Raw genomic sequence first — 57072 nt, 5'->3', positions numbered from 1 at the left:
CTGGTTGACGAAGGGGGTGGCGGTTGGCAGGGATTCGATGATCGCGCAGGTCATCGCAGGGATGGGCTGTTCCGCGAAGGAGGTCCCGCAGTGGGCGGTTGCGGGTGGAATCCACTGTTTCAGGCGGGGGAGGAGGGCAAGGTCGCGGAAAGTGATGTGGTAGCGCCGCAGAGCCGTACCCTTGAATGAAAGACCAGAACGAGGAGCGACCAGGGATGAGTTCAGCCGGAGAGGGCCTGTCTCGTCCCCTGCCCGAGCAGGTTCGGGCGCATGTCGTCGAGTTGGCGGCCCAAGTGCTCGGCGCTATGCCGGGCGGGACGATTCCGCCGCCATTGCGGGGGATCGCGAAGTTCGATCCCCGGAAGCGGGCGCGGCTGGGCAGCGCGCCCATCGCCGCGCAGCTGGAGAACGACAAGGAGTTCCGCGAGCTCGTCGCGGAGGCGCTGACGGCCGCCTGGCCCGAGCTGGTGGCCGCGCTGGCCGAGGAGACCGTGCCGCCCGCGGCCGAGCCGGTGCTGGTGGCGGCGGCCGCCTACCTGACCAGGCCGCCCGGGTGGGCCGAGCTGGTCGAGCAGGCGCGCGAGGACATCGACCGGGCGGCGGCGCTGGGCAACCAGCGGGAGCAGGCCGAGACCCGGCTGCGCGAGCAGCTCGCGGCCCAGCGTACGGCGGCCAAGGAGGAGATCGACCGGGTCAGGGAGCAGCTGCGGACCGCGCGGTCGGAGAACGCCGATCTGCGGCGCAAGCTGCACGACGCCAGGGAGCGGGCCAAGGCCGCCGAGCTGCGGGCGCAGGAGCTGGACGCCGCCACCGCCGACGCGCGCAACCGCGTCGCGGGCGCGGGGGCCGCCGCCGAGGCGGAGATCCGCAAGCTGAAGGAGCGGCTGGCCGAGGCGGAACGCCATCTGGAGGCCAGCCGCCGGGCCGCCCGCGAGGGCCGCAGCGTCGAGGACGCGCGGATCCGGGTGCTCATGGACGCGCTGGAGGACGCCGCCAAGGGGCTGCGCAAGGAGCTGTCGCTGCCGACGTCGATCAGCAGGCCGGCCGACTACGTGACGGCCGTGACGCCGGGGCCGCCCAGCGTGCGGGCGGTTCCCGCGCGGGCGCTGGCCGACGACGACCCGCAGCTGCTCGATCAGCTGCTGGCGATACCCAACCTGCATCTGGTCGTGGACGGCTACAACGTGACCAAGACCGGCTACGGGGCGCTGACCCTAGTCGATCAGCGCAGCCGGCTGCTGACCGGGCTCGGCGGCCTGGCCGTGCAGGTCAAAGTGGAGATCACGTGTGTCTTCGACGGGGCCGAGCTGGACGGTCCCGTGCAGGTCTCCGCGCCGCGCGGGGTGCGGGTGGCGTTCAGCGCGCCCGGCCAGATCGCCGACGACCTGATCCGGCAGCTGGTCCGGATCGAGCCCCCCGGCCGGGCCATCGCGGTGGTGTCCTCCGATCGGGAGGTGGCCGAGTCGGTGCGCCGGATGGGCGCCAGGCCGGTCCCGGCCACCCTGCTGCTGCGGAGACTTGGCCGTGCGTGATCAGTTGATCGCGATGGGTGATGAACTGGGCAAATAGCCCGAATCGGTTGAGCGGGCAAGATCGCTTCACTAGAGTTCCCGACCAGGTCTGTCCGTCTGGAAGGGGTTCTTGTGCGTGGGCGAGCATCGGTCGCGGCGGGTCTGGCCGCAGCCGTCATCCTCCTGCCGGTAGTCGGTGCGCAGGCGGATCCCAAGCCCACGCTCGCCGAGGCGCAGGCCAAGCTGAAGAAGCTCAACAAGCAGATGGACGAGATCGTCGACGACTACAACGGCGCCAACGAGAAGTGGAAGAAGGCGAAGAAGCAGTACGACAAGGTCAACACCGCCTTCAAGAAGCAGGACCTTCAGGTCCAGGCGTTACGGGCGGGTGTCGTCGGGGTCGCGGTGACCAACTACCAGACCGGCGACTTCCGGACGCTGAGCGGGCTGTTCACCGCCGACGATCCGGACACGATGCTCAACACGATGACGCTGATGGATCAGCTCGCCGCCGGGCGCACCCAGTCGCTGACCGAGTTCGAGGTCGCGATCAAGGGGTTGCGGACCCAGCGTGAGGCGAAGAAGAAGACCTACGAGGACGCCGCGAAGGTCAAGGACGAGCTGGTCAAGAAGAAGAAAAAGGCCGACCGTATGGTGGCCGAGCAGGTGAAGCTGCTCCGGGAGCTCGGTGCGTACAACCCGGGCAATACCAACAGCACGGGGCAGATCTACACCGGGCCCGCGTCCGGGAACGCGCTGGCGGCCCTTGAGTTCGCGTATGCGCAGATTGGGAAGCCCTACCGGTATGGGGGGACTGGTCCGGGCTCGTGGGACTGCTCAGGGCTCGTTCAGGCGGCCTGGCGGAAGGGTGGGGTCAGCCTGCCGCGGACGAGCTACGAGATGTGGGCCTGGGGGGCGAACCGCAGGGTGTCGGTGAACGCGCTGGAGCCGGGCGATCTGGTGTGGCACAGCGGGTTCGGGCACGTGGGAATTTATGCGGGTGACGGGAAGGTCGTCCACTCGCCGCAGACGGGTGACGTGGTCAAGGTCACGCCCGTCGGTGAGTACAACCCGGACAAGGCCGTCCGCCCGTAGGTACGGCTGTCCGTCTGTCGGCACGTTCGAAGGTCATCTGTCTTGTGGCACGTCCGAGGCCGTCCACCCGTAGGCAAGTTGCCTGATTCGTCCGGGCGTTGGCCGGTTGGAACGATCTTATGAACCTGTGGGGCTGATGGGGCTTCTGGTGCCGTGTTCAGCTTCTGTTTCGTGAAGTGTGACCAGAGTCACAATGGGCATTGAAATGCCGGTGTATGCAGGGCCTTCACGAATAAAATCTAGTTATCTGATCTTTATCTTTGGAGAATGCTTTGCCTAAACGTGGTGAAGCTCGGTAGTTTCTGGGCCGCGACGTACAAGCCATGGCGTCGCCACCATGTCAGCCGAATGCGCTGATGTCTCCATAAAGATCCGTGTGTCGCATGTCACAAATGCGACCGGCCGAGTCCATGCAGTCAGGAGGCATGGAGCCGGGGACCCAAAAGGCTCTGTACGCAGGAGTCAAGGGGTGAATCGGTGTGAATTCCACCGTAGGGCGACTTCCCCGCCCGAATCCGTCAGCTAACCCGGTAGGCGTACGTGGAAGATCATAGGAGCGATCCTGTCAACCACCCCCGCATGTCTGTCCCGTCTTGCCCGTCTCTCCCTGGGCGGCGTCGCTCTCACGGCCTCGGTCGGAGTGTTCGCGGCGCAGCCCGTGGCGGCTGACACGACGACAGTCACCCACACGTTGACCGAAACGGCCGACCAGGCCACCACTGGGAACGTTCCCATCTCCGATCTTCCGGCCGCCGGCCGGGCGAAGAGTTCGGTGAAGCAACGCGCCACGATGAGCAAGGCCGCACGCCAGCGGTCCAAGGCTCAGCGGGCCGTCGCGGTGGCCAAGGAGCAGATCGGCGATCCGTACCGGTGGGGAGCCACTGGTCCCGGCGCGTTCGACTGTTCCGGTCTGGCCGTGTTCGCCTGGCGCAAGGCAGGCGTGAAGCTCCCGCGAACCACCTACTCCCAGCGTCGCGCGGTGAAGAAGAAGATCTCCTGGAAGAATCTCAAGCCCGGAGACCTGATCTTCACCAGCGGCGGCGGTCATGTGGGCATCTATGTCGGCAAGGGCAGGATGGTCCACTCCCCGCACAGCGGAGCCCGCGTTCGCATCGACAAGCTGAACTCCTACCGCAAGCGCACCTTCGTCGGTGCGGTAAGGCCCGGTCTCTGACCGTTGTAGGTTCTCACCCCACCTTTCGCTTTCTCACCGGTACTTCGCCTACTTTTCGCCGGGCGAAGTACCGGTGAGAAAGCTACCTGCAACTTAGGGTGATGATTCGGAGCCTATCTGTAGTCTCCACTTCCGGACGGGTCTCGTTCTACGCGTCGGTCTCCATTAGAAGGGAGAGATGCGAGACATGAGGGCGCGTTGGTCGCGCCGGACACCGGCTACCGCCTGGTCAGCCAGGCGGGTCGGCGTCAGCGAGCGGTCGTCAGGAGGCGGCCTGGCGGATGAGGTCGGCGACCGCGGCGGGCTGCGACAGGTAGACCGAGTGGCTGCCCGGCGTCTCCGCGATGGTCGCCCCGGCGCGCTGTGCCATGGCGTGCTGGGCGGGCGGCGGGATCATCCGGTCGTCGGTCGCCACCAGGTACCAGGACGGCTTGGCGCGCCACGCGGGTTCGGTGACCGTGCCGCCGAGGGCGTCCACGCCCCACGGGACCTGCGAATCGGCCATGAACGCCGCCTGGTCGACGGGCAGGTCCCCGGCGAACGACGCGGCGAACTTGTCCCGGTCGAGGAAGAGGAATCCGTTCACCGGGGGCAGGATCGGCGGGACGGGCGCGCCGGGCGGCGGGTCGGCGATGAGCGTGTTGACCGACTCGCCCTTGTCCGGGGCGAACGCGGCGATGTACACGAGCGCCGCGACGTTCGGGTGCGTACCGGCCTCGCTGATGACGACGCCGCCATAAGAGTGGCCGACCAGGACGCACGAGCCGTCCAGGGCGTCGATGGCCTGGTGCGTGGTGGCGACGTCCCCGGCCAGGGACAGGGTCGGGTTCTGCACGACCGACACGCGGAAACCGTCGGCGACGAGCAGGTCGTAGACGGCCTGCCAGCCGGAGCCGTCGACGAAGCCGCCGTGGACGAGCACGATGTTGCGGATCATGGCGTTCCTCCGCGAGGAGAGAAGGGGTGGATCGCGTCCCACGGTAGGAATCGGCCGGCTCCCCTCGCGTACGTCAAATGATGTAATCGCCCTCCCGCGCGGCCATGAGACGGCTCAGCTCGCCGCGCGTGGTGATGCCGAGCTTGGGAAAGATGCGCGCCAGGTGCGTGCTGACCGTGCGAGGCGAGACGAAAAGTCGCTGGCCGATGTCGCGGTTGGTCAGGCCGTCCGCGACGAGCTGCGCGATCTGCAGCTCCTGAGCGGTGAGCCGGTCGCGGGCGTCGTGCTTGCGGCGGATCCGCTCGCCGCTCGCGCGCAGCTCGCGCAGCGCGCGCTCCGACCAGGGCACCGCGCCGAGCGCGTCGAACGCCTCGGCCGCCGCGCGCAGCGGCGCCCGGGCCTCGGCGGCACGGCGCTGGCGGCGCAGCCACGCGCCCCACGCGTACCGCAGCCGCGCCCGTTCGAATGGCCAGCCGACCAGGTCCTCGCGCAGCGCCTGGGTGAACAGTTCCTCGGCGGTCTCGTCAGCCGCGGTGACGGCCCTGATGTAGGCGAGCGCGACGTGCCCGACCGGCGACCCGCCCTCCTCGATCAGCGGGGCCAGCTCGCCGGCGACCGCGCGCAGCTCCTCCAGCCGCCCGCTGAGCAGCGCCGCCTCCGCCAGGTGCGGCAGCGCCCACAGCCGCATGTACTGGCTGTAGCTGACCTCGCCGGGATCGAAGATCGGGCGCAGCGCGTCCCAGGCCGCGCCGAAGGTCCCGTCGGCCAGTTCGGCGGCTCCGCGCGCGAGCTGCACCAGGGCCAGCATCGGGTACGCCCCCGCCGACAGGAACGCCTGCCCGGCCTGCGCGGCGAGGTCACGCGCGACGTCCGTCGCGCCGCGCAGCGCGTGGATCTCGGCGGCTACGGCGTCCGCAGTGAGCACCCACTGCGGCTGCCTGGTCTCCACGGCCAGCGCCCTGGCCTCGGCGGCGGCGACGACCCCGAGCCGGGTGTCGGCGAGCCGCGCCGCCGACGTCGCCTGCCCGACGAGCGACTGCGCGAGGGACCCGAACGGCCCCCGCGCCCGCATCGCCGCGATCGCCTCCCCGTACAGCCGCGCGCCCAGCGGGAACGCCCCGACCGCGTTCGCCGCCATGCCCAGCAGGAGCAGGTTGCGCGGGCTGACCCAGCTCGCCGTGCTCAGCGCGTCGAGCCGGGCCAGCACCTGCCTGCCGCGCTCCACCGGGGCGATCACCGCGAGCGACACGACGATCTGCGGGTCGTCCGCAGGCACGTCCAGCCGTTCGATCGCGGCGAGCACCGGCGCGCGGCTCTCCCACGCGGGGTTGGTGAAGAACCAGCGCATGCTGACCCAGGCCAGCCAGCGCAGCGCGACCGCCGAGCCGTCACGGGCGCGCATCTCGTCGAGGAACCCGCCGAGGTCGGACAGCCGGTCCACGCCGGTCCACACGAAATGCAGGGCGATGTTGCGGAAGTAGGCGAGCCTGGACCGGTCGATCGGGGCGAGGCCGGCGTCCTCCGCGCGGCCGACGAGGCGTTCCAGGGCGGCGCGGTCGCTGAGTTCGAGGGCCATGACGGCGGCGTCGACCAGCCGCGCGCCCCGGCGGGCCGGGTCCGCGCTGAGGTAGGCGGCCCGTTCCAGCGCCTCCAGCGCACGCCCCGACGCGCCCCTGCCCTCGGCGCGCAGCGCGGCGGCGGCGAGCCCGGCCGCGACGTCGTCGTCATAGGACGTCGCGGTGGCCGCCCGGTGCCAGATCCTGCGGTCGTCGTCCTCGGGCAGAGCGGCGGCGAGCGCGGCGTGCGCGTCGCGTACCAGGTCCGCCCCGGCCGCCTGGACGATCGCCGACCTGATCAGCGGGTGCCGGAACCTGACCCGTACGGCGTCGGCCACGACCAGCCCCGCCCGGGCCGCGGGGGCCAGCGAGGCAGCCTCGATCGGCGCGCCCGCTAGCAGGGACGCGGCCCGCATGTTCTCCTCGATCGCGTCGTCCTCGTTGACGGCGGCGACGAGCGCCAGGAGCCTGGTGTCGGCGGGCAGCGCGGCGAGCGCCTGCGCGAACGCGCGTTCCAGCCGCTCCGTCAAAGGCAGCCTGCTCGACGCCAGCACCTCCTGGTCCTGCCGGGACGCCAGCGCGGCGAACTCCATCAGCGCGAGCGGGTTGCCCGCCGCCTCCACCAGCACGCGGGCGCGCAGCGCGATGCCCAGTTCGGGCGCGACCCTCGCCACCAGCTCCGCCGCCGCCTGGTCGGTCAGCGGCGGCACCGTCAGCGCGGGCAGCCCCGACACGGCGAGCCTGGCCTGCGCGTCGGCGTCGTCGCGCAGGGTCGCCAGCAGCACCACGGCGTCCGAACGCAGCCGGCGTCCGACGAACGCGAGCGCCTCCCAGCTCGGCTCGTCCAGCCAGTGCGCGTCCTCGACGGCGAGCACCAGGGGCGTGTCGCCCGCCAGCGCGGACAGCCGGTGTAGCACGGACATCGCGGTGCGCAGCGGCCCGCCGTCGAGGTCGCCGGGCGCGAGCCCGGTCCCCGCGAGCAGTCTGCGCAGACCCTCGTACGGGACCTGGCCTTCGGCGGGCACACCCGTCACGGTCAGCACCCGCGCGCCCCTGACCGCGGCGTCGGCCATGGCAGCCCCGAGCAGCGCCGACTTGCCGACGCCCGCCGCGCCGCTCAACACGAGCGCGCCGCCGCCCTCCTTCACGCCGTCCAGCAGTGCCAACAGGTCGCGCAGTTCGGCGTCTCGTCCCACGAGATCGTGCGGTGTCACGAGGACGATGCTCACACCGCACGCCCCGCGCCGTCCAATTTCAGCCCGCACCCTGCCTGCCGTGACGCGCGGTCGATCACTACCCGTGAGCCCGCAAGGAAAGCGAAGAGTTGTTGAGACGGACTGTGCGAGAAGTCCGCGAGACAATGAGCGGTTTCACTGGTCACGGCAGCGCCGGACGAAAACTCTGGCGAGAACCTACAACCGTTGTAGGTTCTCGCTTTCTCATCGGTACTTCGCCTGCTCTTCGCGGCGCGAAGTACCGATGAGACGGCTGGATCCTGGATGACCCGTCCATCAGCAAGGAGGCTGCAGACGCGTCGGGGTGCGCTCCTGTCCGGCGGGGGCGCCGCCGAGGAGGGCCCGGGTGAGGGCCTGGGCGTCGCCCGACATGGCCTGCAGGGCGGTGTCGAAGTGGTCGTCGGTCAAGGCCCGTTCCTCCGCGCGCAGCGCGATCAGGACCACCCGGCGCAGCAGCTCCTTGACGAACGACGCCGTCACGCCGTCGGTGGCCGCGACGACCTTCGCGACGTCGGCCTCGATCGCGCGGCCGCGGGCGTACAGGCGGATCAGCCGCTCCCGGGCGTCGGCGTCTGGTTTGGGCACCTCGACCGCGAGGTCCACCCGGCCGGGCCGCTGCACGAGGGCCTTCTCGAGCGACTCCACCCGGTTGGTGGTGAGCACGAACGTGACATCGACGTCGCCGGCGATCCCGTCCATGGCGTCGAGCAGCGAGAACAGCAGCGGCGACGTCTCGTGGTGGCTGCGGTCCTCGGCGATCAGGTCCACATCCTCGATCACCATGACCGACGGCGCGAGCTTGCGGGCGAGGGCCACGGCGTAGTCGACGTACCGCATGGCCGGGCCGGTCATCAGGATCGCGGTGTGGTCCTTCAGCGCGCCGATCAGGTAGCGCGTGGTGTGGGTCTTGCCGGTGCCGGGCGGGCCGTACAGGAGCAGGCCGCGCCGTAAATGCTGGCCTGCCTCCAGCAGCTGCCCGGCCTGCCGGGCGATGCCGACGACGTGCTCCTCGATCGCCTCCAGGCGGCCGGTGGGCAGGACCACCTCGTCCTGGGTGAGCTCGGGGCGCGGCAGGAAGGTCAGCAGCTCGTTCTCGCGGTGCTCGCTGAAGCCGAAGCTGAGCACCTTTCCCCGGAACGGGTCGTGCTCGCGCTTGAGCCGGTCCACCTCGTCCCGTACGGCTCCCGCTGCCGCCCGGTCGGCCGCGATCACCGTCATCAGGCAGAACTTGCTGTAGTCCTCGCGGTCGCTGATGCCGAGGATCACCGGCGTGCCGTCGGGGGCGTTCGTGGCGACCAGGCCGAGCTGGAGGACCTCGATGGTCGCGTCATGGTCCACCGGCGCGGTGCCGTAATCGGGCAGGCCGAGCAGGCGGCTGCCGTCCCGCATGGCGCCGAGCAGCATGTTGATCATGCTCTCCCAGCGCCGCTCGCCGCCGACGACCCCGAACCAGCGCGCGTCCGGCGTGTGCGCGCGCAGGTAGCGGTCGGCGCCGGTCTGCAGGGCGACGTGCTCGTAGAGGCGGTACTTCTCCTCGACCAAGACCACGTCGCTCAGTGGGCAGCCCAGGTGCTCGGTCACCTTGGCCACCAGCGGAGAGCGGGCGTTGTCCTCGGTGATGCGCTGGGCGACCGCGTCGTACACCTGGCGCAGGCTCTCGGCGAGGGCCCGCGCGTCGTGCGGCTCGATTTCCGTCACCCGTCCATGGTGCTCCGCGCAGGGGGAATTCGCGCAGGAAAGAACGGTCCGATCCATTGAGCGGCCGACGACATCACCGACCTGCCGTTCTCGCCACCAGCAGCCGGACGAAACCAGGCATATGCTGTGCGCATGATCGAGAGAATCGAGTCTTCTGTCCGCCTGTGAGCGAGACCCCCGAGCCTGGACTGCTCGGAAACCAGAAGAGCCTGTACGAACACGCTCTACAGCTCCATCGCCTGCATCCCGGTAGCGTGCTCTCCAACGACGGCAAGCCCTATCCGGACTGCGATTCCCATCATCGACGGAGCCCAGGATCGGACGACTACCGTCGTCAAGGCGCCGATGCGGCCGCCGTCCTGGACGCGTTCTTCGCCCGCACCGGCGCGACGCCGGACGAACTGGCCTGGGCCTTCCACGACGTGGACGTCCCCATCCACCGCAACGAGCACATCACCGCCGCCGCGTTGCGCGCCGATCGCGAACGGGTCCAGCAGACCGGCCGATGGCTGGTCCGGCACAGCCCCGACCGCTGCTCGACCATCATCGGACTCGCCTTGCTCGCCGCTGATTGCGACAAGGATGACATTGACCTGATCCGGCACATAGGACTGCTGTCGGAGACCTTCGGCCCTCTCGCCGCCGATGCGTTGAAACGCCGCAGGGGCGCCGAGCACGCGCTTCTCTGGCTCGCAGACCGAACCGGCGGTTGGGGCCGGGTCTACGTCGTCGAAGCCCTCTGCGAGGTCGCAGGCTCCGCATCCCGCCCTTGGCTGCTGCGCAAGGTCCTGGACGGGAACTCCCTCGATGGCTACTACGTCGGCGCGGTCGCCTACGCCGCCGACGTCCACGAGGCGATAACCGCCCCTGACCCCGACGACGAACTCATCGACCACACCGGCCGACTCCTCCAGGTCATGGCCGCGCGACCGCACGCCCGGACGACTTCGACTGGTGCCGGCAGTGCGGCGCCGACGAAGTCGTCGACTACCACGACCCGGATATGTACGTGAAGATCACCAAACTCGCTCCCGACGGGGTGGACGTGTTCTGGGACACCGCCGGCCAACACCACCTGGAGCAGACCGTCCCCCTGCTCGCCCGCGGCGGCCGGATGATCATCCTGGCTGGTCTCAGCGCCACCCCTGTGCTGCCGGTCGGACAGCTCTACACGCGCAACGCCAGCCTCCGCGGCTTCGTGATCAGCAATGCCACCGTAGCTGAACTCGCCGCAGCGGCTACGGCGATCAATCACCTCCTGGCTCGCGGGACCCTGGTCTCCCGAATCGGGACACGGCTGCCGCTCACCGAGGCCGCCCGATCCCACCGCCTCCAAGAAGGCGCCGAGCCGCACCGCCCCCGCGGGCGCATCGTCGTCCTCCCGTAACGCGATCCGTTTCCGGTGAGACCCGAGACGGTCCGGCAGCGGGGCGCGGTCGCTGTGAAGCGGCATCCATCGCCCACCGTCCTGAGCGGTCGCCCGAGTCCGGGCGTCACCGGGCCGACCCAGCAAGGAAGCGAAGAGTCGGTGAGAGGGCCACCCATGATCCTTGATCTTTTGACGGCGAGCAGGTCTTGACCCTCTGAGCAGGACAAATGGTGAGCAAGGTCGGGCGACGGTCGCCTTACCATCCAGCTAGTGTTACTGAGAGTAGTCGGATGGTTATTGTGAGTAGTGAACTGGATCGGTCCGATGTTGTCTGGCCGGTCGTCCCCCACATCAGGAGGCTCGTCATGCCGAACAAGACCACCGTCCTCATGCTGACCGCCGCCACCGCTCTGGGCATCGGCGCGGGCGTCGCCGCCAACGCCGCGATCGGGGGAACCAGCACCCCCCAAGCCACCGCCCGCGCCGCGATCGGGGGAGCCATCACTCCCCACGCCACCGCCGCGGCCGTCGTCAAGGCCAACGGCGCCGTGGTGCGCTCCACCGGCGTCACCGCCGTACGAAGGATCGCCATCGGTCAGTACTGCGTCTACCTCGAGCCCAACATCGACGCCACCAAGACGATCCCGGTCGCCACCAAGATGTGGGGCGCCCCCTGGAGCGCCACCGTCCTGGTCTACTCCGGCAACACCGCGTGCGGCACCGGACGCCATGTCTTCGTCGGCACCGGCTACACCACCGGAGGCGCCCACGACGTCCCCTTCCACGTGGTCGTGCCCTAACCGACCCTCCCGGCCCATAACCGAAGGAGGCAGTCAGTGACGAAGGAACCTCCGCTCAGCATGATCAGGAACCGTTTCGGATTCGTCGGGACCGCCGCCGCACTGGCCGACCGCGGATAGGCGCCGCCTTTGCCGGACCACCGCGTCCCCGGATGACCTGCGGAATCGTCGCGTGGCGGACAGCCGCCCAGCTCCCCTGAGCTGGGCGGGGCCGTCCCATGTCCTGGCCACGCATAGCATGCCTCCCATGCGCGTACGGCTGACGTCTGCCGATTCGGCTGGATCAATGCCTTCCATGCGCGTACGGCTGATCGCCGCCCTGCTGGCGGTCCTGCTGACGGCGTCCGCCGCCGCGCCCCCCGACGGCCTGCTCGTCCAGGCCCGCGCGATCGCCCGCGAACACCCCCGGTTCTGGACGGACGCCACGATTATTCGCACGGGCGGATCGCTGCTGCTGATCGCGCGGGGTGCCCCCGGTGCGGCGGAGCTCGCGGGGGAGGTCGAGCGAGCCCGCCAGGCGGTCAACCGGGTGTGGAAGGTGGCGGAGGCGGTGGTCCTGGTGCCGCGATCCACGCAGGACGCGGCGGTGCTGGCCGAACCCGCCGGGGTACGGGGGATGGCCGCGCTGGCGGACGTGGATCACGTGATCATCGAGCCGGAGGGGTTCTGGCGGCTCTCCGAAGTGGGGCGGCGGGTGGTGCTGGCCCACGAGCTCACCCATGTCGCGACAGGGGCGGCGACGAGCGGGGATATGCCGATGTGGCTGGTGGAGGGATTCGCTGACTATGTCGGATATCTGGACAGTGGGCTCTCGCCGCGCGTGGCCGCGGCCGAACTGGCCGAGGAAGTGCGCGCGGGTGTCCTGCCCCGGGAGTTGCCGGGCCGCGACGCCTTCGAGGCCGGTTCCGCGCGGATCGCGCAGGTGTACGAGGAAGCCTGGCTGGCATGCCGTTACATCGCCGAGCGTTTCGGGGCGGAACGGCTGGTGGCGCTCTACCGGGCGGCGCGGGACGGCGATCCGGACACCGCGATGGCACGCACCCTTGGGGTGAGCACGGGGGATTTCACCGAGGGCTGGCGGCAGTACGTGCGGCGGCAGCTTGTCGGGCCGGTGTGATACGAAGGTCTGCGAGTCGGGGGAGGTGGCCGGTGGAACGGTCGGGGACGCGGGGGGCGGCCTTCGCGCTGGCGGGGCTGGGCGTCCTGCTGATCGCGGTGGTCGCGGTGACGACGCCGTGGCAGGTGCTCTCCGGCGCGCCCGCGGCGGATCCGGATCCGGCGCGGGACTTCAGCGCCCAGGAGATCGCCCGCGCTCAGGCTTTCGACGCGGCGACCAGCGTGCCGTCCTACCTGTCGCTGGGCGTGACGCTGCTGGTGGCGGGCGTGCTGGTGCTCACGCCGTTCGGCACCCGGGCACTGGCCCGACTCAGGGGCCTGTGGTGGGTGCGGGTCCTGATCGGGGTGGTCGCCGTCTACGGCGTCTCGCTGGCGCTGAAATGGCCGCTCGGCATGTGGGCCGAGACCGTTCTCCGGGATTATGGCCTGTCCACCCAGACGTGGGCGGCCTGGACGGGGGACCGGCTCAAGAACTTCGGCCTGCAAGTGGCTCTCTCGGCGATCATGATCCTCGTTGTGGTCGCGCTGGCCAGGAAATGGCCGAGGCGCTGGTGGATTCCGGCTTCGGCGGGTGCCTTCGTGCTCACCGTCGGGCTGTCGTTCGCGTATCCAGTGCTGGTCGAGCCCGTGTTCAACGACTTCGCGCCGCTTCCCGCCGGGCAGCTGCGCACCGATCTGCTCGCCATGGCGGAGCGGGACGGCGTTCCGGTGAACGATGTGCTAGTCGCGGACGCGTCCCGGCGGACCACCGCGCTCAACGCGTACGTGTCCGGGTTCGGGGCGACGCGCAGGATCGTGGTGTACGACAACCTGCTCAAGGAACCCGCGAAGGAGACCGAGCTGATCGTCGCCCACGAGCTCGGCCACGCCAAAAACGGTGACGTCCTCTACGGCACGCTCGTCGGAGGCCTCGGGGCCGCCCTCGGCACCTGCCTGCTGTTCCTGGTGGCCCAGGGCCTGCGCCGCCGGACGGAGGTTCCCGCCCTCGGGGATCCCCGGGCGGTCGGCCTGCTGGTCGGGCTCATCTCCCTCGGCACGTTCCTGTCCGGACCCGCGCAGAACCTGGTGAGCAGGCACATCGAGGCCCGCGCCGACGCCCACGCCCTGGAACTCACCCGGGACCCCGTCACCTTCACCGCCATGCAGAAACGCCTGGCCACCAGAAACATCTCCGACTTGTCCCCGGACATCGTGGAATATGTGCTCTACGTCTCGCACCCAACGGCTCCCCAGCGCATCGCCATGGCGCGTTCCTGGGCCCTCCTGAACAGCGTCAAGGAACCGTGACCCCGGCCAGAGGCACAGGACGGGGGCCCGCGTGGGCCGGACCGCGCCGCTGCCATTCACCCGCCGTCGCTGGACGGGGGCCCACGTGGGCCGGACGCTGATTGTCACCAATGACTTTCCGCCGCGGCCCGGGGGTATTCAGTCGTTTGTGCACGCGCTCGCGTCTCGGCGGCCGCCCGGCTCGGTGGTGGTGTACGCGCCGCGGTGGGCGGGGGATGGGGAGTTCGACGCGCGGCAGCCATACGAGGTGGTGCGGCATCCGGGGAAGTTGATGTTGCCGACCCGGGATGTGGCGCGGCGGGCGGCGCGGCTGGTGGAGCCGGGGACCACGGTGGTGTTCGGGGCGGCCGCCCCGCTGGGCCTGCTCAGTCCCGCGCTCCGGGCCGCTGGAGCCGAGCGGGTGATCATGCTGACGCATGGGCATGAGGCGTCCTGGGCGCGGCTGCCGATCGCCCGTGATCTCCTGCGCCGGATCGGCGAGCACGCCGACATCGTCACCTACCTGGGGGCGTACACCCGGGCGCGGCTCAGCACGCAGATCCCCGGGGCGAAGCTGGTGCGGCTGGCGCCCGGCGTCGACACCGCCCTGTTCCGCCCGGGCGCGGGTGGCGCCCAGCTCCGGGCGAACCTCGGTCTGGCCGGCCGCCCGGTGGTGGTGTGCGTCTCCCGCCTGGTCCCGCGCAAGGGCCAGGACATGCTGATCAAAGCCTGGCCCCACGTCCTGGCCCGGGTCCCGGACGCCGCCCTGCTGCTCGTCGGCGGCGGTCCCGCTCGCAAATCCCTGGATCGCGCCGCCGCCGGGCACCGCGGCAGCGTCGTCATCACCGGCGCCGTGCCCTGGTCCGCGCTACCCGCCCACTACGACGCCGGCGACGTCTTCGCCATGCCCTGCCGCACCCGCCTGGCGGGCATCGACGTCGAAGGCCTGGGCATCGTCTACCTGGAAGCCTCCGCCACCGGCCTCCCCGTGGTGGCCGGCTCCTCCGGCGGCGCCCCCGACGCCGTCCGCCACGGCGAAACCGGCCTCGTCGTCGACGGCACCGAACCCCAGGCCATCGCCACCGCCCTGCTCACCCTGCTCCAGGACCCCGCCACCGCCCGCGCCATGGGCGAACGCGGCCGCGCCTGGATCGAACGCGAATGGACCTGGAACCAGGTGGCCGCCCGCTTCGCCACCCTGCTCCTGGATCGCCGCTCTGGCGTCTCCTGACGTCAGGAGCCGTAGAGTTCGTCGATCTGCTTGGAGAAGTCGCGCATGACGAGGTTGCGCTTGACCTTGAGGGACGGGGTGAGGTGGCCGGTTTCTTCGGTTATGTCGTTTTCTAGGATGACGAATTTTTTGATTTGTTCGGCTTTGGAGACCATGCGGTTGGCGTTGTCGATGGCGCTTTGCACTTCGGCGTGGAGTTCCTCGTCGGTGAGGGTGACCTGGGCCAGGGCCTCGGGGTCGAGGGTGACGAGGGCGCCGATGAAGGGCTTGTCGTCGCCGACCACCATGACCTGGCTGATCAGCCGGTGTGCGCGGATGCTGTCCTCAAGGGGGGCGGGGGCCACGTTCTTGCCGGCGGCGGTGACGAGGATCTCCTTCTTGCGGCCGGTGATCCTGAGGTAGCCGTCCTTGTCGAGTTCGCCCACGTCGCCGGTGTGGAACCAGCCGTCGGAGTCGATCACCTCGGCGGTGGCGCTCTCGTTGTTCCAGTAGCCGTCGAAGATGTGGCGGCCCTTGACCAGGATCTCGCCGTCCTCGGCGATGCCGATGCTGACCCCGGGGAAGGGCTTGCCGACCGTGCCGACCTTGTTGGCGCCGGGAATGTTGACCGTGGACGGGGCGGAGGTCTCGGTGAGGCCCCAGCCTTCGAAGACCTCGATGCCGACGCCGCGGAAGAAGTTGCCCAGGCGCTCGCCGAGCGCGGAGCCGCCGGAGACGGCCGCGGTGAGCTTGCCGCCGGTGGCCGCGCGCAGCTTGGTGTAGACGAGCTTGTCGAAGGCGGAGTGCTTGAGCCGCAGGCCGAGACCGGCGCCGCCGGTGGCCTCGGCCTTGCTGTACTCGATGGCCACGTTCGCGGCGGTGTGGAAGATCTTGCCCTTGCCGTCCGCGGTGGCCTTCTGCTCGGCGGCGTTGTAGACCTTCTCGAACACGCGCGGCACGCCCAGCAGGAAGGTCGGCTTGAACCCCTGCAGGTCGGGGGCGACGTTCTTCATGTTCGGGGTGTGCGCGAGCACGGTGCCGGTCTCCAGCAGGACGATCTGCACCATCCGCGCGAAGCTGTGCGCCAGCGGCAGGAACAGCAGGGCGGCCCTGTCGTCCACGGTGAACATGCTCTCCAGCGGGCCGAACGCCACGTTCCGCGCCGTGAACAGCAGGTTGTCGTGGGTGATCCGGCAGCCCTTCGGCATGCCGGTGGTGCCCGAGGTGTAGATGATCGTGGCCAGGTCCCGGCCGCTCTGCCCGGTGCGGCGCTCGGTCAGCGTCTCGTCGCTGACGGACGCGCCGGACTCGATCAGCGACTCCAGGGCGCCGCCGTCGATGTTCCAGAGCAGCGGAAGGTCGGGCGCGGCCTCCCGGACGGTCTCCTCGTGCGCGGCGGTCTCCACGAACGCGGCCTTGGCGCCGCTGTCGGAGATGATCCACTTGACCTGGTCGGCCGAGCTCGTCTCGTAGATCGGCACGCCGACGCCGCCCGCCGCCCAGATCGCGTAGTCGGCCACCGTCCACTCGTACCGGGTGCGGGACATGAGGGCGACCCGGTCGCCCGGCTCGACGCCCGCCGCGATCAGGCCCTTCGCCACGCCCGCGACCGTGTCGCGGAGCTCCGCGGCGGTGACCGCGACCCAGTCCTCGCCGACCTTGCGCCGGATGGACACGGCGCCGGGCTCGTCCACCGCCCGCTGGAACACCGTGTCGGTGCAGTTGGCCGACAGTGGAACGTCCACCAGCACGGGAACGCTGTACTCGCGCACGGTCACTCCTTTGGGACACCGCTGGGTAAGTTTTGCACCGGACGCTACCCCGAGAAGTTACGCGTTGGTAGGTCCGTCACCCAGGCGTTATCCGGGCGATTTCACGCTATCAGCCTGAATATGGATCACGGCTGCGACGCGCAGGCCCAAGCCGGTACGCGGCCCGGCGGCAAGCGTTTAGTTAGGATTGCGGGCATGCGGATCAACGTCGTCAGCGACGTCCACGGGCGGGCCGACGCGCTGGCCCGCGCGGGCGAGGGCGCCGACGCCCTGATCTGCCTGGGGGATCTGCTCCTGTTCGTCGACTACGCCGACCACTCGCAGGGCATCTTCCCCGACCTGTTCGGCGCGGCCCGGGCCAGCGAATACGTCGGTCTTCGCACGGCCGGGCAGTTCGACGAGGCCAGAGCCCTGTCGGCCGCCCTGTGGGCGGAACGCGGCGGCGACCCGCGCGAGCACATCGAGACCGCCGTCCGGGCCCAGTACGCGGAGATATTCGCCGCCATGCCCACCCCCGCCTACCTCACCTACGGCAACGTGGACCTGCCCGGTCTCTGGACTGAGTACGCCCGCCCGGGCCACCAGATCCTGGACGGCCAGACGGTCGAGATCGGCGGGCTGACCTTCGGGTTCGTCGGCGGCGGGCTGCGCACCACCTACCGCACGCCGTACGAGATAGACGACGAGGAGTACGCGCGCAAGGTCGACGCGCTCGGCCACGTGGACGTGCTCTGCAGCCACATCCCCCCGGCCGTCCCCGAGCTCCTGTACGACACCGTCGCCCGGCGATTCGAACGCGGCAGCGAGGCCACCCTGGCCGCAATCCGCCGCATCCAGCCGAGGTTCGCGCTGTTCGGCCACGTGCACCAGCCACTGGCACGCCGCACCAGAATCGGCCGCACCGAATGCGTAAATGTCGGGCATTTCCGGGGTCGCGGGACGCCGTTCACTCTCGAATGGTGAAGTACGGTTAGCCCATGGCTGATCGCACCACGTCGAGCATCACGATCGGCGCAGACCCGTCGACGATCATGACCGTGATCGCCGACTTCGCGGCATACCCCCAATGGGCCGGCCAGGTGAAGTCGGCGCAGGTCCTGAGCGACGACGCGGAGGGCCGGCCGCGGACCGTCAGGTTCGTCCTGGACGCGGGCGTGATCAGCGATGAGTACACGCTGGCCTACGACTGGGACGACGCCGCCGTCAGCTGGCACATCGTCGACAGCGGCCGGATGGTGTCCGGCCTTACCGGCAGCTACCGCCTGGCCGAGCGGGGCGGCGGCACCGAAGTCACCTACGAGCTGGCGGTGGACCTCAAGGTGCCGATGATCGGCATGATCAAGCGCAAGGCCGAGAAAGTCATCATCGACACCGCCCTGAAGGGGCTGAAGAAACGCGTCGAGAGTGAAGGTAATTCAGAAGAAGCCCGGCGCCGTTGAAGCGAGTCACCTGCCTGGGGCGAAGCGATCGACGGGCGAGCTTTTGAATTACCTTCAGAGCATGAGAGTCCTGCTCTTCACGGGGAAGGGCGGCGTCGGCAAGACCACCGCCGCCGCGGCCACGGCGACGCTCGCCGCCAGGCGCGGCCTCAAGACGCTGGTCGTGTCCACCGACACCGCGCACTCCCTGGCCGACGCGCTGGCCGTGCCGCCCTCCGGCGAACCGGTCGAAGCCGCGCCCGGCCTCTACCTGCAGCAGGTCGACACCCAGCGCTCGCTCGAACGGCACTGGGGCGAGCTGCAGGACTACGCCAGGTCAGCCTTCCACGAGCTCGGCCTGGACGAGATCACCTCCGAGGAGGTGACCGTGCTGCCCGGCGCCGAGGAGATCATCGCGCTGCTGGAACTGCGCGAGCAGGCCCGCACCGGCCGGTGGGACGTGATCGTCGTGGACTGCGCGCCGACCGCCGAGACGCTCCGCCTGCTGGCCCTGCCGGAGGCGCTGGACTGGCACGTCAGCCGCCTGCTGCCGATCGGGCGGCGGCTGCTGAAGGCGCTCGGCCCCCTCGTCCGGCACGTCGCCAAGGTCAGCGCGCCCGAGGAGAGCGTGCTCTCGGCCGGGGAACGCCTGCACCGCGGCCTGATGGCCGTCCGCGAACTCCTCACCGGCGACAACGCCTCCGTCCGCCTGGTGCTCACCCCCGAGGCCGTCGTCGTCGCCGAGGCCCGCCGCACCCTCACCTCCCTCAGCCTGTACGGCTACCGCGTGGACGCCGTCATCGCCAACCGCGTCTTCCCCGCCGGCGGCGCCGACGAATGGCGCGCCCGCTGGGTCGAAGCCCAGACCAAACAGCTGGCCGACGTGCACGCCTCGTTCGCGCCGCTGCCCATCCTGACCGTGCCGTACCTGCCCGCGGAACCGGTCGGCGTCGACGCGCTGGCCGAGGTCGGCGACGCCCTGTACGGCGAGCACGACCCCTTCGCCGCCCCCACCGGCGAACCCCCGATGCGCATCAGCGCCGACGAACTCACCCTCTGGCTCCCTCTCGCCGACAAATCCGACATCGATCTGGCCCGCAAGGGCGACGAGCTCATCGTCACCGCGGGCTCCTACCGCCGGGTCATCGCGCTCCCGGCCGCCCTCGCCCGCCGGACGGTCGCCTCGGCGGCGCTCCAGGACGGCCACCTCCGGGTAACGTTCGAGATATGACGGAAAGCAATGATCGGCCGGATCCGCTCGGTTCCGCCGCTGAAGAGGCGATGAAGTTTCTCGACTCGCTGCAGCAGCGGGTTGGCCGGGAGCTCGGTAAAGGGTTCGTCAAGGGCGCCGGGAGCGGGATCGGCAACGCGTTCGGCAGCGGCACGAGCCGCGGCAGGCAGCAGGATGTGTGGGGGGAGGCGGTTTCCGGGCATGATCACGAGGAGTACATCTGCCGGGCCTGCCCGGTCTGCCGGGTGATCGCCGCGCGCAAGGAGTCGGGCGGCGACGTCGCCGACCACCTGATCGCGGCGGGTGGCGAGCTCCTCGCCGCCTTCCGGCAGGCGGTCGACTCCCTGCAGCGCCCGGCCACGTCCCGGCGGCACGATGACTCGCGGGTAGAGCACATCGATCTGGGCTGAGACCGGAAGAGGGACGGCATGACGCTGACCATCGGCATCGACATCGGCGGAACGAAGGTCGCGGCCGGGGTGGTGGACGACGACGGGAAGATCGTCGAAAGCCTGCTCCGGCCCACCCCCGCCGACAATCCCGAGCTGGTGGCGGGCGTCGTGGCGGAGGCGATCAAAGAGCTGGCCTCCCGGCACGAGGTCGAGGCGGTGGGCGTCGGCGCGGCCGGGTTCGTGGACGAGACCCGGTCGGTCGTCCGGTTCGCCCCCAACCTGGCCTGGCGCGAGGAGCCGCTGCAGAAGAAGGTCGCCGATCTGGTCGGGCTGCCGGTGGTGGTGGAGAACGACGCCAACGCGACCGCCTGGGGCGAATACCGCTTCGGGGCCGGGCGCGGCGAGACGCACCTCGTGTGCGTCACGGTCGGGACCGGCATCGGCGGCGGCGTCGTGGTCGGCGGCGCGCTGTATCGCGGCCGCTGGGGGATGGGCGCCGAACTCGGCCACATCCAGAGCGTGCCCGACGGCAAACGCTGCGGCTGCGGCAACCTCGGCTGCTGGGAGCAGTACGCGAGCGGCAACGCCCTGGTCGCCGAGGCCCGCCGCCTGGCCGCCACCGACCCGGGCCGCGCGTCCGTCCTGCTGGAGATCGCCGGTGGCACGCCCGAGCGGATCGAGGGCCGCGAGGTCACCGAGGCGGCCCGGGCGGGCGACCCGGTCGCACTCGAAGCCTACGCCTGGCTGGCCGGGTGGATCGGCCAGGGCCTCGCGGACCTGGCGGCGGTGCTGGATCCCGGCTGCTTCATCATGGGCGGCGGCGTCTCCGCGGCGGCCGACCTGTGGCTGGACGGCGTGAAGGAGTCCTTCGCCGAACGCCTGACCGGCCGGGGGCATCGCCCGCTCGCCGACATCAGGACCGCCGAGCTCGGGCCTTCCGCGGGGTTGGTGGGTGCGGCCGACCTGGCCCGCATGCCGTGAGCGCGGGTTAGCTCGCAGCGCCAAGTGGTGAGGCCGCCGAGCGGCGCCCGCATGCTGTGAGCGCGGGTTGGCTTGCCGCGCCAACGTGGTGACCGCCGGGCGGCGCCCGCGGGCTCTGAGCGCGGGTTAGCGTGGACTGGTGATCAGGGTCGCGTCTTACAACGTGCGCGCGCTGCGCGACGATCAGAGGGCGCTGGCCCGGGTCATCTCCGTTCTCCGCTCCGACGTGCTGTGCGTTCAGGAGGTCCCGCCCTTCTACCTGTGGCGGCGGCGGCGCGCCCTGCCCCGGGTCACCGGAATGCGGCTGGCGGCGGGCGGCCGTACCAGCGGCGTGGCCGTCCTGGTCGGCCCCCGCGCCCGCGTCGCCCACGTCGAGCACCACCGGCTGCGGTGGTTCTTCGGGCTGGAATGGCGAGCGATGGCCATCGCCATCGTGGAGGTGGAGGGAACCCGCCTGGCCGTCGGCTCGGTCCACCTGGATCTCCACTCGGGCGCCCGGATGTGGCACATCACCGAGGTGGCCGCCCGGATCCAGGCCGCCGCCGCCGAACACGACGCCTTCCCCGTCCTGGCGGGCGACTTCAACGAGCAGCCCACCGAACCGGCCTGGCGATACCTGTCCCGCCGTTTCACCGACGGCTACGCGGTGGCCCCACGCGGCGACGGCTTCACTTACCACGCGGGCAAACCCGACAAACGCATCGACGCCATCTTCGCCGGTCCCGGCCTGACCGTGCACGCCTGCGGCGACGCCGACGAGATCCCCGCCTTCGAGGACCTGCGCGCGGCCACCGACCACCGGCCGGTAGCGGCGGAGATCTCACGATCCGCTTGACCTCGCGTGAGGATTCGGGCGGAGCGAACTGTCGCTTTTCGGGGGCGGAAATGGCGTCTCTCGCCCCCGGACGGGCGGTCGGCCCGTACGATTCCCCTATGACCCGCTGCCTGACTCGGCGCGTGGTGCCGTTGTGTGGGCTTCTCACCGGGCTTCTGGCCGGGCAACTACCTCACGTCACAGCGGTCGCGCACGCTCAGCCGTCTCCCACCCGCCCCAGGGCGGTCGCCGACGAGATCGTGCGGCAGGCCACGTCCGCGCGCCTGGGCAACGGGAGCTCGCTCTCCGACGTGGCCGCGCTGTCCGAAACCGACGTGTGGGCGGTCGGGCAGGAGGGCATCTGGGACGTCTGGCAGAACCGGGGTGTGGTGACCCGGTGGGACGGGCGGGCCTGGACCGAGGTGGGGGCCCGGGGCGATGTCACCGGCGTCGGGCCGTTGCGGTCGATCAGCGCGGTGTCGGCCACCGAGTTGTGGGTGGTCGGGGACGGGCACGACGGGGTGCCGTACATCGGGAAAGGCGGGCGTGGCGGGTTCGATCGGGTGATCGTGCCGCCGGTGCGGGGCGGGGACTGGCTGCGGGCGGTGGCGGCGCAGCCGGGACGGGTGGTCACGGTCGGGAGCCGGGGCGGGCGCAGCTTGATCGCGACCGGCGCGGGCAGCTGGACCGCCACGATCGGGCCCGCGGGCGCGTTGCACGGGGTGGCGCTGTCCGGCAAGGACGGCTGGGCGGTGGGCGACACCGGGTCGCGGCCGTTGGTGATGCGGCTGACCGGGAACGGGTGGAAGTCCGTGTCCGTGCCCGCGATCAAGGGCGGGTATCTCCGGGACGTCTACCTGCAGAGCGCCAAGCGGGCGGTCGCGGTCGGCGGGGTCTTCCACGGCGACGAGGGCATCGAGCCGCTGATCCTGCGCTGGGACGGCAAACGCTGGACCAAGGACGAGCTCCCGATCGCCGAGGCCGAGCTCTACGGCGTGACCGGCGACGGCGAGGGCGGCTTCTGGGCCTCCGGACACGACCCGGCCCGCCCGGACGAGGCGTTCCTGTTCAAGTACACCGGCCGCCGCTGGGAACCGCTGCGCGGCGAGCCCGCCACCAGCCAGCGCACGGTCCGGCTCCAGGCCGTGACCCGGATCGGCGACCTGACCATGGCCGTCGGCCACGTCCTGGACAAAGCCAACCGCTACGGCGACCTGGTCGAAACCTTCGGTCCGGTCGCGGAACGTTAGACGACGGCGCCGTCGTCCCAGCCGGAGTCGTTCGGCGGGCCGTCCCCCATCCGGACCACCAGCGCCACGAACCCGCCGATGAAGGCCGCGACCGCGGTGAACACGATCCACGGATCCATCGGCCAGCTCAGCAGCGCCGCCAGCAGCAGGTAGGCGGGGCCGCCGAACAGCGCCAGCCAGGACGCCTTCGTGAGCGCGTCCGTCTTGGGCAGCGGCGGGGGCGGCGGCGGGATGAAGTGGTCGTTGTCGTCATCGGGCTGAGCTTCCGTCGCGGTGTCCTCCGCGTCGTCCGCCTCCACCGCGCCGGTGGGTTCGCCGCCCACCTCCACGGTCGCCGGACTCGCCGGCACGTTCTCCCGATCCGGCCATGGCTGATCGGCCGAGCCGTTGTCGGGTGTGTCGTTATAAGAGGCGACGATCTGACGCCAGACCTCGTCCTCATCACTCTGTGGCGTCACATCGATCCCAGGTCAAGAGTCCTTCGTCAAGGGTACAGACGCGTAACGGCGGATGAAGTCGAGGCTCCCCGAGAAGATGGCCGGAGCGTCGTTGTCCAGGGTCGCGACGTGATAGCTGTCCACGCAATCCCGGACCTCCAGATTGTCCCCCATACGCGTCCGGAGGAACTCCACGTTAGCCGGTTTCAGCACATGGTCCTGCGTGCTCCGGTAGACCAGCACCGGCTGGCCGATCCGGTCCAGCTCGGACTGGACCAGTTTCCAGAGCCGCGGCAGCGTGGCGGCGGCGCGCACGGGCGTGCGGTCGTACGCGAGTTCGACGCTGCCCGGCTTCTTGATGTCGCCGCCGAGCCCGGGCACCGACGGCAGCACCCACTTGAGCACGGGGGCCAGCAGCAGCGCCGGCGAGTCGTTCACCACGGACGGGTTGACGATCACCAGCCCGCGGATCGCGGGGCCGTGCACCTCGGCCAGGCGCAGGGCCATGCAGCCGCCCATGGACAGGCCCATCACGAAGACCTCGGCGCAGGTCGCCTTCAGTTCGGCGAAGGCGCGGTCGAGCTCGGCGTACCAGTCCTCCCAGCGGGTGCGGTTCAGCTCCTGCCAGGTGGTGCCGTGCCCGGGCAGCCGGGGCAGCGAGACGGTGATCCCGGCCTCGGCCAGGAACTCCCCCCAGGGCCGCAGCGACTGCGGCGTCCCGGTGAAACCATGGCAGAGCAGCACACCGATCTGACCGCCTTCGTGGTGGTACGGCTCAGCGCCCGGCAGTAGCGGCATGTCTCCTCCAAAATCGGAAAGATTGCCTAACTAGGCCGAATAGTCGCACGTTACGCCTCAGTCGTGCGAGAGGGTCAGCCGTGCGAAGATGACTCCACTGAAAACAACCGAAGGAGGGCCCCGAGTGTTCTACTGGGTGGTGAAGGCCATCCTCTGGCCGTTCCTCCATTTCGTGTTCCGTCCGTGGGCGGAAGGGGTGGAGAACGTGCCGAAGGAGGGGCCCGTCATCCTGGCCGGGAACCACCTGTCGTTCGCCGACCACTTCTTCGGGGCGCTCTTCCTGCCGCGCAAGGTCATCTCGCTCGGCAAGTCTGACTATTTTACCGGTAGCGGCATAAAAGGCCTGGTCAGCCGGGCGTTCTTCTCGGGCGTCGGCACCGTTCCGATCGACCGTTCCGGCGGGAAGGCCAGCGAGGCCGCGCTCCGCACCGGCCTGCGCGTCCTCGGCGAGGGCAGCGTGCTGGGCATCTACCCGGAGGGCACCCGCTCGCCCGACGGCCGCCTCTACAAGGGCAAGACGGGCGTCGCCCGCCTCGCCCTGGAGTCGCGCGCCCCCGTCATCCCCTGGGCCATGATCAACACTTTCGAGATGATGCCGCCGGGCCGCCCGATCCCCAAGTTCGGCATCCGCCCGGGCGTCAAATACGGCAAGCCCCTCGACTTCTCCCGCTACTACGGCATGGAGAACGACTTCCTGGTCCTGCGCGCGGTCACCGACGAGATCATGTACGCGCTGATGGAGCTCTCCGGCCAGGAATATGTCGATAAATACGCCGCCAGCGCCAAGATCGAAATGATCCGCGCGGCCCGCGAAGTCCACGGCTAGAACCGCAGAGCCCGCAACCGGCCGCCGGGCGGCGGTCGGTGCGGTATTTCGTGCGCGGGATGCCCTGCGTTCGCCCCCGTCGCCAGGGGTCAGGGCCTGGCCACATGGCCTTCCCCGGAACCCCTGGCGCGGCATGGTCATGATCGCAGTCTACGTGCGCTTCCAGAACGGGCGGCGGGCGCGGGTCGAATCCGGCGGCGCGGGAGCGTCGGCCGCGCCTCCGGTGAGGCGGCCGAGCAGATCGACCGCGCGCTGCCAGAGCCGGGCCAGGTCGGCGTCGGCACGCTCGGCCCCTTCCAGCTCGGCGGCCAGCGACGCCAGGTCGGCGTGGCCGCCCGCCATCTGGTCGATCACCCGCAGGCGGCTGGCCAGGTCGGACAGGTAGCGCCGGCGCTCCTGATCCGGCCGCCCGGCCGCCGCGCGCAGCCGGACCAGCTCCTCGGTGAGCAGGGCGCGCACGCTGTCCAGGCTGGGCTGCCGCTCCCGGCCCGGGTGGGGCCGCATCGGTCCCGGGCGGGGCCCGGGCGCCACGCTCCGTCCGCCGGCCCGGGGTCCCACGCCCCGACCGGGGGACGGGATCGGCGGCGCGTCGGGCGGCTGGGCGAACGGCTGGGACGGCGTGTCCGGGGCGGGCGTGCGCCGCATCATGTACGGAGCGGGTGGCGGCGGAGGCGCCGGCGCGCCCGGCGCCGCCCCGCCGAAGGTCTCGTCCATGGCGAAGGAGGCCTTCTCCATCCGGATCGGCGCGGCGGCCGCGACGGCGGACATGTTCATCGGCATCTCCCAGCCGCTGGGCTGCTCGACCGGCTGGATCACGTGGTGCCGCGGCTTGCCGTCGGCGACCACCCGCGAGTCGACCGCGACGAACGAGGTGAACCGGCACAGCACGCCGAACCGCAGCGAGGTCGCCACGATCCGGGCCTCCAGCTCCCGCTCGCCGATCGTGTACCGATCCTCCAGGCGGCGCAGCTCGGCCCGCGCCCAGACCGCCCGCGCGGCGGGCGCGTCGGCCCCGCGGCCCTCGACCGTACGCTCCCACGGCTCGCCGTCGGCCGTTCCCCGTACGGCGATCGCCGGGCTCTCCCCACGACCCCGGAACCGCCCCGAGACGACCAGCGGAACCCCCGGGAAGAGGGAGCCCACATGGGTGAGCGTGTCCTCGACCAGATCGAGGTCCGCGGCGCTCAGCGTGAGGTCGGTGACCAGCGGGGAGCCGATGCGGCGGTGGATGTGCTCCATCGCCTCGTCCAGCCGGTCCTCCGACTCGACCAGCTCGCACCGGCCGGAGCCGAGCATGGCCAGCCGCCCGAGGAACCCGGCGTTGACCGCCCGGTCGATGCCGACGGCGTGGATCCGGATCCCCGAGTCGCCGGTGATCTTCGCGCCGACCCGTTCGACGATCTCGTCCTCGTTGCCGACCTGCCCGTCGGTCACCAGGACCATGACCCGGTCCCTGTTCGGGTCCCTGTCTGTGTCGCCGAGCAGCCGGAGCGCCTCTTCCATCGGCGCGAGGATCTCGGTCCCGCCGCGCGCGTCCAGCCGCGACAGGTGCTCGACCGCCCGGTAACGGTTCCGGTCGCTCGCCGCCACCAGGCCGCCGGTGAACGCCCGGTTGACGTCGTGGTCGAAGGCGAGCACGGCCAGCCGGTCGTGCGCGGTCAGCGTGTCCACGATCCGGGCGGCGGCGCGTCGGGCGGCGACCATCTTCCAGCCGGTCATGCTGCCGGAACGGTCGAGCAGCAGCACCACGTCCCGAGGAGCCGGTGTGGCGGCCGCGTCGGCCGGGGGAGTCAGGGTGAGCGTGAAGGTGCCCTCCTGGCCCTCGTCGTCCGGGGTCAGCGCCAGCGACGTGGACGCGTCGAAGGCCAGGCGCAGGATGAAGTCCCGGTCCAGGCGCTCGCCCGGCCGGAGCTCGACGGTGATCGTCTCCCCGGTCGTGGTGTCCAGGGTGTGCAGGCTGGAGCGGATCTCGCGCAGGTCCAGACCGGCCGGGTCGACGGTGGTGGCCAGCGACAGCCGTACGGGATTGGGGAAGCCCGGGAGCAGGACCGGCGGGGTGATGCGGGACGCGTCGGGGACGGCGTCGGTGTCGGCGGCCACGCCGCCGCCGGACTGGGCGCCCTCCAGGGGCACGCCCGGGATGTAGCGGGGGGCGACCACCAGCGGGAAGCGGAATTCGGCCGCGCCGTCCTCGTAGGGCAGCGGCTGGCTGAGCGTCAGCCGGACGGTGACCCGCTCGCCGGGCACGATGTTGCCGACCCGGATGGTGAACACATCCGGCCGATCCTCCTCGGCGATCGCCGCCCGCTGACCCCGCGCCAGCGCGCGGTCGTAGTCGGCCCTGGCCTCGCCACGCTCCTTGAGCAGCCCTTCGACCACCCGGTCGTCGGCCTCCAGGGTGAACTTGGTGACCGCGGCGCGGGGCGGGAGAGGGAACACGTAGGTGGCCTCGAGCGAGACGTCGTAGGGATTGCGGAAGCCCTGCGCCACCTCCACGCCCGCGGTCAGGCCGCTGAGGTGCGCGGTCACCGCCACGCTCTCCAGCGGCAGGTTGCCCTTCTCGGTCTCCAGGGCGCCGAACCCGGAGTCGGGCACCGGCGCGTACTCCTCCGGCCGCAGCGGAGTGATGGGAACGGTCATGACGGTGTCCCTTCCGATTTCATGGTGATCAGGCCGAGTTCGCTCAGCGCCGCCAGCAAGGGCTGGGCCGCCGCCGCCAGCGCGACCAGGTCCGCGTCCGACGGTGCCCGGTCGGCGGCGTCCAGCACCAGAGCCACTCCTGGGGCGATCCGCACGCCGTGAACGCGCGCGGTGGGCGGTGGGTCGGCCGGTGGTGTCAGGGCCGAACGCTCACCGGTGGCGGCCCAGAAGCGGGCGCGTGCGGGCTCGGGGGCGGAATGTTCGGGCTCAGAGGAGGAATTTTCGGGTTCGTCTGGGTATGGGGAGATGAGGGCGATGTTCTGGAGGGCCGAGTCGGGGGCTCCGGCCAGCTCGATCTGGATGTCCGCGATCGAGCGACCGGCGGCCTGGCGGCGCTTGATCGCGACGAGTTGCAGCAGGTGACGCGGCCCGTACAGAGCGACTCGGCCGCGCCGGGCCAGGGGCGGGTCGAGGAGGCCGATCGTCGCGTACCACCGGATGAGGCGCTCGTTCGGGATGTCCCTGACCCGCCCGTTGACGCGCGCGTCGGAACCGAGCGCGCCGGCCGCGCGCTCGGCCAGCTCGCCGATGGTCCAGGTCTCGCTCATGGTTCAACAGTGACACTGTCACGATGACAGTGTCAACTACGGAACAGGGTCGGCCCTTTTCGGGTTGACCGATATAGGTCAGTGAGGATTATTCAAAAGGTCGCCCTCGCGACGTCCCAGCAGGTCGGCGCGACTCGTCGAACCGCGCCGGGCTCCTTTTGAATAACCCTCAATCTCGATGGAAGGACCAAGCATGGCTCCAATTACCAGCCTTCTGACCGCCGAGAACAAGAAGATCACCGGGGAGGCGCTGCAGGGCGCCCTGCTCGACCTCCTCGACTTGTCGCTCGTGGGCAAGCAGGCGCACTGGAACCTGACCGGGCGCTTCTTCCGCTCGATCCACCTGCAGCTCGACGACATCGTCAAGATGGCCAGGAAGACGGCCGACCTCGTCGCCGAGCGGGCCGTCGCCATCGGCGTCAGCCCGGACGGGCGCGCCACCACGATCGCCAACGACAGCCAGGTGCCGCACCTGGACGCGGGGCCGATCGAGGACGGCAAGGTCATCGCCGCGATGACCGACATCCTGGAGTCGATCATCCGGCGGATGCGGAAGCGGATCGACGCCACCGAGCGGCCCGACCCGGTCACCCAGGATCTCCTCATCGGTCTCACCCGGGACCTGGAGAAGCACCACTGGATGATCCAGGCCCAGCGTTAGAGCAGGCGCCTGGCCAGATCGGCGACCGGAGGGCCGGAGGCGAGCAGCGCCCTGAGGGGCGCGCTCGCCTCCGCCGGCACTCCGACCAGCTGGGCGGTTTCCACCCAGTCATCCGCACGCGCGGCCTGTTCGAGCAGGCCGAGCGTGGTCTCGTTCCGCACCGGGCAGTCCCGGGTCAGCAGGGACAGCAGCTGCGGCCAGCGCACGGTGAGCGCCGAGAGCTTGGCCACCTCGGCGTCGCTCGCCGGGCGCTCCCCGGCCAGGCGCTGGCGGTAGGTGACGAACGAGTAGAAGCGGAACACGTTGACGTAGCGCTTGAGTTCGCGCGGGTTGCTCGCCGACAGGGCGGGCAGCGCCACCTCGATCGCGCGGTAGGCGTTCTCGTCGCTGTACAGGTCGTCGAAGACCCGGTCGGCGGCGGCGCGCGTCTCCCGCCACAGCCCGCCCAGCGTCCCCGCGGTCTCGGCGGGCGCGCCGACGACGTGCTGGGTGGCCCTGGCGATCGAGTCGAGGGTGTCGGCCTGGGGCCGCCGGGCGCGGATCGCGTGCTCGAGCCGGGCCACCAGCTCCTGGTCGAGGTTCTGCGGCTGCTGCTGCGGCACCCGCATTTCGGGCATGCGTCGCGTGTCCGAAATTCCCATCAAAGCTCGGACATATGCCGGTAGGCGGGTGTCGTCGGCCAGGAGCGGGACCGACAGCGGCAGCTGCACGATCTTCTCCAGGAACCGCCAGCCGATGCCCTGGCGGAGGCTCTCCGGCATCGACTCCGTGAGGTCGCGGTAGGCCAGCTCGACGTGGGCGGCCACCACCTCGGGCTCCATGGCCAGCACGAAGACGCAGTCGGGGAACTCCCCGGCCAGGAACAGGTTGATCGCCTCGATCACCTGGGCCACGGTGCCGGACGAGCACCGGTCCAGGTCGTCCACGAACACCACCAGCGGGCGTTCCTCCGTCGCCACCAGGCCGAGCACGTGCCGCATGTCGGTCTGGACCAGGTGCAGGAAGCCGGTCCTGGCGCTGTAGCCGGGCTCGGCGAGCAGGTCGCCGGTCTCCGGTGGGGGCGCGAACAGGTCGGGCGGGTGGACCAGGGTGGTGAAGGCGGTATCGGCGGATTCGGTGAAGAAACGCGCGAGCCGTACCCAGCCGGTGGCCACCGCGGCCAGGGCGCCCGCCGAGGAGATCGCGGCGGCGGTGCCCTCCAGGGCCGGGAGCAGCGGCGTGGCCAGCTGGGAGGCGCCCGCCAGCAGCAGCGCCATGGCCAGGCCGAGCGCGGTGGGCACCAGGCGCAGCGCCGCCAGCCGGTAGGCCCGGCGCCTGACCACCTCTCGGTCGATCCTGGCCAGGTTGAGGCGCAGCCAGAAGCGTTCCCGCTCGGCCCGGGGCAGCCGCGCGGTGACCTGGGTGATGATCTCGTGCGCGAGACCGGCCCACACCTGCTCGCCGTTCTGGTACATCCACGGGTTGAACCACACGGTCGGCCGCCACCCGCTTGCCCCGGCCGCCGCCTCGGACAACGGCTCCGGCGGTCGTTTCGCCCAGTTCCGGACTTCGGCATTGGTCACCCGGTCGGGGCCGGGCCACAGCCGCCCCGCCAGCTTGAGCAGCCGCGACGGTGGCCGGGCCGACAGGGCCCGGGGCAGCTGGATCGGCCCCGGGTTCCCGGTTGCGGCCCCCGGGTCCAGATCGTTCTGGATCATCCGCATCAGCGAGGTCTTGCCCGTGCCCCACGGCCCTTTGATGCCGATCGTCAGCGGCGGCCTGGTCTCCGGATGGCGGACGAAGGCGGCGATCGCCTCCGCGTACACCCGATGCCCGAGGCCGTCGTCGATGGTCCAGCGGTCGGGGGTGAGCCGGGCCCGGGGCTGCACGGTCCGGTGTCCGGCCCGCCACCGGCGCAGCACCCCGGGCACCTCGTCGAGCTCGGCCGCCGTGAGCCGGGCCCGCCCGGCCTCCGCCACGCTCGGATGCACGAAGGGCATGCCCGTGCCGAGCAGCCGCCACTCGGCCAGCTCGGCCCGCGCCTCTGGGCGGCCGGTCAGCAGCCCGGCCACCTCCGGCGTCAGCTCCTCGTCGTCGGCCAGCAGCGAGCCGCGCCGCAGCAGCGCCTGGGCGTCCGCGCCCAGATACTCGTCGTACACCATGCCGACCAGCCGCTCCGCGGACGTGGGCTGGCCGCCCACCCGGTCGCGGGCGGGCGCGAGCTCGGGCGGGATGCCGGAGCCGGGGGCGGGCGGGGTGAGCGCGACCGGGATCTCCAGGCCCTCGGCCGAGGTGAGCAGGCGCGGCTGGAACTCGGCGTCCTCGCCGAACACGGCCAGCGCGTGCGCCAGCAGGTCGCCGACCGAGATCACTCCATCCCGGTCCAGGTCGGTCGCGCCGTCGAGCAGGCCGGTGGCCACCACCTCGGTCAGCGAGAGGCCGCCGGGCCGCACCTCCGCGCCGATGGCCAGGCCCGTGGTGAGGGCGGCGGCGGCCACGCCCGGCGGGGTGAGCAGCGTGCTGACCGTGGGCTCGTCGGCGGCGGCGCCGCCGATCCAGCCGAAGTCGACCACCATCAGCAGCGCCGAGGCCGCCGAGTCCCCGGCCCTGGCGCCGAAGCCGCGGATCAGCGTGGTGAAGTCGCTGCCGCTCCACAGCGCCGTGCGCGGCCAGCGCACCAGCAGCAGGTCGCCGGGCGCGCCCTCGTCCAGGAAGGTGCTCAGCCGCTGGTGGTCCCGGCTGTCCAGGCTCTGCGGCGCGTCCACCTCGAACCCGCAGCCGCGCAGCGCGCTCACCAGCCGCCGCGCCGGTTCCGGGGCACGCCGGCCGGGCTCGTCGGGGTCGAGGAAGACCAGCGCCTTCCGCCTGGTGATGGTGGGCGAGCTGGTTCTGTCGGTGATGGCGCTGGTCATCTCGGCGCTCCGCGGTAAGGCATGGCGACGATCACTGTAAGGGCCGTTCACCAGGGGGGAGGCCACGGTTTGCGCAAAGTTTGGGTGCGAGAACCGTGCGGATTCCCCGGGCGTTCATGCGCGTTCGATCGACTGGCGAGACCCGTCGCGCGTAGCGTGCCGTAGTGGGAGGAGATTATGTTGCGCCGCACGTTCGTCCGCTCGGGGGCCCTGGCCGCGCTCACCGGCTCACTCTGGCGGTCCGCCTGCGCGGCGCCCGCCCCCGCCGCCACGCCTTCGGCCGTCCCGTCGCCCACTCCCACGGCGGCGGCCCGCGCCGGTGGTGCCGTACGCGGCAAGGGACCCTACGGCGCGCTGGCCAAACCCGACAAGAACGCCATCGCCCTGGCGGAAGGGTTCACCAGCCGCGTGGTCGGCCGTTCCGGGCAGCGCGTCGGCGGCCTGACCTGGCATCCCGCCCCCGACGGCGGGGCCTGCTTCGCCGACGGCGACGGGTGGATCTACGTCTCCAACTCCGAGGTCCCCGTGGTCGGCGGCGTCTCCGCGCTCCGCTTCGGGCCGGACGGCACGATCAAGACGGGCTACCGCATCCTGTCCGGCACCGACCGCAACTGCGCCGGGGGCGCGACCCCCTGGAACACCTGGCTGTCCTGCGAGGAGACCGTCCGCGGGCGCGTCTTCGAATGCGACCCGTACGGCTACCGCGCCGCCGCCCCCCGCCTCGCCATGGGCCGCTTCAAGCACGAGGCCGCCGCCTGCGACCCCGACCGCGAGGTCGTCTACCTGACCGAGGACGAGCCGGACGGTTGCTTCTACCGGTTCCGCCCGCAGGACTGGGGCGATCTGACCACCGGCGTCCTGGAGGTCATGGTCGGCGACGGCCCGGGGCCGGTCCGGTGGCGGCGGATCCCCAACCCGTCCGCGTCGTACGAACCCACCCGCGACCAGGTCGAGAACGCGATCCGCTTCAACGGCGGCGAAGGCTGCTACTACTCGGGCGGCTTCTGCTACTTCACCACCAAAGGCGACAACCGCGTCTGGGCCTACGACGCCGCCGCCCGCGAGCTCTCCATCCTCTACGACGCCAACGCCCCCCTCAAGGGCGTCGACAACGTGTACGTCTCCCGCTCCGGCGACCTGTTCGTGGCCGAGGACGGCGGCAACATGGAGATCAACATCATCACCGCCGACGGCGAGGTCGCCCCGTTCCTCCGCCTGGTCGGCCACGGCAGATCCGAGATAACCGGCCTGGCCTTCGCCCCCGACGGCGACCGCCTCTACTTCTCCTCCCAGCGCGGCACCACCGGCTCCAACCGCTCCGGCGTCACCTACGAGGTCACCGGTCCGTTCCGCACCTGAGCCGCCCGGACCACTCCTTCCATCCGTGAAGATGGGAATTAGAGCGGGCGCTCCCAGAACTGCTCCATGAAACCTTCACCGGGCTCATCGGCCGTGAGTTTGAAGCCCGCTGATTCGTAGATCCTTCTGGCGGAGGTGAGGGGGTCGCGGGTCCAGAGCATGATGGTCTGGTAGCCGGCGTCGCGGGCGAAGCGCAGGCATTCCTCGACCAGGCGGGAGCCGATGCCCAGGCCGCGGGCCGAGGGTTCGACCAGGAGCAGGCGGAGCTGGGCGGTGGTGGCGTCCTTGCGCACGCAGAAGACGCAGCCCGCGCGATGGCCGTCGACTTCGACGATCCAGCCGGATTGGCCTGGGTCGGACTGGTTGTCCAGGAAGTCCGCGCAGATGCGGGCGACGAGGGCCTCGAAGTCGGGACCCCAGCCATATTCCCGGGCGTAGACGGCGCCGTGGCGGGAGACTACCCAGCCAAGGTCGCCGGGCCGCGGAGGTCTGATGACGTAGGGGGCTTTGTCGGATTTCTCGCCCAGGATCTCGCGGATCGTGCTCATGCTGGCCACCAGACGGGCCCGGTCGCGCTCGGGGAGGGCGTCAAGCAGGGCTCCGACCTCGGCGTCGGAACGTTCGTCCAGGTGGGCGTAGGTGTCGCGGCCCTGGGCGGTGAGGGTGACCACCTGGCGGCGGGCGTCGGCCGCCGACCGTTCGCGCCGGACCAGGTCGTCGCCTTCGAGCCGGGCCAGCACCCGGCTGAGGTAGCCGCCGTCCAGTCCCAGTAAGCGCTTGATCTCGCCCACCTCGACGTCTCCGGCGGACCGGTTGAGCTCGAACAGCACTCGCGCCTCGGTGAGCGAGTAGGGCGAGTCGTGCATTCCAGATCGGAGCATTCCGATCACCGCCGTGTAGAAGCGGTTGAAGGCCCGGACCTCGGCGATCATATCCATTGCTCTCCTCAACGAATCCGTTGACTTAGGCAACAATAGCCTGGATTGCCCCGGTGGGCTAATGTGCGGGCCTGTCGGCTGAAACAAGGAGCTCTGCGTGGGTGTGTATGTCGGTGGCTATGAGTCGAAGGTCTCCGTGGTGGACGGCGAGCTCGCCGTCGTCGGGGGGATCCCGGTGACCGCTCCCTCGTTCCTGGCCGCGCATCCGAAACTTCCCCTGCTGTACGTGGTGAGCGAGATCGACGACGGCCGGATCTCCGTCGTCCAGGGCTTCGAGACCATCGAATCGCGGTCCAGCGGCGGCGCCTCCCCCTGCCACGCCGCCGTCGACCCCGCGGGAGCCTGGCTGGCCGTGTCCAACTACATGGACGGCGTGCTCAGCCTGCACCGCCTCGACGCCGAGGGCCGCTTCGACGGCCCCGCCCTGGAGTTCCCGCACCACGGCTCCGGCCCCGACCTGGACCGGCAGCTCGGCCCGCACGCCCACCAGGCCGTCTTCGACCCCGACAACATCCTGCACGTCAGCGACCTGGGCACCGACGAGATCCGGCGCTACCAGGTGGACGACGAGGTCGAGGTGCTGCCGCCGGTGCGGCTCACCCCCGGCTCGGGACCCCGGCACATGGACTGCCGGGACGACCGGTGGTATCTCGTGGGGGAGCTGGACGGGGTGGTCAGGGCGTACGACACGGACTGGAAGGAACTCGCGCGGACCCCCGCGACCCGGACCGACCTCCAGAACCATCCCTCGCATCTCCAACTGCACGGCGAGCATCTCTACGTCGGCAACCGGGGACCGAACACGATCTCCGTGTTCGATCCGGAGACCCTGGAACTGGTCGCCGAGGTGCCGAGCGGAGGGACCTGGCCGCGGCACTTCGCGTTCGCCGACGGGAGGCTCACCGAAAAGAAGCTCTACGTCGCCAACCAGCACTCTGGCGAAGTGGCCGAGTTCCGGCTGGCCGGCGGCGTGCCCGAGCCGACCGGCGCGGTGATCGCCCTCGGGTCGCCGAGTTGTGTGGTGGGGTCAGGCCCAGCCGCGTGAGCGGTCCACGGCGCGCCGCCAGCGGGCGTAGGCCGTGCCGTCGTCGGCGCCGGGGTCGAAGCGCCGGTCCAGGTGCCAGGTCTTGCGGAGCTCCTCGGGGGAGGACCAGACGCCGACCCCGAGCCCGGCCAGGAAGGCCGCGCCGAGCGCGGTCGTCTCCTGGATGACCGGGCGTTCGACCGGGATGCCCAGCTGGTCGGCCTGCAGCTGCATGAGCAGATCGTTCGCGCTGGCCCCGCCGTCGGCCTTCATGACCCTGACGTCCATGGTCGCCACGATGTCGCGCACCTCGAACGCGATCGCCTCCAAGGTGGCGCGGACCAGATGCGCCTTCGTCGTCCCCCGGGTCAGGCCGAAGATCGTGCCGCGCGCTTCAGGATCCCAGTGCGGCGCGCCGAGGCCGGTCAGCGCGGGCACGAAGACCACCCCGCCCGAATCCGGCACCGACCTCGCCACGGCCTCCGATTCGGCCGCCGTGTCCAGGATGCCGAGCCCGTCCCTGAGCCACTGGATCGCCGAACCGGTGACGAAGATCGAACCCTCCAGGGCGTACGTCCGGTTGCCGGAAGGGTCCTCCCAGGCGACCGTCGTGAGCAGCCCCGCGTCCGACCTGACCACCTGGTCGCCGGTGTTGACCAGGATGAAGGAGCCCGTGCCGTAGGTGCACTTCACGTCGCCCGGGGTGAAGCACGTCTGCCCGAACAGGGCCGCCTGCTGGTCGCCCGCCAGCCCGCTGATCGGCAGGTCGAGCCCCAGGAACGAATCCGGATCGGTCCGGCCGATCTCCCCGTAGTTGGGGACCAGTTCCGGCAGCGCGTCCATCGGCACCCCGAACAGCTCGCACAGCTCCGGCGACCAGGCGCCCGCGACGATGTCGTACAGCAGGGTCCTGGACGCGTTGGACGGATCGGTCACATGCCGCGCGCCGCCCGTGAGCCGGGCGATCAGGTAGGAATCCACCGTCCCGATCGCCGGATCCCCTTCGACCGGATCGTTCTCCGCCAGCCACGTGAGCTTGGTCCCGGTGAAGTAAGGGTCGAGCCGCAACCCCGTGAGTTCCGTCACACGAGGCTCGTGCCCGGCCTCCCGCAGCCGCGCGCAGATCGCCGAAGATCGCCGGTCCTGCCACACGATCGCCCGCCGCGGCGCGGCCAGCGAGCGCCGGTCCCAAAGCACCGCCGTCTCCCGCTGGTTGGTGATTCCGACGCACCGGGGCGGGGTACTTGCCTGGTCAAGCGCGGTACGGCAGGCTGCCAGCGTCGCCTGCCAGATCTCCTCGGGGGCGTGTTCCACCCACCCGGGTTCCGGGAAGTGCTGAGCGAACTCCGCGTACCCGCGGCCGTCGATTCGCCCATCCTCGGTCACCACGAGGGCGGTGACCCCGGTCGTGCCAGCGTCTATCGCCAAAACACCCACGGAGCCTCACTTTTTGGTCTAGACCATTGTTGTCACCAGGAGGCAGAATGCCTCCCGTCAGCGTCCCGACTAGTCTGGCCGCGTTATCCATATGGAGGAACCCGACATGCGTATTGGAGTGCTCACCGGTGGTGGGGACTGTCCCGGCCTGAACGCGGTGATCCGCGCGGTGGTGCGGAAGGGGGCCGGCGTCTACGGTCACGAGTTCGTCGGATTCCGGGACGGCTGGAGAGGTCCCCTGGAAGGCGAGACGATGACGCTGGACGTCCAGGCGGTGCGTGGCATCCTGCCGCGCGGTGGCACGATCCTGGGATCGTCGCGGACCAACCCGATCAAGATCGAGGGTGGCGTCGAGCGGATCAAGGAAAACCTTGAGACCCACGGAGTGGACGCGCTGATCGCCATCGGAGGTGAGGACACGCTCGGCGTCGCCAAGCAGCTCTTCGACCGGGGCGTGAAGGTCGTCGGCGTGCCCAAGACGATCGACAACGACCTGAACGCGACCGACTACACCTTCGGTTTCGACACGGCCGTCAACATCGCGATGGAGGCCATCGACCGCCTGCACACCACCGCCGAGTCCCACCACCGCGCGCTGATCTGCGAGGTCATGGGCCGGCACGCGGGCTGGATCGCGCTGCACGCCGGCATGGCCGCCGGGGCGAACGTGATCCTCATCCCGGAGAAGCCGTTCGACATCGACAAGGTCTGCGAGTACGTGGAGTCCCGCTTCAAGACCCGCTACTCGCCGATCATCGTGGTGGCCGAGGGCGCGCACCCGATCGAGGGGCAGATGGCGGTCCAGACCGGCGACCTCGACGCGTTCGGGCACGTCCGGCTGGGCGGCGTCGGCGAGCGGCTGGCCCAGGAGATCGAGCGCCGGACCGGCAAGGAGGCCAGGACCACCGTGCTCGGCCACATCCAGCGCGGCGGCACCCCCACCGCGTACGACCGGGTGCTGGCCACCCGCTTCGGCCTGGCCGCGATCACCGCCGTGCACGACGGCGACTACGGCAAGATGGTCGGCCTGCAGGGCACCGAGATCGTCCGGGTGGGCCTGGACGCCGCGACGGCCGAGCTCAAGACGGTTCCGCCGCACCGCTACGAGGAGGCCGAGGTCTTCTTCGGCTAGATCGAACACACGGCTCGCGCCCGGTTGGCGGGCGCGGGCCTACTGGTTCCTGGGCGTGAAGAGCGAGTCCTTCCGCGTGGGTTCCTGGACCGGCGGCGGTAGGGTCCCGTTCTGGCTCTGGCGGCGGCTCTCCAGCCGGGCCAGGATGGCGGCGTCCTCGCGCAGTTCCGCCGCCGAGGGGGACAGCAGCACCGCGAGCAGCAGGCCCACGGTCAGCAGGCTGATCCCCACCAGGAGCGGGAGCAGGAAGTCGATCGCCTCGGCGCCGCCGGTGGACAGGCCTTCCTGGAGGCGGACGCTCATCGCGTACATGCCGGTGAAGTGCATGCCGTTCACCGCGACGCCCATGATCAGGGCCGCGCCGATGGTGGCCAGCGCCCCCTCGACGCGCAGGGTGAACCAGAGGGCGACGGTCGCGGCCACGACGGCGATCAGCACGGAGATCGCCACGACCAGGATGTCGTAGTTCACCTGGCCGGACATGTTCATCGCGAACATGCCCGTGTAGTGCATGGCGGCCACGCCGACGCCGGTGATCAGCCCGCCCACCAGCAGCGGGAGCGCCCGGCCGCCGCCGCGCGAGACCACCAGCAGGCCGCCGAAGGCGACCGCGACGGCGATCACGAAGGACACGATCGTGAGCGGCACGTTGTAGCGGATCAGGGTGCCCGGGACGTCGAAGCCCATCATCGCGATGAAGTGCATGACCCAGATCCCGGTGCCGCCGATCGAGAGAGCGCCGCCGATGAGCCAGCGCACCCGCGCGGAGCCCTCGGCCGAGCGGGCCCGCGCGGTCAGCATGAGTCCTAGGAGCGATCCAACCACGGACATCAGGTAGGCGAGCACGGGCGTCACCCACCCATGTGCAAAGTGGTTGATATGTGACATGCATGCTCCTTTTGTACGGTTGAATTTTGGATTATGTCAGCCGAAAGTGCCGAATATCGCTGTGATTGATTACGGTTTGTCATACTTCTCGGCGACAAATGATGTCCGCGCCTTTATGTGATCATTGTCGGATTGTTTGGATGATCTGTCGGAGCCGTACATTGGGAGCGTGGCGATGGGGATCGAAGGGCCTTTCTGGCGGGCCATCGCGGTCTTCCGGATCGCGTCGCTGGGATACGCGGCGATCCTGCTGCTGCAGTCGGGCGGCTACGCCCACCCGGTGACCGGGTGGATCGTCATCGGCGTGATGGCCGGCTGGACCGCCGCCGCGACCTACGCCTACTCCGTCGAGGCGCTGCGCGGCTGGCCGCTGCTCACGCTCGACCTGCTGCTCAGCGCCGCCTGCCTGCTGTCCACCGTGTACGTCCAGGGGCCCCAGGCCACCGCGAACACCATGCCGGTCACCGCCACCTGGGTGGCCGCGCCGGTCCTGGCCTGGGGCGTGTACTCCGGGCGTCGCGGCGGGGGCGTCGCGGCGGCCGTGATGTCGGTGGCCGACCTGTGGCTGCGCGGCGTGCGCGGCTTCGACTTGGCCGCGGTGCCGGTCAACGGCGCGGTGCTGCTGTTCCTGGCCGGGATCGTGATCGGCCACGTGGCCCGGCTGGCCAAGCAGGCCGAGGAGCGCATGCAGCGGGCCATCGAGATCGAGGCCGCCGGACGGGAGCGGGAACGCCTGGCCCGGGGCATCCACGACTCGGTGCTCCAGGTGCTGGCGCTGGTCCAGCGGCGCGGCGCCGAGATCGGCGGCGAGGCGGCCGACCTGGGCCGCCTGGCCGGGGAGCAGGAGGCCGTGCTGCGCGAACTCATCCGATCAGGCCCTCGCCCCGACCGCTCCCTGCGCTCGCGCCGCCGTTTCGTGCCCGCCCGCCGCGCTCCGGCCGACCGCTCCGACCTGGGCGACGCCCTGCGCCGGTACGGCTCGGCCCAGGTCACCGTGGCCACCCCCGCCGACCCGGTGCCGCTCTCTCCACGCGCCGTGGACGAGCTCACCGCCGCCGTCGGCAACGCGCTGGACAACGTGCGCCGCCACTGCGGGGAGCACGCCCGCGCCTGGATCCTGGTGGAGAGCGAACCGGACCGGGTGGTCGTGACCGTCCGCGACGACGGGCCCGGCATCCCCGAGGGGCGGCTGGCGGCGGCGGCGGCCGACGGGCGGCTCGGGGTCTCCCAGTCGATCCGGGGCCGGGTCGCCGATCTCGGCGGGAGCGTCACCATCCTTTCTTCGTCGGACGGCACCGAGATCGAGATGTCGGTGCCGTTTTAATAAGAAAGGCGTGATCTGGACGGCCGCAACGGTGGGTCGCCTGATCGGCGGTGATGCGGCTGGCTATGGGACGGTTTTCTTGTTAATAGTGACGGCATGAGGGTCATGGTGGTGGACGATCATCCGATGTGGCGCGAGGGTGTGGCGCGGGATCTCGGAGAGGCCGGGTATGAGATCGTCGCGACCACGGGGCAGGGGCGGCAGGCCCTGCGCATCGCGGCGGCGGTCCGGCCCGAGCTGGTGATCCTCGATCTGCAACTGCCCGACCTGCCCGGGGTCGAGGTGGCGCGCGGGCTGGGGGCCTCCGAGCACCCGCCCCGGGTCCTGGTGCTGTCGGCCAGCGGCGAGCAGGACGACGTCCTCGAAGCCGTCAAAGCAGGCGCGTCCGGATATTTGGTGAAATCGGCGAGCCGGGAGGAGTTCCTGGACGCGGTCAAGCGGACCGCGGACGGGGACGCGGTGTTCACGCCCGGCTTGGCCGGTCTGGTGCTGGGCGAGTACCGGCGGCTGGCCGCCCAGCCCAAGGCCGCCGAGGACGACGGGCCGCGCCTCACCGACCGGGAGACCGAGATCCTGCGGCTGGTCGCGAAGGGGCTCTCCTACCGGCAGATCGCCGAGCGCCTGGTGCTCTCCCACCGGACGGTCCAGAACCACGTGCAGAACACGCTGAGCAAGCTCCAGCTGCACAACCGGGTGGAGCTGGTGCGATACGCGATCGAGAAGGGCCTGGCCGACCTGGACTAAAGTGGGAAGGTCGCACCCCTCCGGAGGAACGCAGCAATGACCATGACCGCGCTGGGCGAGCCCTGTGTTCTCCTCAAGCTTGGCGAAATCATCCTCAAGGGCCGGAACCGCGAGGTGTTCGAGCAGCGGCTGCGGGCCAACATCAAATTCGCGCTCAAGGACTATCAGCTCGACATCCGGCAGCGCCACGGCGTCGTCGCGCTGTTCCTGCCCGAGGGCACCGGCGTCGAGATCGCCGAGGCGGTCGCGGCCCGGGTCAGCGAGGTCCCCGGCATCGTCCTGGTCCACCTGGCCTGGCGCGTAGCCAAGGACCCCTCCGTGGTCACCAAAGCCGCGCTCGAACTGGTCAGGGACACCCCCGAGGTGGCCCGCAGGGCCCGCTTCGCGGTCCGCTCCCGCCGCCGCGACAAACGTTTCCCGCTGCGCTCCAGCGAGCTCGACCGCCTCGTCGGCGGCGAACTCCACGACGCCTACGGCCTGCCCGTCGACCTCAGCCACCCCGAGCTGACCGTCTCCATCGAGGTCGACCGCGACGAGGTCTTCCTCTACACCAACGGCCGTCCCGGCCAGGGCGGGCTCCCGGTCGGCTCCAGCGGTCGCGGCCTGGTCCTGATGTCCGGCGGCATCGACTCCCCGGTGGCCGCCTACCGGATGATGCGCCGCGGCCTGCGGGTGGACTTCCTGCACTTCTCCGGCATCCCGTTCACCACCTCGGAGTCGATCTACAAGGCGTATGCGCTGGTCCGCCGCCTGGACGCGTTCCAGGGCAGGTCCCGCCTCTGGGTGGTCCCGTTCGGGAAGGCCCAGCAGTCGATCCGCGCCTCGGGCCAGGACCGCCTGGCCATGATCGCCCAGCGCCGCCTGATGCTCAAGACGGCCGCCGAGGTGGCCCGCCGCCACAAGGCCAGCGCCCTGGTCACCGGCGACTCCCTCGGCCAGGTGTCCTCCCAGACCATGGCCAACATCGTCGCCCAGGAGAGCGCGGTGGACCTGCCGATCCTGCGCCCGCTCATCGGCCTGGACAAATCCGAGGTGATCGCCGAGGCCCGCCGCATCGGCACCCTGGAGATCTCCGAACTCCCGGACGAGGACTGCTGCACCCTCCTGGCCGCCAGGAACCCGGAACTCGCCGCGAAGATCGAGGACCTCAAACTCATCGAACGCCGTCTGGACGCGGAAGAACTCGCCTCGCAGCTCGCCGATTCCATCCAGGCGTACAAGCTCGACGCCTGAGCCCCGCCGGAGCGGGGCCAGGGATCGTCAAGCGGGGAGGGCGTCGCTGACCTGGGTGCGGCCCATCAGGGGCGGGAACGTGCGCATGATCTCGGCGAGGTCGTGGAGGTCGCCGTCGACGAGGGCTTGGGGGCCGTCGCACAGGGCCTGCTCCGGGTGGGGGTGCACGTCGATGATGATGCCGTCCGCGCCGACCGCGATGGCGGCGCGGGTGAGGGGGAGGACCAGGTCGCGGCGTCCGCCGGAGTGCGACGGGTCGATGACGACCGGCAGGTGGGAGAGGCGCTGGGCGACGGGGACGGCGGAGACGTCCAGGGTGTTGCGGGTGGCGGTCTCGAAGGTGCGGATGCCGCGCTCGCACAGGACGATGTCGAGATTGCCGCGCTGGGCGATGTACTCGGCGGACATCAGCCATTCCTCGATCGTGCCGCTCATGCCGCGCTTGAGCATGACCGGCTTCCCGGCCTTGCCGACGGCCTGCAGCAGCGCGAAGTTCTGCGTGTTGCGGGTGCCGACCTGGAGCATGTCCGCGTAGGAGGCCACCAGCGGCACGTCATGGGCGTCCATCACCTCGGTGACGATCGGCAACCCGGTCTGCTCCCGCACCTCCGCCAGGATGCGCAGGCCCGCCTCGCCCAGCCCCTGGAACGCGTACGGCGAGGTCCGCGGCTTGTACGCGCCCCCGCGCAGCAGCGACGCCCCCGCCGCCTTCGCCATCTGGGCGGCCTCAAGCGTCTGCTGCGGCGTCTCCACCGCGCACGGCCCCGCGATCAGCGTGACCGTGTCAGGACCGATCGGCACCCCGCCCACCCGGATCGTCGACCGTTCCGGATGGTTCTCCCGGCTCACCAGCTTGAACGGCGTCGACACCCGCATCACCTCGGCGACCCCGCGTTGCCCGCCCAGGTTGAGCGCCGTGAACCGCTCCACATCCCCGATGAGCCCGATGATGGTACGGCTCACGCCGCGCGACACGAACGCCTCACCCCCCGCCGTGCCGACCAGGGAGACGATCTCCTCGATGTCCTCAAGGGTGGCCGTGGGGGCCATGACGATGACCATGATTTCTCTCCTCATACGCGGAAAGCCCCGAGTCCGATCCGGACCCGGGGCTTTCGTTCGCCGTTGGCTGCTAGCGCAACACGCGGTGGCGAACGGTCCTCACGGGTCCGTCGCCATACCAAAACGAAGAAGTTGACATATTTCTCACATGCGTAGCTGTTCTCATTTTGACCTCGATGAAGGGCAGCACCTGGGCACCGCGACACTACGCATGTGAGAAATATATCGCACTCCCTCCGGTCCGGCCAGTGAGTTGATCAACGTGTGAGATGGCGGGAAATGACCCGGTGGGTGAGCGCTTTCTGGTGGATGGCAGGATGGGCGGGTGCCGGAGTTTCCTGAGGAGGAGAGCCGCCTGCCCCCCGGGCAGTACATTCCGCGCGGCAGGCCGGTCATCCACTACGGCAGAGTGCCGGCGTTCCGGCCGCAGACGTGGCGCTTCCAGGTCTTCGGCGCCACGGCCGGCGGGCAGACGCCCGCGTACACGTGGGAGGAGTTCGCGGCCCTGCCGCGGACCACCGTGATGGCCGACTTCCACTGCGTGACCAAGTTCTCGATCATGGGGAACGAGTGGGCGGGCATCCCGGCGCGCGCCCTGCTGGCGGCGGTGCCCCCCGCGCCCGGCGTGCGGCATGTCATGGTCTGGGCGGAGTACGGCTACAGCGCCAACCTCCGCATGAGCGACTTCGACCGCGAGACCACCCTGTTCGCCACCGACCTGGACGACAAGCCGCTGAGCCCCGAGCGGGGCTTCCCGGTCCGGGTGGTCGTGCCGCACCTGTACGCGTGGAAGAGCGTCAAATGGGTGCGCGGCATCGAATACCTGACCGAGGACCGGCGCGGCTTCTGGGAGGAGCGCGGCTACCACAACATCGCCGACCCCTGGCGGGAGCAGCGGTACTCATACCAGGAGGACCCGGGCGAGGGACCGCCCTAGCGGGCCGCCTGCCGCTACGGTGGCCCGCGTGTCCGTCACCGTGTGGTTACTCGTGTGCGCGCTCTGTGGCCTGTCCGGGTTCTGGGTCTCCCGGCGCAGGCCCCCGGCGGGTGAGCCGGCCGCGTTCGCCACGTTGCGGGTCGCGGGGCGGGCCGCGCCCTCGTTGCGTACGGGTCTGACCCGGGAGTCGGCGCGCAAGGCCGTCCGGCATCTGCGGTGCCTGCTGGGGACGGCGTCGCTGGTGGTGACCTCGACCGACCAGGTGCTCGCGGGGGCGGGGGAGCGGCGGCCTGGTGACGCGCAGGCGCTGGCGGGGGCGCGGGCGGTGCTGGCGAGCGGGCGGACCCACCTGGTGGACGGGGGCGTGGTGGTGCCGCTGATGGTGGCCGGGCGGGTGGTGGGGGCGCTGGTCGCCTCTGACGCCGAGGTCACCGCGGCGCTGGTGCGGACGGTGATCGAGGTCGCTCGCTGGGTGTCGGGGCAGCTGGAGCTGGCCGAGCTGGATCAGTCGCGGCGGCGGGCGGTGGCCGCGGAGACCCGGGCGTTGCGGGCACAGATCTCCCCGCATTTCGTGTACAACTCGCTGACGACGATCGCGTCGTTCGTCCGTACGGATCCGGAGCGGGCGCGGGAGTTGCTGGTGGACTTCGCGGATTTCGCCCGGTATTCGCTGCGCCGGGCCCGGGATTTCACCACCCTGGCGGACGAGCTGACCTGCGTGGACCGTTACCTGCTGCTGGAGCGGGCCAGGTTCGGCGACCGGCTGCGGTTCAGCGTGCAGGTCGCGCCGGAGGTGCTGGCGGTGCCGGTGCCGTTCCTGTGCCTGCAGCCGCTGGTGGAGAACGCGATCAAGCACGGCATGCCGGGCGAGGTGCGGGTGGTGATCAGGGACGCCGGTCCTGAGGCGCACATCTCGATCGAGGACGACGGGGTGGGCATGGAGCCGGGCCGGGTGCGGGCCGTGCTGGCCGAGGATCACGAGGGCGGGATCGGGCTCAGCAACGTGGACTCGCGGCTGCGGCAGATCTACGGCCAGGCGTACGGGCTCGTGGTCGAGACCGCGCCGGGGAAGGGCACCAGGATCCGGCTGCGAGTACCGAAATATCGCCCGGCCCATGGCTCGTTGTAGTCAAATGATTACTGAATGCTGGCGTGTCGCTTGCGGTCGCGCCGCGCGCGCGGCACGGTGTGCAGATGCTGCGTGTTCTGGCCGTTGACGACGAGGCGCCGGCGCTGTCGGAGCTGTCCTACCTGCTCCGCGAGGACGCGCGGGTGGGGCATGTGGCCACGGCCCCCGACGGCGTGAAGGCGCTGCAGGACATGGTCCAGATGATCGGCGCGGGGGAGCGGCTGGACGGCGTCTTCCTGGACGTCCGCATGCCGGGCCTGAACGGCCTCGACCTGGCCCGCCTGATCGGCGGCTTCCCCGCCCCGCCCCGGCTGGTGTTCGTGACCGCGCACGACGACTGCGCGGTGCAGGCGTTCGAGCTCGAAGCGGTGGACTACCTGCTCAAACCGGTGCGTCCGGAGCGCCTGACCGAAGCGGTCCGCCGCCTGTCCGCGGCCATCGCCGCGCCCGGCGCCGACGAGGCGGTCATGGACGTGATCCCCGTGGAGCTGGGCGGCCGGACCCGCTTCATCCCCCAGCAGGCGGTCTGGTACGCCGAGGCGCAGGGCGACTACGTGCGGCTGCACACCGCCGACGGCGGCTTCCTGGTGCGGATGTCGCTGAGCGCGCTGGAACGCCGCTGGGCCGGTTCCGGCTTCATCCGCGCCCACCGCAGCACGCTGGTCAACGCCCGGCACGTCAGCGAGCTCCGCTTCGACGCGGGCCGGGCGCTGCTCCGGGTGGGCACCGAGACCCTGCCGGTCAGCCGCCGCCACACCCGCCAGGTCCGCGAGCAGCTCGTCCGCCAGTACCGCGGCGGGGACGGGCAGTGACCCGCGCCGAGCGCGACGACGCCCTGACGGCTTCGATCATGCGCCGCCAGCTCCGCGAGGCGCTGCGCACGCTGGCGGTGGTGGCGGGCGTCTTCGCGGCCCTGCCCGCGCTGCTGGCGGTGCTCCCGCGAGGGTCCGCGGCGACCTGGGTGATCCTTGGGGCGGGCGTGCCGCCGATCTGGGTGGCGGTGGCCTGGTGGCATGTCCGCCGCGCGGAGCGCGCCGAGGCCCGGGAGCGGGAGGGCTGATGTGGACTGCCGTGGCGGCGACGCTGGGCGGGGTGGTGTGCGTGCTGGTGGCGTCGGTGGTGGTCGGCACGATACGGCCCCGGCGGTATTCGACCCCGGCGGACTTCTACGTCGCGGCCCGCGCGGTCCGGCCCTGGTGGAACGCGTCGGCGATCAGCTCGGAGTACACCTCCGCCGCCGTGTATCTCGGCCTGGTCGGGCTGATCGCGGCGCACGGGCGGCCGATGCTCTGGTATTCGGTGGGGGCCGCGGCCGGGTTCGTCGTGCTGCTCGTGCTGGTGGTGGCGCCGCTGCGCAGGTCCGGGACGTACACGCTGGCCGACTTCGCCCAGTGGCGGCTGGGTTCGGTGCACGTGCGGCGGGTGGTGACCGTGCTCGTCCTGTTCATCGGGCTTGTCCACCTGGTGGCTCAGCTGCACGCGGCCGGGCTGGTGCTGCGGCTGCTGACCGGCCTGCCGCCGTGGACCGGCTGGCTGGCCGTCACCGTCGTCGTGCTGGTGGTGGCGCTGGCGGGCGGGATGGGCAGCAGCACCGGCGTGCAGGCGCTGCAGTTCTGGTTCAAGCTCGGCTCGCTGGCCGGGGTGGCGGCCGTGCTCGGGGTGATCTGGTGGAACCGTCCGAGCCACCCGCCGTCGGGCCCGGTGTATGTCACGCAGACGCTGGCCGGGGCCGGTGATCCGTCCACGCTGGGCCTGGTGACCGTGCTGACGGCCTCGGCGCTGGGGGTGATGGGGTTGCCGCACATCGTGGTGCGCTTCTATGCCAATCCGGACGGCCGGGCGGCTCGCCGTACCGTGGTGGGGGTGCTGGCCATGCTGAGCGTGTTCTCCGTGATGCCCGCCGTGTACGGCCTGCTGGGCCGCTGGTACGCGCCGCCCCGGATCCCCACCGACCAGGTGCTCCTGCTGCTGCCCTCCCTGATGGCCCCAGGATGGCTCGGGGATGTGCTGACCGGGCTGCTGGCGGCGGGAGCCTTCGCGGCGTTCCTGGCGACCTCCTGCGGGGTGCTGGTGGCGGTCGGCGGCACGCTCTCCACCAGCCTGTTCAACGGCGGCGTGGGCGGCTTCCGGCGCGGGGTGCTGCTGGTCGCCGGGGGCGCTCTCGTGCTCGTCTGGGCCACCCCGCCGGGGGCGTCGATCCTGCTGGTGCTGCTGGCGTTCGGGCTGTCGGCGGCCACGCTGTGCCCGCTGCTGGTGCTGGGCGTGTGGTGGCGGGGCCTGTCCGTGCCTGGCGCGCTGGCCGGGCTGCTCACCGGGGCGGGGGTGACGGCCGCGCTGGTGGCCGTGCGATTCGCCAGCCCCTCTTTCACGCCCCTCTGGCGTTACCCCGCGCTGGTCGCGGTGCCCGCCGCGTTCGCGGTCATGGTGGCGATCTCGCTGGTCACGCGGCATCGGGTGCCCGCGGGCACGGCCGCGCTGCTGGCCAGGATGCACCTGCCGGAGGAACTGGCGACGCCGGAAATCGACCGCTCGTCGCTCACCGGAAGCCGCTCGTCGTGGTAGCCGGACCCGCAGAACGCGAACTTCCGACCACTCGTCCGAAGCGGGTTTCACCCCTCTGATCACGCGCCGTAATGTTTCGCCTCGCGAGCCGCGCCGCCGGCCTCACTCGGGGGGGTAGGACGGCGGCGCGGAGCGACGGGAGCGCCCGCGGCGGCGGCCACGATCCGGCCATACGGGGGGAGGCCGGATCGAGGGCCGCGGGCGTTCCCGTCACCCGCGCAGCTTCTTCAGCAGGTCGATGTCCTCGCGGTGCTTGTCGGCCTTGCCGGGCGTCTCGATGCAGAGCGACACCCCGTCCGCGACCGGATGGCGCATCAGGTCGGCGAACGGCTGCGCGCCGATGTGACCGGCCCCGATGTTCTCGTGCCTGTCCTTCTTCGACCCGCACACGTCCTTGCAGTCGTTGGCGTGGATCAGCTTCAGCCGGCCGGGCGCCACCTGGTTCAGCTCCTCCAGCATCTTCGCCACCCCGCCGGGGGCGGCCAGATCGTGACCGGCGGCGAACATGTGGCAGGTGTCCAGGCAGATACAGGCCCGCGGATGGAAGTCCAGCGCCTCCAGGTAGGGCCCCAGATCCTGGACGGTCGCGCACAACATCTGCCCCTGCCCGGCCATCGGCTCGAGCAGCAGGTCGGGCCCGTCGTCCGGGATCTCGTCCAGCAGCGGCAGCAACTGCTCGCGCACCTGCCGCAGCGCCGCCTCCCGCGTCTGGCTGACCGCGGACCCGGTGTGCACGACCACGCCTCGCGCGCCGATCTCGGCGCCCCGCCGCAGCGTGTGCCGGACCAGCGTCACCGAGCCGGTCATGGTGGCCTCGGTCGGCGAACCGAAATTCACCATGTACGGCGTGTGCGCGAAAACCGGCAGCCCCGCCTCACGGAGTTTGGCGTCCTCAGCGGGAATGCCCTCGTTCACCGCCCACGCACGCGGGTTGGTGACGAAGACCTGGATCATCTCGGCGCCGATCTCGGCCGCGTACCGCAGGCCGCCGGTGGCCAGCCCGCCCGCGACGGACACGTGCCCGCCAATGGGATTGTTCGTCATAGTGGGCTCCAGCGTAGTTGGAGCAAGCTACAAAACCGGCCAGTCGACAGGGCCGCAGGCTCGGAGTTCCGGTTCCTAGCCCTGGCCGCCGGTGGCGGTGTCTACTTGCTCCCATGCGCGAATTCGGCCGCCCTGACCTGCTCGCCTGCTGCGCGTCCCCGCGGTGGGCCGACGCGGTGCTGGCGCTCGCGCCGTACCGGACTGTGGGGGAGCTGACGGCGGCGGGGGAGGCGGCGCTGGCCGGGCTAAGCTGGGAGGACGTCCTGGAGGCGCTGGCCGCGCACCCCAGGATCGGGGACCGCGCCGCCGGGGCCGATCGCGAGGCGTCCTGGTCCCGCTCCGAACAGGCCGGCACGGCACACGCCGACGCCGCCATCCTGGGCGCGCTCCGCCAGGGCAACGAGGCGTACGAGCGGCGGTTCGGCCACGTCTACCTGATCTGCGCCACCGGCCGCCCCGCCGAGGAGATGCTCGACCTGCTGCTGGCCCGCCTCGCCAACGACCCGGACGTGGAACGGAAGATCGTCAGAGACGAGCTCGGCAAGATCGTCAAGCTCCGGCTGGCCAAGCTGTGGGAGGGCCGATGACACTCTCGACACACGTGCTCGACACCGCGCGCGGATGCCCCGCCAAGGATGTGTTCGTCCGCCTGTCCTGCCGGGCCGCGCACGGGTTCGTGCCGCTGGCGGAGGGCCGCACCGACGAGGACGGCCGGATCAGGGAGTGGTCGCCGCTCGGCCGGGAGTGGACCGGCAAGCTGGACGAGGCCACCTACCGGCTGGTCTTCGACACGGCCGGCTACCTCGGCGAGGACGCGTTCTTCCCGGAGGTCAGCATCGTCTTCACGATCGGCGACGCCACCGCGCATCACCACGTCCCGCTGCTACTGAGCCCGTTCGGCTACTCGACATATCGGGGGAGTTAGTTTTGTTCGTCCTGGGCCCGAACCGGTACGGCAAGGCCGAGACCCGGGTGGTCCGCGTCACCAAGCACGGCGACGCCCACCACATCAAGGACCTCAACGTCAGCACGGCGCTGTCCGGCGACATGACCGACGTGCACCTGTCCGGCGACAACGCCGCCATCCTGGCCACCGACACGCAGAAGAACACGGTGTTCGCGTTCGCCAAGAAGCACGGCATCGGCGCGGCCGAGGACTTCGCGCTGCTGCTGGCCCGGCACTTCGTCGACTCCCAGCCGACCATTCACCGGGCGCGGGTGGCCATCGACGAGTACGGCTGGGACCGCCGTGGCGGCCACTCCTTCGCCCGCAACGGCCGCGAGACCCGCACCTGCGTCGTGCACTACGACGGCGACCAGGCGTGGGTGGTCTCCGGGCTGAAGGATCTGGTCCTGCTCAACACCACCAATTCCGAGTTCTGGGGTTTCGTCCGGGACGAGTACACGACCCTGCCGGAGACCAGGGACCGCATCCTGGCGACGGCTGTGACGGCGACGTGGCGGCACTCTGGCACCTCGGACTGGGACAAGTCCTACGAGAAGGCGCGCCAAGCGCTGATGGCCGCGTTCGCCGACACCTACAGCCTGTCCCTGCAGCAGACCCTGTACGCGATGGGCTCCCGCGTCCTCACCGAATGCCCTGAGATCGCCGAAGTCCGGCTCGAACTGCCGAACAAGCACCACTTCCTGGCCGATCTGTCGCCGTTCGGGCTCGACAACGACGGTGAGGTGTTCTTCGCGGCCGATCGTCCGTACGGGCTGATCGAGGGTGCGGTGCTGCGCGAGGGCGCGCCCGACGCCGGACCGGCCTGGGAGTAGGCCATGGACTTCCTGCGACCCACCACCTGGGCGGAGGCGCTGGCCGTCAAGGCCGAACGCCCGGAGGCCACGCCCATCCAGGGCGGCACCGACGTCATGGTCGAGATCAACCTGGACAAGGGGCGTCCGGCCGCGCTGCTCGACCTCAACCCGATCGCCGAGCTCCGGGACTGGACGTCCGAGGACGGCTGGCTGCGGATCGGGGCGGGGGTCAGCTACACGCGGCTCATCGACGAGTTGGGTAGCTGGCTGCCGGGGCTCGCGCAGGCGTCCCGCACGGTCGGGTCGCCGCAGATCCGCAACCGGGGGACGGTGGCGGGCAATCTGGGCGCGGCCTCCCCGGCCGGGGACAGCCATCCGCCGTTGCTGGCCTCGGACGCGATCGTCGAGGCCGAGTCGGTGCGCGGTGTCCGGATGATTCGGATCGGTGACTTCTACACGGGGGTCAAGCGCAACGCGCTCGAACCAGATGAGCTGATTCGCGCCGTGCGGGTGCCGTACGCGGATGGCCCGCAGTACTTCTCCAAGATCGGAACCAGGAACGCGATGGTGATCGCGGTCTGCTCGTTCGCGATCGCCCTGCACCCGGGCCGGCGCGCGGTCGGGACCGGTATCGGCTCGGCGGCGCCGACCCCGCGCCGGGCCATCGAAGCCGAGGAGTTCCTGGCGGGGGAGCTGGACTGGGCGGGGCGGTCTGCGGTGCCGCCGGAGACCGTGCGCCGGTTCGGCGAGCTGGTCGCTCAGGCGGCGTCGCCGATCGACGACGTGCGGGGGAGCCGCGACTACCGGGTGCACGCGCTGGCCGTGATGGCGCGGCGCACGCTTGGCTGGGCCTGGACGGAATACAGGGGGACCTGATGCGGGTGAACGTGACCGTCAACGGCGAGGCGATGACCGCCGACGACGTGTGGGAGGGCGAGAGCCTGCTGTACGCGTTGCGTGAGCGGCTGGGGCTTCCGGGTGCGAAGAACGCTTGTGAGCAGGGTGAATGCGGGTCCTGCACGGTCTATCTGGATGGCGTGCCGGTGTGTGCCTGCCTGGTCGCCGTCGGGCAGGCCGAGGGCCGCTCCGTGATCACCGTGGAAGGGCTGGCCGACGGGGACGATCTAGATCAGGTGCAGCGCGCGTTCGTCGAGTGCGGGGCCGTGCAGTGCGGGTTCTGCACGCCGGGGCTGATCGTGCAGGCGCACTCGCTGATCGCGTCGTCGTCCGGGGTGCCGGAGGACGCGGAGATCAGGGAGGCGCTGGCGGGGAACCTGTGCCGGTGCACGGGTTACGAGAAGATCCTTGACGCGGTACGGCTGGCGGCCGCCAGGAAGGCCGCGTCGTGATCGTCATCGAGAACGTGTACGTCGTGCCGGTGACCGGGGCGGAGATTCCGTCCGGATATATCGCCATTGATGGGGATCGGATCGCGGCGGTGGGTGCGGGGCCGTACGAGGGGGAAGGGGAACGCGTCGATGGGCGGGGGCGCCTGGCGACGCCTGGATTTGTCAACACTCATCATCATCTGTACCAGTGGGCGTCGCAGGGGGTGACGCCGGACGGGACGTTGTTCGAGTGGCTGGTGGCCAGTTACCGGCTGTGGGGGCGGATGGACGCCGAGGTCGTGCACGGGGCGGCGACGGCGGGGCTGGGGTGGCTGGCGAAGTCGGGGTGCACGACGGCGTCCGATCATCACTACATCTTTCCGAAGGGGCGTGGGGATCTCTTCGACGCGGAGATTCAGGCGGCGCGGGAGGTGGGGCTGCGGTTCCATCCGGGGCGGGGGTCGATGGATCGGGGGCGGTCGCAGGGTGGGCTGCCGCCGGACGAGGTCGTCGAGTCGATGGACGACATCCTGAGCGCTACGGAAGCGGCAGTCCGGAAATATCATGATCCGTCGTTCGGGTCGATGCTGCGGATCGCGGTCGCGCCGTGCTCGCCGTTCTCGGTGAGCGGGCAGTTGATGATCGAGTCGGCTGAGCTGGCGCGGTCGATGGGGGTGCGGCTGCACACGCACGGGGCGGAGACGCTGGACGAGGACGAGCACTGCAAGGAGCAGTTCGGGATGCTGCCCGTGCAGTATCTGGAGTCGCTCGGCTGGCTCGGGCCTGATGTGTGGCTGGCGCACTGCGTGCACCTCACCGATGACGACATCCGGCGTTTCGCGGCGACCGGCACGGGGACCGCGCACTGCCCGTCCTCCAACGGGCGGCTCGGCGCGGGGATCGCCCGGGTGAGCGAGTTGATGCGGGCGGGCGCGCCGGTCGGGTTGGGGGTGGACGGCGCGGCCTCCAGCGAGATGACGCCGCTGGCTGGGGAGATCAGGATGGCCATGCTGCTCCAGCGCGCCCGGTACGGGCCGGACGCGCTGACCGCGCGGCAGGCGCTGGAGATGGCCACCATGGGCGGGGCGCGGTGTCTCGGGCGGGCGGACGAGATCGGGTCGCTGGAGGTGGGCAAGCTCGCTGATGTCGCGTTGTGGCGGGTGGATGGGTTCTATGCCGCGATCGACGATCCGGTGGTCGCGTTCGCGTACGGGCAGACGCCGCCACTGGCTCGGTTGATCGTCGGGGGGAAGACCGTGGTCGAGGACGGGGAGTTGCGGACTGTGAGCGATCAGGTCGCCGCCGAGGCGGGGGCGGTGGCGCATCGGCGGCTGCTGGCGAACTGATCATGGTGGGCTGGGTGGGGCGGGCGTCGCCGGGGGCGGGATGATGAGGGGTCATCCGCTGCCGAGTCTGAGGTCGCCGTCATGAGAGATCACGACAAGAGAGATCACGTCGTCATCGCGCCGGACAAGTTCAAGGGGTCGCTGACCGCGCCGGAGGTGGCCGCTCATGTGGCCGCGGGACTGGGGGTGCCCGCCGTGCTGCTTCCGGTGGCGGATGGGGGCGATGGGACCGTGGACGCTGTCGTGGCTTGTGGGTTCGTACGGGTAGAGGTTGAGGTCACGGGGCCGACGGGGGAGCGGGTGGTGGCTTCGTACGCGACTCAGGGGGAGACGGCGGTCATCGAGATGGCTGACGCGTCTGGGTTGCGGAGGTTGTCCGGGGGGCTCGCGCCGCTGGCGGCGACGAGTTATGGGACGGGAGAGTTGATCGCGCACGCGGTTCGGGGTGGGGCGCGGAGGATCGTGCTCGGGCTCGGGGGGAGCGCCTGCACGGACGGAGGCGTCGGGCTGGCCCAGGCGCTCGGCGCACGATTCCTGGACGAAACCGGCAATGAGCTCCCGTTCGGGGGAGGGGCGCTCCGCGACCTCACCCACATCGACATTTCCGGATTTATGGCGGGAATTCGCGAAATTTCAGGACATGAGGCTGGGGGTGGGCATCATCATGCGAGCGATGCTGTCGCCGGGCTGGAGTTCGTGGTCGCCAGCGATGTGGACAATCCCTTGCTCGGGCCGTTCGGGGCGGCCGCCGTCTACGGGCCGCAGAAGGGGGCGGATCCGGACCAGGTGAAGGTCCTGGAGGCCGGGCTGGCCCGATTGGCGGCCGTCGCCGCGCACACGCACGGACTCGCCGGGGCGATCGAGCATGACGGCGTCGTCCGCAGCATGGGCGTGGCCGGGCAGCCTGGAGCGGGAGCCGCCGGCGGCGTCGGATTCGCGGCACTCGCCTTCCTGCACGCCGAGATCCGGCCAGGCATCGAATACCTGCTCGACCTGCTCGACTTCGACCGCCACGTCCAAGGCGCCCGCCTGGTGATCACCGGCGAGGGTTCCCTCGACGAGCAGTCCCTGCGCGGCAAGGCCCCCATCGGCGTCGCCAACGCCGCCGCCCGCCACGGCGTCCCCGTCGTCGCCGTCTGCGGCCGCCGCACCATCTCGGACGAGGCCCTCCGCAAGGCCGGCATCGAGGAGGCGTACGCACTGACCGACATCGAACCCGACGTCCAGGTCTGCATGACCACGCCAGGTCCGCTACTGGAACGTCTCGCTGTACGTATCGCCACGACCCGGTTGGAGGACATTGGTGAGTGAGTTCGACCTGGTCGTACGGTCTGGGTGGGCGGTTGCCCCGGATCGGGCGCTGGTGGTTGGGGGATCGAGTGAGCTCGACCGGGTCGTACGGTCTCGGCGGGCGGTTGTCCCGGGTTGGGCGCTGGCGGTTGGGGGATTGGTGAGTCAGCTCGACCGGGTCGTACGGTCTGGGTGGGCGGTTGTCCCGGATCGGGCGCTGGTGGTTGGGGATATCGGTGAGTGAGTTCGACCTGGTTGTGCGGTCCCGGCGCGTGGTTCTTCCGGATGGGGAGCGGGCGCTGACGGTAGCCGTACGGGATGGGCGGATCGCGGCCCTCGCGGGCTACCACGAACCGCCGCCCGCGCGGGAGACGGTGGATCTCGGCGAGGTCGCGCTGCTGCCCGGCCTCGTGGACACGCACGTACACGTGAACGAACCCGGGCGTACCCACTGGGAGGGCTTCGCGTCCGCGACCCGGGCGGCGGCCGCCGGGGGAGTCACCACGATCGTCGACATGCCGCTCAACTCGCTCCCGCCCACGACCACGGTGTACGCCCTGGAGATCAAGAAGAAGGCCGCCGAGGGCCAGTGCCACGTGGACGTCGGCTTCTGGGGCGGCGCGATCCCCGCCAACCTCGACGCCCTCGAACCCCTCCTCGCCGCCGGCGTCTTCGGCGTCAAATGTTTCCTCTCGCCATCAGGCGTCGACGAGTTCCCCGCCCTCGATCCCGACCAGCTCATCAAGGCGATGCGCCGCCTCGCCACCCTTGACGGCCTGCTGATCGTGCACGCGGAAGACCCCGCCACCCTCACCGACCCCCTCGGCCCGACATATCCAGAATTCCTGGATTCACGCACCCAGGACGCCGAACTCCGCGCGGTCGAACGCGTGATCGACGCGGCGGTCCTGACCGGCTGCCGCGCCCACATCGTCCACATCTCAGCGGGATCCTGCGTCGAGCCCCTCCGCCGCGCCCAGCAGTCCGGGATCCGCGTCACCGCCGAAACCTGCCCCCACTATCTCACCCTCAGCGCCGAGGACGTCACCAGCCCCGCCTTCAAGTGCTGCCCTCCCATCAGGGAATCCACCAACCGCGACACCCTCTGGCACGGCCTCGCCACCGGCACCCTCATGGGCATCGTCTCCGACCACTCCCCCTGCCCCGCCGACCTCAAAGGCCTGACCACCCACGACTACACCTCCGCCTGGGGCGGCATCGCCTCCCTCCAACTCGGCCTCCCCATCATCTGGACCGAAGCCCTCTCCCGCGGGTACGGCCTCCCAGACGTCGCCAAGTGGATGTCCACCGCCCCCGCCGCCCTGGTCGGCCTCCCCACCAAGGGCACGATCACCATCGGCAACGACGCCGACCTGGTCGCCTTCGACCCCACCGGCAAGTTCACCGTGAACGCCACCAAACTCCACCACAAGAACCCCGTCACCCCGTACGACGGCCACAAACTCACCGGCATCGTCCAAACCACCTGGCTACGCGGCCAAACCATCGACGCCCAGGCACAGGGCCAATTCCTCTTCTCTCCACACCACCAATCATGATCAAGCGAAATCACGACCCGTCACTGGCATTCGCACGCACCGCGCCATTCGCGAAGCTCCCACTCCGGACAGTCACCATGATCACGCAGAACTGTGCCCGTCGTTCGCGCTCGGGCGCAGCACTCCATTTGCGACGGTCTCGCTCAGGGCCAGCCAACGTGGTCACCCACGGTCGTGCCTGTCTTTCGTGCTCGGGCGCAGCATGCCATTCACGACGGCCGCGCTCTGGACCAGCCAGCATGATCACCCACGGTCGTGCCTGTTTTTCGCGGTCGGGCGCAGCATGCCATTCACGACGGCCGCGCTCTGGACCAGCCAACATGATCACGCAGGACTGTCGCCCGGCCCGCTGTAGTGCCGGGGGCAGCGCACCAATCACGACCGCACTCGGTTGGGCGGACATGACCAACCTTGGAGGCACCAATGGCTGATTTCACGAAATTTCCGGACTTGGCGTTGCGGACGTATGGAGGCGCCGTCATCGCCGCCAACGACGAATCCTTCGCCGAACGCGAAGCTCTCATCCGCCCCGGAAACCCGCTCTTCCAAGCCCACACCTTCGGCTCCAAAGGCCAGGTCTACGACGGCTGGGAAACCCGCCGCCGCCGCGCCCCCGGCTTCGACTGGGCGATCATCCGCCTCGGCCTCCCCGGCGTGATCAAAGGCATCGTGATCGACACCGCCTGGTTCAAGGGCAACTACCCGCCGTACGCCTCCGTCGAAGCCTGCGCCGCCGACGGCCACCTCGCCCCCGTCGAACTCACCGACTGGGTGGAAATCGTCCCCAAAGCCGCCCTGGACGGCGACACGGCCCACGAATTCGAGGTCGCCGACCCCCGCCGCTTCACCCACGTCCGCCTGAACATCTTCCCCGACGGCGGCGTCGCCCGCCTCCGCGTCCACGGCGAGGTCGTCCCCGACCCCCGCTTCCTCACCGGCCTCACCATCGACCTGGCCGCCCTCCAGAACGGCGCGACCATCGTCGCCTGCTCCAACGAGTTCTACTCCACCCCCGCCAACGTCATCGCCCCCGGCCTGCCCCGCAACCAGTCAGAAGGCTGGGAAACCGCCCGCCGCCGCGACAACGCCAACGACTGGCTGATCGTCCGCCTCCCCGCCCCCGGCCGCGTCGCCATCGCCGAACTCGACACCACCAACCTCCTCTTCAACGCCCCCGGCTGGGCCGCCATCACCGCCACCGACTCCCGCGCCGAAATCCCCCCCACCACCGCGAAGTGGTTCCCCCTCCTCCCCAAAACCCGCCTCCAACCCGACACCCCCCACCGCTT

Annotated in this window: 51 protein-coding genes, 1 pseudogene and 1 riboswitch (1 of these 53 cut by a window edge); of the genes and pseudogenes, 38 read left to right on the top strand and 14 right to left on the bottom strand. The window is 70.6% G+C overall.

Translation table 11 applies throughout. The features are described from left to right. The first annotated feature begins 215 nt into the window (after positions 1-215). The 3 genes from ABGB08_RS24775 (at position 216) to ABGB08_RS24765 (ending at position 3780) form a co-directional block, all read left to right on the top strand. Positions 216-1532 carry an NYN domain-containing protein gene (locus ABGB08_RS24775; RefSeq protein ID WP_347594172.1) on the top strand — a complete coding sequence of 439 codons (1317 nt, stop codon included), beginning with the start codon at positions 216-218 and terminating at the stop codon, positions 1530-1532. A gap of 111 nt (positions 1533-1643) precedes the next feature. Beyond that, positions 1644-2606 (top strand): C40 family peptidase, encoded by a 963-nt coding sequence (locus ABGB08_RS24770; RefSeq protein WP_347594170.1) that lies wholly within the window; start codon positions 1644-1646, stop codon positions 2604-2606. A gap of 390 nt (positions 2607-2996) precedes the next feature. Beyond that, positions 2997-3158: riboswitch (cyclic di-AMP (ydaO/yuaA leader) on the top strand. A gap of 106 nt (positions 3159-3264) precedes the next feature. Then, positions 3265-3780, top strand: coding sequence for a C40 family peptidase (locus tag ABGB08_RS24765; protein WP_347594168.1), 516 nt, complete (start codon positions 3265-3267; stop codon positions 3778-3780). A gap of 262 nt (positions 3781-4042) precedes the next feature. Here ABGB08_RS24765 and ABGB08_RS24760 read toward each other — a convergent pair whose 3' ends face one another. The 3 genes from ABGB08_RS24760 to ABGB08_RS24750 form a co-directional block, all read right to left on the bottom strand. Beyond that, complete coding sequence (locus tag ABGB08_RS24760) at positions 4043-4717, bottom strand: alpha/beta hydrolase (protein ID WP_347594166.1); 675 nt, start codon at positions 4715-4717, stop codon at positions 4043-4045. 73 nt (positions 4718-4790) lie between these two features. Continuing rightward, entirely contained in the window at positions 4791-7502 is a 2712-nt protein-coding gene (locus tag ABGB08_RS24755; RefSeq protein ID WP_347594164.1) for an AAA family ATPase, read from the bottom strand. Positions 7503-7784: 282 nt separating this feature from the next. Then, on the bottom strand, positions 7785-9206 hold the full coding sequence (locus tag ABGB08_RS24750; RefSeq protein WP_347594162.1) for an ATP-binding protein: 1422 nt from the start codon (positions 9204-9206) through the stop codon (positions 7785-7787). 164 nt (positions 9207-9370) lie between these two features. On the opposite strand from ABGB08_RS24750, the gene ABGB08_RS24745 reads away from it, so the two are divergent. The 6 genes and pseudogenes from ABGB08_RS24745 (at position 9371) to ABGB08_RS24720 (ending at position 14988) form a co-directional block, all read left to right on the top strand. Continuing rightward, positions 9371-10219, top strand: a complete 849-nt coding sequence (locus ABGB08_RS24745; protein ID WP_347594160.1) for a hypothetical protein — start codon at positions 9371-9373, stop codon at positions 10217-10219. Then, positions 10204-10593, top strand: a pseudogene (locus ABGB08_RS24740) (zinc-binding dehydrogenase); the annotation flags it as partial. The gene ABGB08_RS24745 and the pseudogene ABGB08_RS24740, both read left to right, overlap by 16 nt. A 347-nt stretch (positions 10594-10940) precedes the next feature. Then, positions 10941-11375 carry a hypothetical protein gene (locus tag ABGB08_RS24735; protein ID WP_347594158.1) on the top strand — a complete coding sequence of 145 codons (435 nt, stop codon included), beginning with the start codon at positions 10941-10943 and terminating at the stop codon, positions 11373-11375. Between the two features lie 286 nt (positions 11376-11661). Then, the gene (locus tag ABGB08_RS24730; RefSeq protein WP_347594156.1) at positions 11662-12492 is read left to right on the top strand and encodes a hypothetical protein; all 831 of its coding nucleotides are present in this window, start codon (positions 11662-11664) and stop codon (positions 12490-12492) included. Positions 12493-12524: 32 nt separating this feature from the next. Continuing rightward, positions 12525-13778, top strand: a complete 1254-nt coding sequence (locus ABGB08_RS24725) for a M48 family metallopeptidase (RefSeq protein ID WP_347594154.1) — start codon at positions 12525-12527, stop codon at positions 13776-13778. Positions 13779-13863: 85 nt separating this feature from the next. Further along, positions 13864-14988 (top strand): glycosyltransferase family 4 protein, encoded by a 1125-nt coding sequence (locus ABGB08_RS24720; protein WP_347594152.1) that lies wholly within the window; start codon positions 13864-13866, stop codon positions 14986-14988. 2 nt (positions 14989-14990) lie between these two features. On the opposite strand, the gene ABGB08_RS24715 is transcribed toward ABGB08_RS24720, so the two are convergent. Beyond that, on the bottom strand, positions 14991-16739 hold the full coding sequence (locus ABGB08_RS24715; RefSeq protein WP_347594150.1) for a long-chain fatty acid--CoA ligase: 1749 nt from the start codon (positions 16737-16739) through the stop codon (positions 14991-14993). A 195-nt stretch (positions 16740-16934) separates the two neighbouring features. Between ABGB08_RS24715 and ABGB08_RS24710 the strand changes: the two genes are divergently transcribed. The 7 genes from ABGB08_RS24710 (at position 16935) to ABGB08_RS24680 (ending at position 22825) form a co-directional block, all read left to right on the top strand. After that, complete coding sequence (locus ABGB08_RS24710; RefSeq protein ID WP_347594148.1) at positions 16935-17702, top strand: metallophosphoesterase; 768 nt, start codon at positions 16935-16937, stop codon at positions 17700-17702. A 14-nt stretch (positions 17703-17716) separates the two neighbouring features. Beyond that, entirely contained in the window at positions 17717-18178 is a 462-nt protein-coding gene (locus ABGB08_RS24705) for an SRPBCC family protein (protein WP_347594146.1), read from the top strand. A gap of 61 nt (positions 18179-18239) precedes the next feature. Next, on the top strand, positions 18240-19388 hold the full coding sequence (locus ABGB08_RS24700) for an ArsA family ATPase (RefSeq protein ID WP_347594143.1): 1149 nt from the start codon (positions 18240-18242) through the stop codon (positions 19386-19388). Beyond that, positions 19385-19798 (top strand): DUF5304 family protein, encoded by a 414-nt coding sequence (locus ABGB08_RS24695; RefSeq protein ID WP_347594141.1) that lies wholly within the window; start codon positions 19385-19387, stop codon positions 19796-19798. The genes ABGB08_RS24700 and ABGB08_RS24695 overlap by 4 nt, the downstream gene beginning before the upstream one ends. 18 nt (positions 19799-19816) lie before the next feature. Beyond that, complete coding sequence (locus tag ABGB08_RS24690; protein WP_347594139.1) at positions 19817-20761, top strand: ROK family glucokinase; 945 nt, start codon at positions 19817-19819, stop codon at positions 20759-20761. A gap of 139 nt (positions 20762-20900) precedes the next feature. Further along, positions 20901-21596: an endonuclease/exonuclease/phosphatase family protein gene (locus ABGB08_RS24685; RefSeq protein WP_347594137.1), complete on the top strand. Its 696-nt coding sequence runs from the start codon at positions 20901-20903 to the stop codon at positions 21594-21596. A 98-nt stretch (positions 21597-21694) separates the two neighbouring features. Further along, positions 21695-22825, top strand: a complete 1131-nt coding sequence (locus tag ABGB08_RS24680) for a hypothetical protein (RefSeq protein WP_347594135.1) — start codon at positions 21695-21697, stop codon at positions 22823-22825. On the opposite strand, the gene ABGB08_RS24675 is transcribed toward ABGB08_RS24680, so the two are convergent. Both ABGB08_RS24675 and ABGB08_RS24670 read right to left on the bottom strand, forming a co-directional pair. After that, entirely contained in the window at positions 22822-23283 is a 462-nt protein-coding gene (locus ABGB08_RS24675; protein WP_347594133.1) for a hypothetical protein, read from the bottom strand. The two genes, ABGB08_RS24680 and ABGB08_RS24675, sit on opposite strands and share 4 nt — an antisense overlap. Before the next feature lie 12 nt (positions 23284-23295). Continuing rightward, on the bottom strand, positions 23296-24060 hold the full coding sequence (locus tag ABGB08_RS24670) for an alpha/beta fold hydrolase (protein WP_347594131.1): 765 nt from the start codon (positions 24058-24060) through the stop codon (positions 23296-23298). Positions 24061-24184: 124 nt separating this feature from the next. Between ABGB08_RS24670 and ABGB08_RS24665 the strand changes: the two genes are divergently transcribed. Continuing rightward, entirely contained in the window at positions 24185-24886 is a 702-nt protein-coding gene (locus tag ABGB08_RS24665; RefSeq protein ID WP_155346920.1) for a lysophospholipid acyltransferase family protein, read from the top strand. Between the two features lie 150 nt (positions 24887-25036). Here ABGB08_RS24665 and ABGB08_RS24660 read toward each other — a convergent pair whose 3' ends face one another. Beyond that, complete coding sequence (locus tag ABGB08_RS24660; RefSeq protein ID WP_347594128.1) at positions 25037-27526, bottom strand: VIT domain-containing protein; 2490 nt, start codon at positions 27524-27526, stop codon at positions 25037-25039. After that, positions 27523-28134 carry a MerR family transcriptional regulator gene (locus tag ABGB08_RS24655; protein ID WP_347594126.1) on the bottom strand — a complete coding sequence of 204 codons (612 nt, stop codon included), beginning with the start codon at positions 28132-28134 and terminating at the stop codon, positions 27523-27525. The genes ABGB08_RS24660 and ABGB08_RS24655 overlap by 4 nt, the downstream gene beginning before the upstream one ends. 193 nt (positions 28135-28327) lie before the next feature. Between ABGB08_RS24655 and ABGB08_RS24650 the strand changes: the two genes are divergently transcribed. Further along, the gene (locus ABGB08_RS24650) at positions 28328-28795 is read left to right on the top strand and encodes a DNA starvation/stationary phase protection protein (RefSeq protein WP_155355804.1); all 468 of its coding nucleotides are present in this window, start codon (positions 28328-28330) and stop codon (positions 28793-28795) included. Here ABGB08_RS24650 and ABGB08_RS24645 read toward each other — a convergent pair. After that, complete coding sequence (locus ABGB08_RS24645; protein WP_347594124.1) at positions 28792-31686, bottom strand: P-loop NTPase fold protein; 2895 nt, start codon at positions 31684-31686, stop codon at positions 28792-28794. The two genes, ABGB08_RS24650 and ABGB08_RS24645, sit on opposite strands and share 4 nt — an antisense overlap. A gap of 177 nt (positions 31687-31863) precedes the next feature. Between ABGB08_RS24645 and ABGB08_RS24640 the strand changes: the two genes are divergently transcribed. After that, a complete protein-coding gene (locus tag ABGB08_RS24640; protein WP_347594122.1) occupies positions 31864-33045 on the top strand; it encodes an alkaline phosphatase PhoX in 1182 nt (393 codons plus the stop codon). Positions 33046-33083: 38 nt separating this feature from the next. On the opposite strand, the gene ABGB08_RS24635 is transcribed toward ABGB08_RS24640, so the two are convergent. Next, complete coding sequence (locus tag ABGB08_RS24635; protein WP_347594120.1) at positions 33084-33977, bottom strand: helix-turn-helix domain-containing GNAT family N-acetyltransferase; 894 nt, start codon at positions 33975-33977, stop codon at positions 33084-33086. A gap of 103 nt (positions 33978-34080) precedes the next feature. On the opposite strand from ABGB08_RS24635, the gene ABGB08_RS24630 reads away from it, so the two are divergent. Continuing rightward, positions 34081-35028, top strand: coding sequence for a beta-propeller fold lactonase family protein (locus tag ABGB08_RS24630; RefSeq protein WP_347594118.1), 948 nt, complete (start codon positions 34081-34083; stop codon positions 35026-35028). On the opposite strand, the gene ABGB08_RS24625 is transcribed toward ABGB08_RS24630, so the two are convergent. Next, positions 35011-36444 carry a glycerol kinase gene (locus ABGB08_RS24625; protein WP_347594116.1) on the bottom strand — a complete coding sequence of 478 codons (1434 nt, stop codon included), beginning with the start codon at positions 36442-36444 and terminating at the stop codon, positions 35011-35013. The two genes, ABGB08_RS24630 and ABGB08_RS24625, sit on opposite strands and share 18 nt — an antisense overlap. Positions 36445-36550: 106 nt before the next feature. Here ABGB08_RS24625 and ABGB08_RS24620 point away from each other — a divergent pair, with 106 nt between their 5' ends. Continuing rightward, a complete protein-coding gene (locus ABGB08_RS24620) occupies positions 36551-37576 on the top strand; it encodes an ATP-dependent 6-phosphofructokinase (protein WP_347594113.1) in 1026 nt (341 codons plus the stop codon). A gap of 39 nt (positions 37577-37615) precedes the next feature. Here the strand turns inward: ABGB08_RS24620 and ABGB08_RS24615 are convergent, their stop codons facing one another. Then, a complete protein-coding gene (locus ABGB08_RS24615) occupies positions 37616-38464 on the bottom strand; it encodes an MHYT domain-containing protein (protein WP_347594111.1) in 849 nt (282 codons plus the stop codon). A gap of 175 nt (positions 38465-38639) precedes the next feature. Here ABGB08_RS24615 and ABGB08_RS24610 point away from each other — a divergent pair, with 175 nt between their 5' ends. The 3 genes from ABGB08_RS24610 to thiI all read left to right on the top strand — a co-directional run bounded on the left by ABGB08_RS24610 (position 38640) and on the right by thiI (position 41765). Continuing rightward, on the top strand, positions 38640-39788 hold the full coding sequence (locus tag ABGB08_RS24610; protein WP_347594226.1) for a DUF5931 domain-containing protein: 1149 nt from the start codon (positions 38640-38642) through the stop codon (positions 39786-39788). A gap of 96 nt (positions 39789-39884) precedes the next feature. Continuing rightward, positions 39885-40532, top strand: coding sequence for a response regulator transcription factor (locus ABGB08_RS24605; protein ID WP_347594109.1), 648 nt, complete (start codon positions 39885-39887; stop codon positions 40530-40532). 36 nt (positions 40533-40568) lie between these two features. Then, complete coding sequence (gene thiI / locus ABGB08_RS24600) at positions 40569-41765, top strand: tRNA uracil 4-sulfurtransferase ThiI (protein ID WP_347594107.1); 1197 nt, start codon at positions 40569-40571, stop codon at positions 41763-41765. A 27-nt stretch (positions 41766-41792) separates the two neighbouring features. On the opposite strand, the gene aroF is transcribed toward thiI, so the two are convergent. Beyond that, entirely contained in the window at positions 41793-42827 is a 1035-nt protein-coding gene (gene aroF, locus ABGB08_RS24595; RefSeq protein WP_347594105.1) for a 3-deoxy-7-phosphoheptulonate synthase, read from the bottom strand. A 325-nt stretch (positions 42828-43152) separates the two neighbouring features. On the opposite strand from aroF, the gene ABGB08_RS24590 reads away from it, so the two are divergent. The 5 genes from ABGB08_RS24590 (at position 43153) to ABGB08_RS24570 (ending at position 47455) form a co-directional block, all read left to right on the top strand. Further along, positions 43153-43764 (top strand): sulfite oxidase-like oxidoreductase, encoded by a 612-nt coding sequence (locus ABGB08_RS24590; protein ID WP_155355791.1) that lies wholly within the window; start codon positions 43153-43155, stop codon positions 43762-43764. Positions 43765-43792: 28 nt separating this feature from the next. Then, a complete protein-coding gene (locus tag ABGB08_RS24585; protein ID WP_347594103.1) occupies positions 43793-44893 on the top strand; it encodes a histidine kinase in 1101 nt (366 codons plus the stop codon). A 65-nt stretch (positions 44894-44958) separates the two neighbouring features. Continuing rightward, the gene (locus ABGB08_RS24580) at positions 44959-45705 is read left to right on the top strand and encodes a LytTR family DNA-binding domain-containing protein (RefSeq protein WP_347594101.1); all 747 of its coding nucleotides are present in this window, start codon (positions 44959-44961) and stop codon (positions 45703-45705) included. Continuing rightward, on the top strand, positions 45702-45953 hold the full coding sequence (locus ABGB08_RS24575; RefSeq protein ID WP_347594099.1) for a hypothetical protein: 252 nt from the start codon (positions 45702-45704) through the stop codon (positions 45951-45953). The genes ABGB08_RS24580 and ABGB08_RS24575 overlap by 4 nt, the downstream gene beginning before the upstream one ends. Beyond that, positions 45953-47455, top strand: a complete 1503-nt coding sequence (locus ABGB08_RS24570) for a cation acetate symporter (protein ID WP_347594097.1) — start codon at positions 45953-45955, stop codon at positions 47453-47455. Before ABGB08_RS24575 ends, ABGB08_RS24570 begins: the two co-directional genes overlap by 1 nt. Positions 47456-47665: 210 nt before the next feature. Here the strand turns inward: ABGB08_RS24570 and ABGB08_RS24565 are convergent, their stop codons facing one another. Continuing rightward, positions 47666-48499 (bottom strand): deoxyribonuclease IV, encoded by an 834-nt coding sequence (locus ABGB08_RS24565; protein ID WP_347594095.1) that lies wholly within the window; start codon positions 48497-48499, stop codon positions 47666-47668. Between the two features lie 113 nt (positions 48500-48612). Here ABGB08_RS24565 and uraD point away from each other — a divergent pair, with 113 nt between their 5' ends. From uraD to alc, 9 genes are all read left to right on the top strand, one after another. Continuing rightward, complete coding sequence (gene uraD / locus ABGB08_RS24560; protein WP_347594093.1) at positions 48613-49086, top strand: 2-oxo-4-hydroxy-4-carboxy-5-ureidoimidazoline decarboxylase; 474 nt, start codon at positions 48613-48615, stop codon at positions 49084-49086. Further along, positions 49083-49424 (top strand): hydroxyisourate hydrolase, encoded by a 342-nt coding sequence (gene uraH / locus ABGB08_RS24555; protein WP_155335348.1) that lies wholly within the window; start codon positions 49083-49085, stop codon positions 49422-49424. Before uraD ends, uraH begins: the two co-directional genes overlap by 4 nt. A 2-nt stretch (positions 49425-49426) precedes the next feature. Further along, positions 49427-50278 (top strand): factor-independent urate hydroxylase, encoded by an 852-nt coding sequence (gene pucL / locus ABGB08_RS24550; protein WP_347594089.1) that lies wholly within the window; start codon positions 49427-49429, stop codon positions 50276-50278. A gap of 3 nt (positions 50279-50281) precedes the next feature. Further along, positions 50282-51136, top strand: coding sequence for a xanthine dehydrogenase family protein subunit M (locus tag ABGB08_RS24545; protein WP_347594087.1), 855 nt, complete (start codon positions 50282-50284; stop codon positions 51134-51136). Further along, entirely contained in the window at positions 51136-51609 is a 474-nt protein-coding gene (locus ABGB08_RS24540) for a (2Fe-2S)-binding protein (RefSeq protein WP_347594085.1), read from the top strand. Before ABGB08_RS24545 ends, ABGB08_RS24540 begins: the two co-directional genes overlap by 1 nt. Then, a complete protein-coding gene (locus tag ABGB08_RS24535; RefSeq protein ID WP_347594083.1) occupies positions 51606-52934 on the top strand; it encodes an 8-oxoguanine deaminase in 1329 nt (442 codons plus the stop codon). Before ABGB08_RS24540 ends, ABGB08_RS24535 begins: the two co-directional genes overlap by 4 nt. An 81-nt stretch (positions 52935-53015) precedes the next feature. Then, positions 53016-54245, top strand: a complete 1230-nt coding sequence (locus ABGB08_RS24530; protein WP_347594081.1) for a glycerate kinase — start codon at positions 53016-53018, stop codon at positions 54243-54245. A 209-nt stretch (positions 54246-54454) separates the two neighbouring features. Continuing rightward, positions 54455-55783 carry an allantoinase AllB gene (allB, locus tag ABGB08_RS24525; RefSeq protein ID WP_347594224.1) on the top strand — a complete coding sequence of 443 codons (1329 nt, stop codon included), beginning with the start codon at positions 54455-54457 and terminating at the stop codon, positions 55781-55783. A 423-nt stretch (positions 55784-56206) separates the two neighbouring features. Beyond that, positions 56207-57072, top strand: the 5' portion of a protein-coding gene (gene alc, locus ABGB08_RS24520; protein ID WP_347594079.1) for an allantoicase. Its footprint extends 202 nt past the window's final position; the window shows 866 of its 1068 coding nt (coding positions 1-866); it begins with the start codon at positions 56207-56209; its stop codon lies off the right edge, out of view.

It is taken from the genome of Acrocarpospora sp. B8E8, from assembly GCF_039871605.1.
In the GTDB taxonomy this organism is placed as follows: domain Bacteria; phylum Actinomycetota; class Actinomycetes; order Streptosporangiales; family Streptosporangiaceae; genus Acrocarpospora; species Acrocarpospora macrocephala.
Note: the sequence above shows the minus strand (reverse complement) of the source record. Positions and strands in the feature narration are given on the sequence as shown.

Bases quoted from the DNA above. Each gene is read 5' to 3' on its own strand.
- uraD (WP_347594093.1), top strand. From the start codon at position 48,613: ATGCGCGAATTCGGCCGCCCTGACCTGCTCGCCTGCTGCGCGTCCCCG.
- ABGB08_RS24660 (WP_347594128.1), bottom strand. From the start codon at position 27,526: ATGACCGTTCCCATCACTCCGCTGCGGCCGGAGGAGTACGCGCCGGTG.
- ABGB08_RS24705 (WP_347594146.1), top strand. From the start codon at position 17,717: ATGGCTGATCGCACCACGTCGAGCATCACGATCGGCGCAGACCCGTCG.
- aroF (WP_347594105.1), bottom strand. From the start codon at position 42,827: ATGGTCATCGTCATGGCCCCCACGGCCACCCTTGAGGACATCGAGGAG.
- ABGB08_RS24710 (WP_347594148.1), top strand. From the start codon at position 16,935: ATGCGGATCAACGTCGTCAGCGACGTCCACGGGCGGGCCGACGCGCTG.
- uraH (WP_155335348.1), top strand. From the start codon at position 49,083: ATGACACTCTCGACACACGTGCTCGACACCGCGCGCGGATGCCCCGCC.
- ABGB08_RS24545 (WP_347594087.1), top strand. From the start codon at position 50,282: ATGGACTTCCTGCGACCCACCACCTGGGCGGAGGCGCTGGCCGTCAAG.
- thiI (WP_347594107.1), top strand. From the start codon at position 40,569: ATGACCATGACCGCGCTGGGCGAGCCCTGTGTTCTCCTCAAGCTTGGC.
- ABGB08_RS24530 (WP_347594081.1), top strand. From the start codon at position 53,016: ATGAGAGATCACGACAAGAGAGATCACGTCGTCATCGCGCCGGACAAG.
- ABGB08_RS24620 (WP_347594113.1), top strand. From the start codon at position 36,551: ATGCGTATTGGAGTGCTCACCGGTGGTGGGGACTGTCCCGGCCTGAAC.
- ABGB08_RS24640 (WP_347594122.1), top strand. From the start codon at position 31,864: ATGTTGCGCCGCACGTTCGTCCGCTCGGGGGCCCTGGCCGCGCTCACC.
- ABGB08_RS24700 (WP_347594143.1), top strand. From the start codon at position 18,240: ATGAGAGTCCTGCTCTTCACGGGGAAGGGCGGCGTCGGCAAGACCACC.
- ABGB08_RS24690 (WP_347594139.1), top strand. From the start codon at position 19,817: ATGACGCTGACCATCGGCATCGACATCGGCGGAACGAAGGTCGCGGCC.
- ABGB08_RS24605 (WP_347594109.1), top strand. From the start codon at position 39,885: ATGAGGGTCATGGTGGTGGACGATCATCCGATGTGGCGCGAGGGTGTG.
- ABGB08_RS24610 (WP_347594226.1), top strand. From the start codon at position 38,640: ATGGGGATCGAAGGGCCTTTCTGGCGGGCCATCGCGGTCTTCCGGATC.
- ABGB08_RS24730 (WP_347594156.1), top strand. From the start codon at position 11,662: ATGCCTTCCATGCGCGTACGGCTGATCGCCGCCCTGCTGGCGGTCCTG.
- ABGB08_RS24645 (WP_347594124.1), bottom strand. From the start codon at position 31,686: ATGACCAGCGCCATCACCGACAGAACCAGCTCGCCCACCATCACCAGG.
- ABGB08_RS24655 (WP_347594126.1), bottom strand. From the start codon at position 28,134: ATGAGCGAGACCTGGACCATCGGCGAGCTGGCCGAGCGCGCGGCCGGC.
- ABGB08_RS24635 (WP_347594120.1), bottom strand. From the start codon at position 33,977: ATGATCGCCGAGGTCCGGGCCTTCAACCGCTTCTACACGGCGGTGATC.
- ABGB08_RS24580 (WP_347594101.1), top strand. From the start codon at position 44,959: ATGCTGCGTGTTCTGGCCGTTGACGACGAGGCGCCGGCGCTGTCGGAG.
- ABGB08_RS24775 (WP_347594172.1), top strand. From the start codon at position 216: ATGAGTTCAGCCGGAGAGGGCCTGTCTCGTCCCCTGCCCGAGCAGGTT.
- ABGB08_RS24680 (WP_347594135.1), top strand. From the start codon at position 21,695: ATGACCCGCTGCCTGACTCGGCGCGTGGTGCCGTTGTGTGGGCTTCTC.
- ABGB08_RS24615 (WP_347594111.1), bottom strand. From the start codon at position 38,464: ATGTCACATATCAACCACTTTGCACATGGGTGGGTGACGCCCGTGCTC.
- ABGB08_RS24670 (WP_347594131.1), bottom strand. From the start codon at position 24,060: ATGCCGCTACTGCCGGGCGCTGAGCCGTACCACCACGAAGGCGGTCAG.
- ABGB08_RS24650 (WP_155355804.1), top strand. From the start codon at position 28,328: ATGGCTCCAATTACCAGCCTTCTGACCGCCGAGAACAAGAAGATCACC.
- ABGB08_RS24540 (WP_347594085.1), top strand. From the start codon at position 51,136: ATGCGGGTGAACGTGACCGTCAACGGCGAGGCGATGACCGCCGACGAC.
- ABGB08_RS24735 (WP_347594158.1), top strand. From the start codon at position 10,941: ATGCCGAACAAGACCACCGTCCTCATGCTGACCGCCGCCACCGCTCTG.
- ABGB08_RS24565 (WP_347594095.1), bottom strand. From the start codon at position 48,499: ATGACGAACAATCCCATTGGCGGGCACGTGTCCGTCGCGGGCGGGCTG.
- ABGB08_RS24760 (WP_347594166.1), bottom strand. From the start codon at position 4,717: ATGATCCGCAACATCGTGCTCGTCCACGGCGGCTTCGTCGACGGCTCC.
- ABGB08_RS24695 (WP_347594141.1), top strand. From the start codon at position 19,385: ATGACGGAAAGCAATGATCGGCCGGATCCGCTCGGTTCCGCCGCTGAA.
- ABGB08_RS24570 (WP_347594097.1), top strand. From the start codon at position 45,953: ATGTGGACTGCCGTGGCGGCGACGCTGGGCGGGGTGGTGTGCGTGCTG.